Genomic DNA, 57,448 nt, shown 5'->3' on the forward strand with positions numbered 1-57,448 from the left:
TTGAGAAGGGCTGTCCTTAGTACGAGAGGACCGGGACGGACGAACCTCTGGTGTGTCAGTTGTACTGCCAAGTGCATCGCTGATTAGCTACGTTTGGAAGGGATAACCGCTGAAAGCATCTAAGCGGGAAGCCTGCTTCGAGATGAGATTTCCATGCACCTTTGTGTGTGAGAGGCCCCCAGCTAGACCACTGGGTTGATAGGCAGGATGTGGAAGCAAGGACTGAAGACTTGTGCAGCTGACCTGTACTAATAGGCCGATGGCTTTCAACACACAATAAAACAATAATTTGAACTGATATTTTTCAGTGCTGTTCGCGTTCACTATGCGGTTACGAGACAACAACCTCTAGCCAATAAATGCAAGATGAGTTACAAGACTTTGTAGCACCGGAAAACACTGACCAGGAAATATTTGGTTTGTGTGCTTCGTGATTGTTACGGCGGTCATAGCGTGGGGGAAACGCCCGGTCCCATACCGAACCCGGAAGCTAAGGCCCATTGCGCCGATGGTACTGCACTCGTGAGGGTGTGGGAGAGTAGGTCACCGCCGGACTTAACCTAAGTGGGTTTGAGGCTCTAGCCAGTGATGGTTGGAGCCTCACCTGTTTAACCCGCAGGAGTGCGGCCAGGTGCTATTGCCTGGCCTGTTCGTGTTTAAGGGGGTTTGGCCGCTGGCCGCTGGCCGCTGGCCGCTGCCGTGTCGACCTGCGACCACAAATGCTTGACTTAGGCATCGTAGTTCAAGAGGACACCGAAAATAGGCCTAGTGTGGGATATGAGCGAGGCCGCGACTGACTCATCGATGGTCTCTCGACTCATCTTCCAATTGCGAAAGAGGGAAACCAAACGTGAGAACTTATGTCGTTACTGGCGCTGCTTCCGGCATTGGTGCAGCCACAACTGAATTGATTCGCGAACGTGGGCACAAGGTCATCGGCGTTGATCTACGTGATACTGACGTCGCGGCTGACCTGTCGACTCAGGAAGGCCGGCAAAGCGCCATCAAGCAGACTCTAGAGCTTTCCGAAGGCAAGATTGACGCTGTCATCGCTGCCGCGGGAATTTCGGCTCCTAAGGCAATTACGGTATCGGTAAACTACTTCGGTGTTACCGAGTATCTGGAAGGCCTCCTGCCAGCTCTGGGGCAATCGGAGGCACCGCGTGTGGCCGTCGTGTCCTCGATGGCTTCGATCCAGCAGAATTCCGCTGAACTGGTTGAAGCATTGCTTACGGGCGACGAAGAGGCATCCCTGGCCATTGGCGCAGAGCTGGAAGCCGCTGGCCCTGGAGCCGGCTACTTGAACTACCCGTCCTCCAAGCGCGCGCTGAGCCGCTGGGTACGCCGTGAATGCATCACGGAGAAGTGGGCCGGCGCAGGAATCCCATTGAATGCTGTGGCTCCTGGCACCGTGATCACCAACATGACTCGCGAATTGCTGGCCACCGACGAAGGCAAAGCAATGGTCGACAAGAATGTGCCGATGCCGCTGAACTACCACTCTGAGGCTGTGGTGATCGCCAGGCTGCTCCTGTGGCTGACGAGTGAAGAAAACACTCACGTCACCGGCCAAACCATCTACTGCGACGGCGGTGCGGAGGCGACGTTGCGCGGGGATAACATCTGGAGCTAGACCTGGCAGCTGAGTATGGCGAAGGACACTGCTGCTAACCGGTTCTGAAGTGGCGCAACCCCTGCGTGCTTGATATAGTTATGGAGTTGTCGCAATCGCGAATGACACCGTAGTTTTCCCATGGTTATCCATGAGGTATAGAGTTACGGCGATCATAGCGTGGGGGAAACGCCCAGCTCCATACCGAACCTGGAAGCTAAGACCCACAGCGCCGATGGTACTGCACTCGGGAGGGTGTGGGAGAGTAGGTCATCGCCGGGCATAATTTGCCGAAGGCCCCGAACGAGAGTTCGGGGCCTTCGATGCTTAACCGAGAAGGTACGCCACCGTTTAAATTCATCGGCGGCTCGGAAATTCATTTCCGAGCCGCCGATGTTGCAGGTACTAGGCGTTGTCCAAACGCAGACCGCTTTCAGTATCAAACAGGTGCACGTGCTGCATATTTGGTGCAATGTTGATGCGCGCTCCACGTGCAGGAGGCGTACGGCCATCAACACGAACAACTACCATCTGGGTTTTGCCGCCCAGCTCCGCTGAGCCGTAGATGTAGGCATCTGCGCCGAGCTCTTCAACCACGTCTACAACAATCTCGACGCCTTCGCCGGCACTGACGATCTCGATGTCTTCTGGGCGGAAGCCCAAAGTCGTTCCACCTTGGGCTCCCGGCGCGTCGATGGTGGTTGAACCGAAAGCCACCTGTCCATTGGACGACTGCAGCTGCACCAGGTTCATGGCAGGGGAACCGATGAAACCTGCGACGAACACATTGCGTGGGCGATCATAGAGCTCGCGTGGGGTGCCTACCTGCTGCAGCTCGCCGTCCTTGAGCACTGCAACGCGGTCGCCCATGGTCAGCGCTTCCACCTGATCGTGGGTCACGTATACGGTCGTGACTCCGAGACGACGGGTCAGCGAAGCAATTTGGGTACGGGTCTGCACTCGCAGCTTTGCATCGAGGTTGGACAGCGGCTCGTCCATCAAGAACACCTGGGGCGAACGAACAATGGCGCGGCCCATGGCCACACGCTGGCGCTGGCCGCCCGAGAGGGCCTTGGGCTTGCGGTCCAGGTACTTCTCCAGGTCCAGAAGCTTGGCTGCTTCCAGCACACGCTGCTTGCGCTCTTCCTTGTCGACGCCGGCGATCTTCAAGGCAAAGCCCATATTCTCGGCGACGGTCATGTGGGGGTACAGCGCGTAGTTCTGGAAGACCATGGCGATGTCGCGGTCCTTTGGCGGAACGTTGGTCACGTCCTTGTCGCCAATGAGAATGCGGCCGGAATTTACTTCTTCCAAGCCTGCAAGCATGCGCAGAGTCGTGGATTTGCCGCAACCCGAGGGGCCAACTAGAACAAGGAATTCTCCATCTTGGATTTCCAAGTCGATTGCGTCGACGGAGGGCACAAGTGCGCCCGGGTAAATGCGGGTGGCCTTTTCAAAGGTCACAGTTGCCATGATGACAATCCTTTCACGGGCAGGTACGTGCCCGACGATCCGTAGTGAAAGTGAATTGGGACACTTCAGTTTCGCATGGAAATGAGACTTTTCAAAAGATCTGGCAGATCAGCAGGCGAAGAGATAGAATACGCTGCCGCTGTTGGCCCGGATCCCACCTTGATGCCCACATCTTCCGCGCCGAGGACCCTGAATCCGTTCTCGTCGGTGACGTCATCGCCAGCAAAAAGGACCGCCTGCACGTCGAGGGTCTCACGCAGCCACTGCAGGCTTTGGCCCTTGTCGCCGTGATGCACGGTGGCTTCCAAGACCGCCTTGCCATCGAGCAGTTTCACACCGTCCAAATCAGCAAGGGCTTGCCGCGCCTGTGCCAAGGCCTTGGCAGCCGCATCCGGCAGTGCCTGGCGGACATGCAGGACCGTGGCCGACGGCTTGTACTCCAAGCTGGCGTTCTCATGCGCTGCCGCGACGTGCTCCAATCGCTGGGTCACTGTTCCAAGCAGTGCGGTTTGCTCGGCGGTCAGCGGCTCATCCTGCCAGTTTGCACCCAACCGGGACGGAACCACACGTTCGGCGCCGTGCGAGCCAATGCAAATCCCTGGACGCAGCTGCGGGTAGACCTCGCGCAAGGACTGCAGGTTACGGCCCGACACTACAGCGGTGTATACCCCGGGGCTGGCCGCCAGCTGCTCGAAGGCGGCAGCGGTCTGAGGCAGCGGCCGGGCATCTTGCGGCCGGTCGACCAGCGGGGACATCGTTCCATCAAAGTCCAAAGCCACGAGCACCCGCTCGTGCTCGGCAAACTCAGCCAGCGCGGCATGCAGGGAAGGATCTAGTTCTGGCAATGCGTTCCTCATCAAGGATCACGATTCCCGCGGGAATCTGCTTAGCGAACGATTTCGTGCACGGAGGTGGCCGCATTGATCTCGGCCAGTTCAGCCAGGAAATCATCGGACCATTTGGAAACATCATTGAGCGCCAAATGGCGGTTCATGCGCTTCATCCGGCGTTCCTGCTCCGTCTCGTTCATCTGGACCGCTTCCACGATCTTGGCCTTCATCCCGTCGATGTCGTGGGGATTGACCAGTACCGCCTGGGTCAGCTGATCAGCAGCACCGGTGTACTCCGAGAGCACCAGCACGCCGCGGCCATCCTGGTGAGCGGCGACGTACTCCTTGGCCACCAGGTTCATGCCATCGCGCAGAGCCGTGACCAGCAGGACGTCGGCGGCCAGGTACATGGCGATCATTTCGCGCAGCGGATAGGACTGATGCAGGTAGCGCAGGGTGGTGTGGCTCAGGGTGTCATGCTGGCCGGTGATCTGGCCGACCATCAGTTCCACCTGGTCGCGCAGCTCGATGTAGCTGTCCACGTTTTCCCGGCTGGGGCTGGCAACCTGGATCAGGCAGACGTCGCCGGCGCGCAGCGTCTGGTCGGAGAGCAGCTCGCCGTAGGCCTTCAGGCGGTGGCGGATGCCCTTGGTGTAGTCCAAGCGGTCCACGCCGAGCATGATGGTTTTCGGGTTGCCCAGCTCATGGCGGATCTGTGCCGCGCGGGCGATGATTTGCGGATCGCGCGATAGCTTGGCGATGTGCTCCGTATCGATGGAGATCGGATGGGCCTTGGCACGGCAGAGATTCTGCATTTCGTTGCCGGCTGGCGGCGACGCCACATCGCCCTTGGTCGAGTAGCCGGTGAACCGGCGCAGGCAGCGCAGGAAATTGCTGGCATCGGTTTCACGCTGGAATCCGACCAGATCAGCCCCGGCCAGCCCCTCCAGAATCTGCGTGCGCCACGGCAGCTGCGAGAACAGGCTGGCTGCCGGAAACGGTATGTGCAGGAAGAAGCCTATCTTCAGATCAGGGCGTGCCAGCCGCAGCATCTGCGGAACCAGCTGCAGCTGGTAGTCGTGGACCCAAACGGTCGCGTCCGGAGCGGCAATACCCAGTACTGCATCGGCGAATCGCCGGTTGATTCTCTTGTACCGGTCCCACCAGGTGCGATGGTATTCCGGTGGCACGATCACGTCGTGGTAGAGCGGCCACAGCGTCGAGTTGGAGAAGCCCTCGTAGTACTGGGTCAAGTCATCTTCATCCAGGGGGACCGGAACCAGATGGATGTCATCCTTGTCGAAGCTCTCCAGCTCCTCGCCAATACCGCCATGCCAGCCCACCCAAGCGCCTTCGGAGGCGGCCATAACAGGTTCCAGGGCCGTCACCAAGCCACCGGGCGAACGCTGGAATCCTTGCGACCCGTCAGGATTGGTGATGCGGTCCACCGGAAGGCGGTTGGCCACAACCACGAAATCGTAGGAATTCTCGGTCTTTGTACTCGGCGCTGGGTTACCCACTGCAAACCTCCTGGTTTATTCAATCTGATTCACCGGCGTGGTGCAGATTCGTCGGTTCTGAGTGAATGACTTCTCGTCTAATTTCCTCGCTCTTGCTATTTAGCCTAATGAAAACTGGCTGGTAAGGGAACGATGGGGCGGATTGCACCGTCATACGCGTCACTTTTGCGCAGATGCCGTGTACTCAGGATGGCAATGGCAGTAGACAAACCATTTCCGCTGGTCACTTGGTTTAACGCTCAAGTTAAGCCGTGAAGGGCACTTTGGGGGCTGTATGCGGAAGATATGTGAGTCCTGTGAAGGTGGATCAATCTTGAGTTTTCACGGATACGGACCCCGGGAATTGGCTAAGCTTGACTCCAGATGATACTTGTCCGCTGACCAAGGAAACGCCAAATACATGTCTACGAATAACCCGCGCCCATCGAAGGCGGAGCGCACCGCGAGTGCCCGTGAGAAGGCGGCGCAGATGCGTGCCGCGCAAGAAGCCGCCCAGAAGCGCAAGTCGCTTTTCGTGAAGCTGGGTGTCTTGGCTGCAGTCATTGTGGTCATCGCACTGGTAGTTACTTTGATCGTGCAGAACAACAACGCCAAGATTGCCGACGCCGGCGCCGTGCCGCAGGGCGGTACCGCAGCGGGCGGCATCATGGTCACCTCGCCAGACACCGTTGCACAGAAGACCATCGAGAACGTGGACATCAAGACCCTTGAAGCGCCTGCCGAAGCGCCGAATCCTGCCACCCCGCGCGACCTGACGGTGGCTGACAAGGGCGAGCCGATCAATATCACCATGTACGTCGACGCCAACTGCGTCCACTGCGCAGACTTCGAGGCCACCTACGGCGACCAGATCGAAGAATGGCTGGCCAATGGCGATGTCACCGTTGAATACCGCAACGTCGGCTACCTGGACCGTGGTTCGCCAACCAACTTCTCCTCGCGCGGCGCCAACGCACTGGCTTGCGTTGCCGACGAGAGCCCAGCTGCCTACATGAGCTTCGTCAAGGCGCTGTGGGGCCACTACCCAGAGGGCGAGATGAAGAACGCCGAGCTTGCGGACCTGGCCATCCAGAACGGCGCTGCTGACTCCGTGACCAAGTGCATCGAGGATGGCAAGTTCCGTCCATTCGTCCAGTACGCCACGACCGCTGGCCAGTACGACGGCGTAGCCGGCACCCCTTCGATCTTCATCCAGGGCAAGGAGTTCGCACTGGGAACCCAAGACTTCCCGACCGAGGTCGAGAAAGCCATCGCTGCCAACAAGTAAGCCCATCCAGCCACCGCTGGACAATTGTTCGGGATCCGGTAGTATCCTTAGTGATCTCGCACCCGGTCGATGGGAAGGAAGCCAATGCTGGCTTCCTTCCCATTGGCATTTAATCGGGCATGCGCTGCGCGGCTGCGCCAATTCGCAGTGCCGAGGGGTTTTCCGATATTCTTATCCGGTACGCCCCCTTAGCTCAGCTGGCCAGAGCGTCTGTCTTGTAAACTGAAGGTCACCGGTTCGAATCCGGTAGGGGGCTCTGATCTGGTCTTGGACCAGCAGCTGGAACCGTGCCGATGAGTTTTCATGGCACGGTTTTCGTTTTCACCCCGGATTGTGCCCGATGCAACCTCGCGCCTGTGGCAGGCTCTAGGATCCCGCCGGTAGAATTCTGCGCAGAACCTAGATTTGAGGAGCCGACCATGGCCGGAGGCCTTGCAGCACTATTGGACGACGTGGCCGCCCTGGTGAAAGTCACCGCGGCATCGCTGGACGACATCGCGCTGGGCGCTGGCAAGGCCAGCACCAAATCCCTGGGTGTCGTGATCGACGATGCGGCAGTCACCCCGCAATACGTGGCAGGGCTCTCGCCGAAGCGCGAGCTTCCGATCATCTGGAAGATCGCCGTTGGCTCCATCCGGAACAAGATGCTGATCATCCTTCCGGTCGCTCTGATCCTTTCGCAGTTCGCCCCCTGGGCGCTGACCCCGATCCTGATGGTCGGAGGCGCCTATCTGGTCTTCGAAGGGGCCGAGAAGCTGCTCGAAGCGATGGGCGCGATCAAGCACCACACTCCGGGCGGCAAGGAGGGCGTGCGCGACGAAAAAGCGATCATCGGTTCGGCCGTGCGCACCGACCTCGTGCTCTCTGCGGAGATCATGGTCATCTCGCTGAATGAGGTGGCGCACGAATCCTTCCTGAACCGGGCGCTGATCCTGGTCGTGATCGCGATCCTGATGACCGTCGTGGTCTATGGCGCCGTGGGCTTGATCGTGAAAATGGACGACATCGGCCTGCACATGGCCGCCAAGCCGCGCCATCTCTCGCAGAAGATCGGCCGCGGCCTGGTCAAGGCGATGCCCATCGTGATGTCCATCCTGAGCAAGGTCGGCGTGATCGCGATGCTCTGGGTCGGTGGGCACCTGCTGCTGGTCGGCATGGACGAGCTCGGCTGGCATGCGCCGTACGGCTTCGTGCACCATGTGGAGCTGCTGGTCCACGACGCAACCGGCCAGGCCGGCGCCATGCTCGGCTGGCTGGTGAATACCGCCTTCTCCTGCCTGGCCGGTTTCATCATCGGCTCGGTGATTACCGCCATCGTCCTGGGCATCCAGAAGCTGCGCCGCAAGGGCGAAGCCGAAGCCGCCCACTAGGAACGGAAATCAGCGGGCGTCCCGCGCACGTAGAATAGAGAAGTTGCAGCCCGGACCCGGTCTTCTGGGCCAGCCAAACTGTCTGGCCTGCGTGGAAAGATCGATGAGTGTTGAGTAGAGAATTGACTGATCCGGCCACCGCCCGCCATGCGCGCGGCGCCTACTTCACCCCGGAACCAGTGGCCAGCTTCATGGCGCAGTGGGCGCTGGGGCAGCACGGCAGCAGGGTTCTGGAACCCTCCTGCGGCGATGCGCAATTCCTGGCCGCAGCGAACGCGGTGCTGGACGACGGCAGGGGCCCGGTGGAACTGGTGGGCCTGGAGCTGCACGAGCCATCGGTGCAGGCGGCCCGTGCGCGGATGCAGGCCGCCGGGATCGACGCGCAGATCGAACAGGCCAACTTCTTCGAGGTTCCCGGGCACGCAGACTTCGATGCGGTCATCGGCAACCCGCCCTATGTGCGCTACCAGCTGCACCGCGGTGCCGACCGGCAACTCTCGCGCGCCGCGGCCAAGGCCTCGGGCGTGGAGCTGAACGAGCTGGCCAGCATCTGGGCGGCCTTCGTCGTGCACTCCACCAGCTTCCTGGCCGACGGCGGGCGCCTGGCGCTGGTGCTTCCGGCAGAGCTGATGTTCGTGAACTACGCAGGGCCGGTGCGCCAGATGCTGCTCGAGCGCTTCGCCAGCGTGCACCTGGCAGTCTTCGAGGAACGCCTGTTTGCCGACGCGCAGGAAGAAGTGGTGCTGCTGCTGGCCGAGGGGTACCGCCAGGGCTCCAGCGATTCCTTCAGCCTGCACCAATTCCGCAATGCCCATGACCTGCACACCCTGGGCGCTGGCACCCGGCACACCCCGGCACGCGGCAACGACCGCTGGACAGGATCGCTGGTGGGCCTCGAAGCGCAGGGGATCCTGTCCGCGGCTCTGGCCGCCGGCCGGATGGCTCCTCTGCAGTCCTGGGGCGAAACCTCGCTGGGTGCTGTCACCGGCAACAACAAGTGGTTCACGCTTTCCGCCGCGCAGGTCCAGGAGCTGGGGCTGGCCGACGAGGATTTGATCCGCATCTCGCCGCCGGGCTCGCGCCACCTGCGCGGGCTGGAGCTGAGCGAGGAGGGCTGGGAAAAGCTGGCAGCGCACGGGGCGGCGGCCTGGATGTTCCGTCCCGCCGCGGAACCCAGCGGCGCCGGCGCGCGCTTCGTGGCCAGCGGCGAACTGCTGAACGTGGATGCGGCCTACAAGTGCCGGGTGCGCTCGCCGTGGTGGCGGGTGCCGGTGCTGTCGGTGCCGGATTTGTTCATGACCTACATGAACGCCGATACCCCGCGGCTGACCGCCAACGAGGCCGGGGTGCACCATATCAACTCGATCCACGGGGTGTACCTGGGTGCCGATGCCCGCGAGCTGGGCCGCGAGCTGCTTCCGGTGGCGTCGCTGAACACGCTGACCATGCTCGGCGCCGAAATGGTGGGACGTTCCTACGGCGGCGGCATCCTGAAGCTGGAGCCGCGCGAAGCCGACCAGCTGCCGGTCCCGGCCATCGGCATGGTGCAGCGCCATGCCCCGCAATTGCGCGCCATCAAGCCCGAGGTGCGCGAGCTGCTGGCCCATGGGCGCAAGCAGGAAGCGGCGAACCTGGTGGATTCCGTGGTGCTCAAGGCGCTGCTCGGCCTGGAGCCGGAAGCGATCGAGGCGCTGCGCGCGGCGCGGATGAACATGCTCGAACGCCGCAAGGCCCGAAGCAAAGCAGTGAAGGGATAAGCGTGGCCAATCCTGCGATCGAGAAGACCCTGGCCTTCGCCGAATTCGATGCCACCTTGATGTCCGCGCCAAAGGATTCGCCCTGGCTGGATAATGGCGCGGTCACCGGGGAATTCAACCCGTCCTACGCGGTGCTCGAGCGGCTGCTGAGCATCCCGGTGCGTTCCAAGGCCGTCACCCGTTCGGGCCGCTTCGCCCAGGGCGTGGATGCCTGGCTGGCGCACGAGCTGCGCCGTGCCGGCTTCGATGCCGACCTGGTCTGGCCGCGCCCCGAAGCGCCGCGGGTGCTGTCCAGCGACATCCTCCAGCTGCTGCGCAAGCTGCCCGAGCGGCTGGCCGACGAGGTGCACGAGTCGATCATGGCGGGCAAGGCGGGCAGCACCGACGCGCGCATCCTGGGCCGCGCCTACATGAAGCAGACCGACGTGGTGATGACCCACTGGTCCACCGGCCCCGAATTGCTGCTGAGCACCAAGGCGATGACCTCGTCCTTCGGCAAGAATCTGGCCAACCGCTATGAAGAGGCCTACGGCGACGCGGCGAACCTGCGCGCCCGGTACCCGCTGGCCGCCGTCGGGTTCTTCTTCGTGCAGCGCGCCACGATCCTGGAATCCGAGCCGGCCGCCTTCCGCCGCACCGTGGACATGATCCGCAAGCTGCGCGACTTCGGCGACGGCTTCGGCTACACCGCAACCGGTCTGCTGCTGGTGGACTGGGATGATGCGGCCGAGCAGCCGGAGGTCAAGTGCGTCCATGCCCCGGTGCCTGCCGACATTGCCGCCCCGCAGTTCCTCAACGCCATGGTCGATGCGGTCCTGAAGGTCACCCCGATCGACTTGCACGAGGCAGCTCGCGCTCGCCGGGCCGGCGAAGTCGCCCCGCTGCCGGGCCACGCCATGGTGGACGAGCAGCAGGACGCCCTGTTCTAGCCTGATCCAGAAAGCCGTCCCAGGCCGTCACATCACCGGCACGGCGGAGGCCGGATCCTCGGAGCCGAACTGCGCGGCGAAGCGGTGCATCGGGCTGGCGGGCAGAGCCAGGCTCGGGACCGGCTGCGCGGCGCCGGGCAGCCGGATGGCTACCTGGTCGGCGGAAGCCTGCGGCAGGTCCGCGGCCCACTGCCAGGCGGCTTCGGTGGCCCGGTAGATGAACTTGAGCCGGCCCTCGTGCTCGAAGCTGCGCTCGCGCTGCCACAGCTCGGAGCGCTCGTAGAAGGCCCAGGAGGCAGGGTTCTGCGAATCGATGACGCTGATCGGGGTCTTGCCCGAACGCAGGGCATGGGCCAGGCGCAATGAGGTCACATGCTGGCGGATGCCCAGGCGGCGGTAGTCGGCGCGCACGGCCATGCAGCCCAGTTCCACCGCGTTCATCGAGGACGTCGGCGCCACGATGGAGTCGTGCACCAGGCCGGCGGCAACCAGGGTGCCCTGGTCGCGCACGGTCACCAGGAGGCTGAGGCGATCGAACTTCTGATGCCAGCGCTGGTCGACCACGGTGTAGAGGGTCGCCAATTCATCGCGCTGGGCTGGCAGAACGCATAGGGATGACAAGGAAAAGTTCAGGTTTTCAAACACTGGGGTACGGTCCTAAAAGCTAAGAACGAACGAAAGATGAGGCTTTGCGCGGTGGATCAAAATCCACTGCGCGGTTTCGTTGGCCTTGAGGGGACCGATGCCGGCGGCTTCCGGCAACTTCCTTGTAGGGTCCAGTTTGAGCTCGATGAGCTAGAAAAATTATGGAGCCTGAAGTCCCTTTTTGACAAGTGGAAAAGGGTACTTTCAGGTGAATCCCAAATAAACCATTCGGCATTGTTTTTCTGTTCTACTCACTGGCCAAGCCGCTGGGATTCAACGCGGCGTTCGATGCGGCACATCGGCGTGTTTGGGGCAGGGATCCGGCGGCTTGAGCCGGGGCCGATTTGGAGCGGGGCTCGTTTCCCCGGTAGGATTGCTTATGCACTTGGCTAGCAAGTCAGGGCGCAGATGGATCTTTAGCTCAGTTGGTTAGAGCGTTCGCCTCACACGCGAAAGGTCGCTGGTTCGAGTCCAGTAAGATCCACCAAAATCGAAAGCCACCGCAATGCGGTGGCTTTCGTCGTCTCCGGCACAGTCCGGAAGCTAGGCTCCGAGCAGCTGGTGCACCCGAGGCTTGACCTCTTCGCCAAGCAGCTTGATGCTCTCCAGCATCGCCTCGTGCGGCAAGGAGCCCGCAGAGTACTTGATGTCGACGCGGGATAGGCCCAGCTGCTGGGCCACCTTGGCCATCTTCCGCGCCACGGTGTCCGGGCTGCCGGCCATCATGGCTCCCTCCGGTCCCATGGAGGCCTGCAAGCGCATTTTGCTGGCAGGTGGCCAGCCCCGTTCGGCCCCCAGCCGGTTCATGGTGCGCTGGTAATGGGGCCAGAGCGTTTCCAGGGCTTCCTCGTCGCTGCCAGCCACCAGGCCATGGAAGTGCGCCGAGACCGGCAGCTGCTCCTGGCCGAATTCCTCCAGCGCGCGGCGGTAGAGGGTGGCCAGGCCTTCGAACGCCGAAGGCTGGCCGCCGATGATGGCCAGGCACAGCGGCAGGCCGTGCCGGGCCGCGCGGATCACCGACTGCGGGCTGCCGCCGACCCCCACCCACGTGGTCAGCGGCTTGCCCTCCAGCAGCGGGTAGATCTGCTGGTTGCGCAGGGCAGAGCGGTGCTTTCCCTGCCATGACACCGGTGCGCCGTGGCGCAGCTTGGCCAGCAGATGCAGCTTCTCCTCGAACAGGTCCTCGTAGTCCTCGAGGTCCAGGCCGAACAGCGGGAAGGATTCGATGAAGGAGCCGCGGCCGGCGATGATCTCGGTCCGCCCGTTGGAAATGGCGTCCAAGGTCGCGAAGCGTTCGTAGACGCGCACCGGGTCATCGCTGGAGAGCACGGTTACCGCGGTGCCCAGCTTGATGCGCTGCGTGGTGCTGGCCAGCGCGGCCAGCACGATTTCGGGGGAGGAGATGGCGTAGTCGTCGCGGTGGTGCTCGCCCACGCCGAAAAAATCAAGATTCGAGGCTTCGGCCTGCTGCCCTTCGGTGATGACATTGCGGATCACCTGGGCATGGCTCAGCGGGTTGCCGTCGGCGTCCTCGGTGATGTCGCCGAAGGTCTCGGCGCCGATCTCGGGCAAGGGGAACTGCGTAGTCACTGGAACCTCCGAATATATGCAAACACATCTAACTTCCGCTTGGTGCAACCAACTGCGGACCGGCAGTATTCCAGTGGCCGAAAATACCCCTGAATGTGTCCGGGGATACCTCGCGAATGCACCACGTTCCGGCCAACTTTCCATGCACGGGTTGTATGGTGAATCCCATGGGAAAAACTTTGGTTGAGGGGGAGTGATTCGTGGCGCATCGATCTAGCGAGGAGCAGTCCGCCGAGTCGACTGCCGCAGGCGAGGATCCGGCTCCTGCCGCTGGCGCCTTGCCCCGCATTGCCACTAGTGAGATCAATATGGGCTTCCATCCGGCGGAACCCGCCGAAGAGCCTGCCATGGCCTCGGAACTGCCGCTCAACACCGCGGTCAGCGCCAATGTGGCGGCTGCCGATGCCTCCGATATCGAGTGGCGCACCGGCCAGGTCCACACCACCGATGAGGGCATCACCCTCATGCCTACCCGCGCCAACCCGGTGGCCCGCCGCCTGCTGGCGAAAATGTGGATCTCGGACACCCCTCCCACCCAGGCGCTGAACATCGTCGAGCGCCTCCAGGGCACGCCCTATGCCAACCCCAAGATCAATGTGGACCAGGACGCATCCAACCGGCGCACCATGGAATTCGCGCTGGACTTGGGCGAGACCCTGATCCGCTACGGCGCAGGCGCCCTGGAAGTGGAAACCAGCATCATCGCGGTGACCGCGGCACTGGGCCTGAGCCACTTGGACGTGGACATCACCAACCAGTCCCTGCATTTGAACTACAGCCCGCCGGATGCCGAAAGCTATTCGGTGCTGCGCGTGGTCCGCTCCTACACCGCGAACTACGCCGGCATGGTGCTGGTGCACGAGCTCGTCTCGGACATCATCGCCGGCGGCGTATCGCGCACCGCCTCGGCCAAGCGGCTAAAGGAGATCACCCGGCAACCCAAGCCGTTCCCGCGTTGGATCGTCGCCTGCGGGCGGGCAGTGTTCGCCGCCGCGTTCGTGCTGTTCATTGGCGGTTCCTGGGCTGGCGCGCTGGTGGCGATGATCTCTTCGAGCCTCGTGACGCAGATCGGGCGGTACGGTTCGCGCTGGCGGGTGCCCGAGTTCTTCACCATCGCCGCCTCGACCTTGGCGGTCACGGGCATCGCCTTGCTGGGGCACCAATTCCATGCACCCCTGGATCCGGCGCTGGTGGTTTCCGGCGGCATCCTGCTGCTGCTCCCGTCGGGCAGGTTCGTCTCGGCATTGCAAGATGCCATCAACGGCTTCCCGGTGACCGCGGTAGGCCGCCTGTTCTCTGCCAGCCTGATCTACGGGGCGATCCTCTGCGGCATTGCCACGGCGTTGGTGATCTCGGATCTGCTCGGCGGGGAAAAGGTCGATGTCCACCAGATCGCGACAACAGAGTATCCGGCTTGGCTGCTGGTGATCCTGGTGGGTGTGGCCATCGTTGCCGGTGCGGTCACCGAGCAAAGCGCGCTGCGCCTGCTGCTGCCTACTGCCGGCATTGCTGTTGGCGGCTACCTGGTGCAGCTGCTGGCCGTAAGCATTGGACTCGGTGACCGGGCCACCCCGGCGCTGGTTGCCACGGTGATCGGTTTCGCCGCCCGGCTGGCCGCGGACAAGCTCAGGTCCCCGCAGCTGGTGCTGGCGGCCCCCGCGGTCATGTTCCTGCTTCCCGGCTTGATGATCTTCCGCGCAATGTACGGAATCGTCATCAACGTGGAAGACATGGCCACCGGCCTGGTGGAAATGTTCAACGCGATGGCGATCATGCTTTCCATCGCTGGCGGGGTCGTCTTCGGCGATACGCTGTGCCGTCCGTTGACCTCTACCGCCCGGCGCGAGCGCCGGCGCATCCGCCGACGCTAAGTTCTCGGCAATGACCAGTCGATCGGCTCCTGTCCGCTATCGGACAGGAGCCGATTGATATTCGAGAAGGGCTTGGAGCCGAAGAAGCCGCGCGAGGCGGACAGCGGCGAGGGGTGGGCGCTTTGCAGCTGCACGGCGTTGGGCAGGGATCCGGAAAGCTTCTGCGCATGATTGCCCCACAGCAGCGCCACCAAAGGCAGCGGCCGCTCATCCAGCGCCTGGAGGATCGCCTGCAGGATTGGCGCCCATCCCAGCTTCTGGTGCGAGCCGGCATTGCCCGCGGTCACCGAGAGTACCTGGTTCAGCAGCAAGACTCCCTGGGACAGCCAGGGACCCAGATCCGGATGCGGGACCGGATCCAGACCGAGATCGGCCTGCAGCTCCTTGTAGATATTGGCCAGGGAACGCGGCAGCGGGCGGACCTGCTTATTCGCCGCGAAGGCCAAGCCGTTGGGGTGGCCGGGCGTCGGATAGGGGTCCTGGCCAATAATTAGGACCTTGACCTCGGATAATGGCAAGCTCAGTGCGCGGAACATCACCTCCGGCGCTGGAAGGATCTGTTCGCCGGCGGCCGAGCGGGCCGCCAAATCGCTGGCCAAGCGACGCAGCAGCGCGTCCTGGCGGCTGAGCGCAGGAACCCAGTCTTCGGCAATAAACCCGTGGTCGGCCATGGATTTTGCGCCGTGGTAGAACGGGAAATCCGCCGCTTCATACACGGGCGCCGCGGCTGGCTCGGGAGCGTCGAAAAGTGCTGGCTGCATATCGTCCATAGAGGCAATTGTGCCGTTTTTCTGGCGTGCCTGTGCTCGGCCACACGGTGTTAGGCAAGCAGATTGGTTAGAATATCGGTGGTATATCTACCGGTGGTGGATTGCATGCATAGCCGAAACCCGAGAAAACCGATCCAAGAACCGAGGTGAGAACGTATGGCTGAGAATGGATTGCTGGCGGATTTCGTGATGAACCCGGATTCGGAATTGGACGAGCGTTCGCAACAGATCCTCAACCTGGAAAAGTTGTGGTGGAAGTATGCCGGGGCCAAGGAACAAGCCATTACCAAGCAGTTTTCGATGTCGCCGACGAATTACTACCAGCTGCTGAACCAGCTGATTGAAACCGACGCGGCACTGGCCTACGACCCGATGTTGGTCAAGCGCCTGCGCAGAGCACGTTCTACAAAACGTCGCGTGGGCGGTAAGGTCGGCACGGGACGATAACCCTGCCTGCCGTGACCAACCAGACCTCGAGCAAGGACGAGAATGACCAACTACCCGCGTGACGAATTTGATCGCGTTCCGGAATTCAGCACCCGTGTGGGTTCGCACCACGCCCACGGATGGGCGCAGTCCGCCGCGTCAAAGTCAACCGGTGGGAAATTGCGCTGGGTAGTGCTGACCGCAGTGCTCGTGCTGGTGATCGGTGCCTTGTCCTTCATCTTCGGTCCGCAGCTCAAGGAGACCCTTGCGACTTCGGCTGAAAGCGAAACCTCGCAATCCCAGGAAAAGACGGCCGAGTCCTCCGAGGAAGCAGCACCGAGCGAATCCGAATCGCCATCAAGCACCATCGATGACGAGGACGTCCTCTATGGCCAGCTGATTGGCGTCTACAACGCGGCCAGCGTCGCCGGCCTGGCCAACGCGGGCGAGGAAGCCATGACCGAAGCAGGGTTCACCAGCGTCGTCGCCGACAACTGGACCAAGCCGGCCGAGGTGTCCGCGGTCTACTACATGTCCGAGGCTTACCGGACCACCGCTGAAAAAGCCGCAGAAGTCCTGAATATCGACGAAGTCCTGCAGACCAGCAACATTCCGAACCGGGTCACCGTCGTTTTGGGATCAGACGACACCCTGGGGCTCAACGAATAATTCGTTCATAATTCCATACGCTCAGAGCCGATCGGCTTGCACTCGCCATGCGAGAGTGCCAATATTTGTATTAGCACTCATGCGTTGCGACTGCTAACGCCGGTCGGCTTTTGCGTTCACCAGGACGTCCAAAGCGCTGGATGGCGGATGCGGCGCGTGGAGCGTGGAAAATACCTCAGATAGCGAGAGCTGAAACGGTTGCTGGCCCGATGCCGCACCGGTCCACTCGTCCGTCGCGGGCGCTGTCTGTCGGTTGCATTTTCGCAAAATCGTCCCGAAAGGACCGTACGCCACAATGGCTAAGATGATTGCATTTGACGAGGAAGCACGCCGCGGACTAGAGCGCGGCCTGAACACCCTTGCTGACGCCGTGAAGGTCACCCTGGGCCCACGCGGCCGCAACGTTGTTCTGGAGAAGAAGTGGGGCGCTCCTACTATCACCAACGACGGCGTGTCCATCGCTAAGGAAATCGACCTCGAAGAGCCTTACGAGAAGATCGGCGCAGAGCTGGTCAAGGAAGTTGCCAAGAAGACTGACGACGTCGCTGGCGACGGTACCACCACCGCAACCGTGCTCGCACAGGCACTGGTCAAGGAGGGCCTGCGCAACGTTGCCGCAGGTGCCGACCCGATCGCGCTGCGCCGCGGCATCGACAAGGCTGTAGAAGCCGTCACCGCTGAACTGTTCGCCGCTGCGAAGAAGATCGAGTCCAAGGAGCAGATCGCTGCTACCGCTTCGATCTCCGCAGGCGACACCGAGATCGGCGGCCTGATCGCCGAGGCTCTGGACAAGGTTGGCGAGCAGGGCGTCATCACCGTTGAAGAGTCCAACACCTTCGGCCTGGAGCTGGAGCTGGCAGAGGGCATGCGCTTCGACAAGGGCTACATCTCCGCTTACTTCGTCACCGACGCAGAGCGCCAGGAAACCGTTCTCGAGGACCCATACATCCTCATCGTGAACTCGAAGATCTCCTCGGTCAAGGACATGGTGACCTTGCTGGAGAAGGTCATGCAGTCGAACAAGTCGCTGCTGATCATCGCCGAAGACGTCGAGGGCGAAGCCCTGGCCACCCTGATCCTGAACAAGATCCGTGGCCTGTTCAAGTCCGTTGCCGTCAAGGCTCCGGGCTTCGGCGACCGCCGCAAGGCCATGCTGACCGACATCGCCATCCTCACCGGCGGCCAGGTTGTTTCCGAGGAAATCGGCCTGTCGCTGGACAACGTCGGCCTGGAGGTCCTGGGTACCGCTCGCAAGGTCGTCATCACCAAGGACGAGACCACCATCGTTGAAGGCGGCGGCGAAGCCGACGCCATCGAGGGCCGCAAGGCGCAGATCGCAGCCGAGATCAAGAACACCGACTCGGACTACGACCGCGAGAAGCTGCAGGAGCGCCACGCAAAGCTCTCCGGCGGTGTCGCTGTGCTGAAGGCCGGCGCTGCTACCGAGGTGGAGCTCAAGGAGCGCAAGCACCGCATCGAAGATGCCGTGCGCAACGCCAAGGCTGCTGTTGAAGAAGGCATCGTCGCCGGTGGCGGCGTGGCTCTGATCCAGGCTGGCGCCGCTGCTTTCGAGAAGCTGGCCTTGGAAGGCGACGAGGCAACCGGTGCGAATATCGTTCGCGTTGGCATCGAAGCCCCGTTGAAGCAGATCGCATTGAACGCCGGCCTGGAGCCAGGCGTTGTCGCTGACAAGGTCAAGGGCTTGGCTGCGGGCCACGGCCTGAACGCCGCAACTGGCGAGTACGTGAACCTGCTCGAGGCAGGCGTCAACGACCCAGTGAAGGTGACCCGTTCGGCACTGCAGAACGCCGCATCGATCGCTGGCCTGTTCCTGACCACCGAAGCTGTTGTCGCAGATAAGCCAGCTCCTGCTGGCGCTGCTCCAGCCGGTGGCGATGACATGGGCGGCATGGGCGGAATGGGCGGCTTCTAAGCTTCCCGCATGCACTAAGCACGCAGTCAACGCGCCGATGGCCCGGATCCTTCCAAGAAGGGATCCGGGCCATCGGCCGTTGTGCGTGCAACGGGCACCGGGCTAAAGCCAGCCGCGCAGCAGTTCCAGTTCGGTCTGCAGATTATGCCGGGCGCTGCGATCCCAGCGCTGGTATCCGGCGGGGGTGCCGTAGATCCGTTCCTTCTCCAGCAAGCTGGCCAGGATCTTGCTGCGCCCGGCGGCAAGCACATGGCGCGGAAGATGCTCGTACTCCTTGTAGACCGCCTCGGCATAGCGCTGGTAGGCCGCGGCGGGACGGGCCAGGACCTCCAGGTCGGCATCGCAGAGGATATGTCCCAGGCGATCGGTTTCTGCGGGCGCATGCGTTGCGGTGAGCATGACCAGGTCGCTGACCTTCGACACGGCACCGGGGGAGAGCACTCCCCACAGCCGCTCGCGGGCCATGATTGCCGATTTGAATTCGTCTTCGCTGGTTCCCTCGTAGACGGCATCGTGGAACCAGGCGGCGAGCTGAAGGAGCATGAGCTCTTCATGATCGGCCTGGTTCTTGGCCAGCCAGTCGATGGCTTCCAGCACGGAGAGCAGATGCACCCGGTCATGGTAGTGCCGGTGGCTCTGGGACCAGCAGCCCAGCAGCTCGGATCCGAGCTGCGGTTCGGTAGGCAAGGTGCGGGACCACCGGCGGGCGAGCACCGCCCCTAATTTCTCCGGACGGTATTTGGCCGGGATCCGAATCCCGGATTTGACCAGCGCCCTCACCAGTTCGCTGCCGGAGACCTCGAGAGCGCCGGCGGAAACGAGCTGGTTGTAGCGTTCGCGCGGGACATCGTAATGGTCCCGGTCGAAGGCCCGGCGCGAGATGTCCTGCTGCTCGGCGAACTGATGCAGTTCAGCCAATGACGTATCCGACACCAGATGGGCGAAGAGCGTGCCGTGGGCAGGCCAGCGCGGCGGGTCAATCAGAATGCTCATAAGGCTAAGCCTACTGATCATCCTGCCGCTGCGCGTGCGCTGGTCAGTATCGGAACAGCGAGGTATTGACCTGCTCGACCTCCTCGTACTGCATGGAGGCGTGGTTCAGCGCGGTGGCAATGCTGCTCAGCGCCTCTTCGATCTGGACATGCGTTGAGCGCCATTCGGCCACGATCGACTGGAAGGAAGCCGCGGCGGAGCCCTGCCACGTGCTTTGCAACTGGTCCAGGTTCATCTGCATGGTAGAGACTTCATTGCGCAGCCGGTCGATGGTATTCATGACGGCCTGGGATTTCACCTGCATCTCACCGGTGTTGGTGGAGAACGTGCTCACTGAAATCACCCTTTCTAAAATACGTGAATCGGTCACTGATGCACTTACCCTAGAAACACCGCACCCCGTGGCGGCGCAAGCCGGCACGGGGTGTGGAGAAGTCCAACGGCGCTAATCCTCGGTATCGTCGACTTCCGGGGCCTTCGGTTCAGGAAGCGGCACGTAGGGCATCGAGATGGACATCGTTGCGCCTCCGCCGGGGGTATCAGCCAACGCCACCGAACCACCGTGCTGCTGGACGATGGCCGCGACGATTGCCAAGCCCAGTCCGGAACCGCCGGTCTCGCGATGGCGCGAGCTGTCGGAGCGGTAGAAGCGTTCGAAGATCCGCTTGGAGTCTTCGGCCGGGATGCCCGGGCCATGGTCGCGGACCTCGACGACTGCGTCCATCGTTCCGGCCACCAGTGAACGCACGCCCACGGCAATTTCCAGCGGGGAACCTTCCGGGGTGTAGCGCAGCGCATTGGTGAGCAGGTTGGCAATGATCTGCCGGATCCTGGCGTCATCGCCGACGGTGCTGGCCGGGCTTGGCCGGTCGGAGGTCAGCCCGACGAGCTTGACGGTGCGGTCAGGTGCGCGGACCTTGGTGTCTTCCACCGCGTCCTGGCCGAGGACCAGCAGGTCCACCGGCTGCCGTTCCATGGGGCGTTGCTCGTCCAGGCGGGCGAGCATCAACAGGTCCTCGACGAGACGCGCCATGCGCTTGGATTCGCCTTCGATGCGGCTCATCGCCGAATCCATGGCTTCCGGATCCGCCAGCCCGCCGTAGCGATAGAACTCAGAGTAGCCCTGGATGGTCACCAACGGGGTGCGCAGCTCATGCGAGGCGTCCTGGATGAAGCGGCGCATCTTCTGCTCGGAGGCCTCGCGGTCGTTGAACGCCTTTTCGATCTGGGCCAGCATGGCGTTCAGCGAGCGGGAAAGCCTGCCCACTTCGGTCTCTGCCGGGTAGTCCTTCACGCGTTGGGACAGGTCGCCGTCGGCGATCATCGACGCGGTGCGCTCCACATTGATCAGCGGCTTGAGCGAACGCCCGGTGAGGCCATAGGCGATCATCGACATCAGCAGCGCGGCGAGCGTGCCGGTGGAGAGCACCAGCACCGCGGTCTGGTTCACGGTGCGGTTCACATTGTCCAGCGGCAGGGACAAGAACAGGTTCAGCTCGCTGCTCTTCAGCGGGATCATGACCGTGCGCCAGCCAGCGGAGGTGGGGAAAGCACCGGGAACCGTGGCTGGGGAATTCGGGTGGGCCGCCAGCTGCTGGATCTGCTCCATGTTCAGCAACGGCAAATCCGTGCCGTTGGATGGGCCCACCCGCGAACGCGGCATCACGTAGACGATCTCGCCATCCTGGTCGCGGATGTCGGCGTAGGCGCTGCTCAGCCCCAGCAGCGTGGCATCGACGTCCAGCGCGTCATGGCTGCCGTTGTCCTCGTTCAGGGAGTAGAGGTAGGCCTTGTTGAGCCCGTAGGCCATCGTCGACTTGGACACGTTCAGCTGCTTGTCGATCTGGCTGGTCATCGCGATCCTCAGCGTGTGCGCTGAGCCGATGGCGGTAGCGAAGATCGCGACGATCATCAGGCCAAGCATGACCGCGACCAGCTTCGTCCGCAGCGAGGTGCGGCGCCACTGGGCTCGAAATGACTTCATATGGTGACTTTACAAGGCCTTCAACTATTGGCGCGGACCGTTACCTGTGCCGTTAGCGGCGGTCCGGGGTGCGCATCAGGTAGCCGACGCCGCGCTTGGTCTGGATCAGTGCTGGCCATTCCGGGCGGTCCACCTTGCGGCGCAGGTAGGAGATGTATGATTCGACGATCGAGGCATCGCCGTTGAAGTCGTATTCCCACACGTGGTCCAGGATCTGCGACTTGGACAGCACGCGGTTCGGATTCATCATCAGGTAGCGCAGCAGCTTGAATTCGGTGGGGGAGAGATCGATGATCTCGCCGGCGCGGCGGACCTCGTGCGCATCGTCATCCAGTTCAAGGTCGGCAACGACAATCGTCGCGTTCTCGTCCTCGCCGCTGGCGGTGCGGCGCAGCACGGCACGGATGCGGGCTACGACCTCGTCCAAGCTGAATGGCTTGGTGACATAGTCGTCGCCGCCGACGGTCAGGCCGGTGACCTTGTCGTTGGTGTCATCGCGGGCGGTCAGGAACAGCACCGGGAAGTGGCGTCCGGCGGCGCGCAGCTTGCGGGTGATGGTGAAGCCGTCCATGTCCGGAAGCATGACGTCCAGGACAGCCAGGTCGGGTTCCTCGGCCTCGACGGCCGCGAGGGCTTCGCGCCCGTTGGCGGCAGCGACAACTTCGAAGCCTGCAAAGCGCAGGGAAGTGGAGAGCAGTTCGCGGATGTTCGGCTCGTCGTCAACAACGAGAAGTTTTGCCTCAGCAGTTTTTGGACTCATGAATCCAAGTGTGCCGAATTAGTCTGGGAGTCTCCTGAGCGAATCCTGGGGTAGCTGCTTAGCTTTTTCGGCGCTTGGCGATGTTTCCGAAGACCACGATGGCGGCCAGGATGAATGCAATGGGCAAGCCTACGCGCGCGAAGAGCATGAGCACGGGCGGGATGGCGATCTCCTGGAAATAGAAGACGAGAGTTCCAATTAGCGCCAGGGTGGAAAGGATGGCGATGATGATCGCCAAGCGGGACAGTGCAGTCATGGTTTTGGATGAATCGCTCACGGTACCAAGTTTAGCCGTGGAGCCCGGGCTGGCGGTGCCGAATGCCGAGAACGGCGGGCAAAGATGAATTCCGCGTGCCAGTGATGACATAATCTTAGATAAAGGACTTCAACCGATCCAGCAGATTGAGCACCCGGCAAAGAAGCACAGAAGAATTCCGGCAGTGGCTCCGTTGGATCGAACATATGAATATGCATGGCGCTGAGCCGGCCTCGGCCATGCAGCTTAGTTAAAGAACGAACGAGGTAAATGATCATGCCTAGCGGCAAGGTTAAGTGGTACGAAAAGGCCAAGGGCTTCGGTTTCATCACCGCAGAAGACGGCAAGGAAATCTACGTCAATGCCGCGGCATTGCCCGAAGGCGTGCATGACCTGCGACCCGGAACCCGATTGGAATTCGGCGTTGCCGAAGGCCGTCGCGGACCGCAGGCGCTGAGCCTGCGCCTGCTGGAAGCGGCCCCATCGGTAGCTCGCGCCAAGCGCAAGAAGCCCGAAGACGAAGCCGTGCTGATCGAGGATCTAATTAAGCTGCTCGACAACGTTTCCAATAGCTTGCGCAATGGGCGTTATCCTGAACAGGCATATGGCAAGAAGGTTGCTACCGTGCTTCGCGCGGTAGCCGACGATCTGGACGCATAAATAATGGCCCGTAAACCCAAGTTGGACACCATCCTCGCCGAAGCAGTGGATGCTGCTCGCGGCGCGCTCGCAGAAATTGCCGGTGCGTCGGAAGTCGGCGAACACCTAGGCGTCACGGCGGAAGGTGAGCGACTTGTCACCCATCGTTTTGTCTCCCAGAAAACGGGATATCAAGGATGGACCTGGTTTGCCACGCTTGCGCGGGTGCCACGGGCCAAGTCCAAGGATCTGACGGTGTGCGAAGTGGGCATCATCGCAGGGGAGCAGTCACTGCTGGCCCCGGCCTGGGTGCCATGGGCAGACCGTCTGGCCAAGGAAGAGATTGAAGCAGCCAAGGCGGCGGAAGCCGCAGAAGCCGCAGGAGACGGGGCTGGATCCGGCAACGAAGCTGAAGCAGCCGAATCCGCGAAGCCGGCGGAGAATCCGGAAGCATCGGAGCCAGCAGCTGAGGCGAAGGACCAGGACGCCGAAACCGAAGCGGTGAATGCCGAAAACGATGATGAGGCTTCGCAGCCGCACAAGTCGCCAGCTCGTCGCCAGGTGCGTCGCCGCCGCACCGCGCAGCGCACGGCAGCCCGCCGCAGGGCAGCGCAGCGCAACCGCACGCGCAAGGAAAGCTAAGCAGCAGCGAAAAAGACCTTCGCGCAACGATGATAAATCGTTGCGCGAAGGTCTTTGGCCTTAATCGGCTGCTTAGAGCTGTTCGATCACGTAGTCGATGCACTTGAGCAGTGCCTCGACATCGCTTGGCTCAATTGCAACGAACGTGGCGATACGCAGCTGGTTGCGACCGAGCTTGCGGTATGGCTCCACGTCGACAACGCCATTGGCGCGCAGCGCCTTGGCAATTGCCGAGGCATCGACCGAGTCGTCGAAGTCGATGGTGGAGATGACATTCGAGCGGTGCGCCGGGTTGGCAACATAGGACGAAGCGACGTCGGAAGCCTCGGCCCAATCACGGATCTTGCCCGCCGATTCCGCGGTGCGCTGCGCTGCCCACTTCAGGCCGCCGTTGGCATTGATCCACTTGATCTGTGCATCCAGTCCAACCAGGGTGGTCAGCGAGGGGGTGTTGTAGGTCTGGTTCTTCAAGGAGTTATCCAGCGCGGTCGCCAGGTTCAAGAAGTCCGGGATCCAGCGGTCGGTTGCCGCGATTTCCTCGATGCGGGCAATGGCAGCAGGGGAGACGAAGGCGAGCCACAGGCCGCCGTCCGAGGCGAAGTTCTTCTGCGGAGCGAAGTAGTACACGTCGGTTTCGGCCAGATCGACATCCAGGCCGCCGGCGGCGCTGGTTGCGTCAATGACTACCAGCGCATCATCATTGGCGCCAGGAACGCGCTTGATTGGGGCCGCAGCGCCGGTGGAGGTCTCGTTGTGCGGCCATGCGTAGAGGTCTACGTCGGCTTCGGCGACTGGCTCGGGAACGGTGCCCGGCTCGCCGACAATGATCGAGGAAGGCTCCAGGAATGGCGCCTTGTCGGTGGCCTTGGCGAACTTCGAGCCGAATTCGCCGAAGGACAGGTGCTGCGCCTTGGAGCGGACCAGGCCGAATGCTGCGGCGTCCCAGAATGCGGTGGAGCCACCTACTCCGAGGAGAACTTCGTACCCTTCGGGAGCGTTGAACATTTCCTTCAAGCCGTCCTGAACCGAAGCGACGAGGTTCTTGACCGGAGCTTGGCGGTGGGACGTGCCGAGCAATTCGGGGCCGGCATCGACGATGGCCTGGATCTGTTCTGCGCGGACCTTGGACGGTCCTGCGCCGAATCGACCATCGGCGGGCAGAAGATTTTCTGGAATGTTGATGTCCGTGCTCATCGCGCTCCTCTTGTAGCGATAGATTGAAGTGCCATGTCGGCCACTATTACCCGTGGTTCGGAATATTGATAGATAGCCTTGGCGTTTCAATAGATATCTTCGCAAATAGCGGGGGGTCGTGAGAAAAGCGCGTCGGTCGGTTACGCCGAAGGCTTGGCGGGTTACAGAGCTTTCTGTCGCTCCAACCAAGTAGAGTGGGGTATTGACGCCACGTATTTTTCGAGCGAACTTATTTGTTGTGACTTCCAGGAGCGGCTGCTGTGTCTGATCTTATCGATACAACCGAGATGTATCTGCGTACCATTCTTGAGCTTCAAGAAGAGGAGATCGTGGCACTGCGTGCCCGAATCGCAGAGCGTCTTGGCCACTCGGGCCCGACTGTGTCGCAGACGGTTGCGCGCATGGAGCGCGACGGCCTGGTTATCGTATCGACCGATCGCCACCTTGCGTTGACCGAGAAAGGTCACGAATTGGCCACGGGCGTGATGCGCAAGCATCGTTTAGCGGAGCGCCTGCTCTCGGACATCATCGGCTTGGACTGGGAATACGTGCACGATGAAGCGTGCCGCTGGGAGCACGTCATGAGTGAGCGTGTTGAGCGCCGGCTCTTCGACCTACTTGGCAAGCCAACCGTGTCGCCATATGGCAACCCGATTCCGGGTCTGGAAGTCCTCGGTGGCCCTAATGTGGGCGAAATCTCACACGAGGTCGAGAATTTGGATGACGCGCTGTTGTCCGGAAACGTCGGCCCGGTGGCGATCGAGCGTCTGGCCGAACCGATCCAAACCGACCCAATCCTGCTCGGACAACTGAACGAAGGTGGAATCCGCCCGGGTGCGATTGTCACCTTGGAGCGCGCCGACGACTACGTTGTAGTGCGTGTGGATGGCATCGAAGGCGCGCTGGAGCTGCCGGTTGAGGTCAGTGCCCACGTATTTGTAAAGTCCCTGAAAAGATAACGAAATTGTAACTTTCGGCGTTGACAGGTAGCGTTAATCATCGGAGCTAGCGAACTAGCTAGCTCTATCCATTTCTGGTGCGACCGCCTAGTGTTGCCCTGCGCCAGAAACGGTCACCAAATCTTGAGGGCAATAACGGGGGACCCACTTTCCGGCGTGCAAGCGTCTTGGGGTGAAGTTCTGCGTGAAGCAGGCCGGCTGATTCTCTGTAGCCGAACCCGACAGCTAACTTCGTAGGCGCAACAGTGAGAGGAATGTTTTGGTAGAAACCAAGACTGCGGGACGTCGCCGCGCTGCCGACGTTGAAGTAGATGTGATTGCAGAAGTCACCGCTTCGACGATCGAGCGCACCGGCGGGCGCCGGGCAGCACGAGCTGCTGCCACCGTCCCGATGATTGCACCGGTCAAGCCGGTCCATGCAGATTTTGTTGGTCGACGCTTCGACTCCATGCAGCGCTACGGCGTTGCGCCTAACCAGGCCCTGCTTGCAGGCGAGGACACCGCGAGCAATGTCGTTGCCTTGCCAGGAGCTGTTCAAGCGACTGCGAGCACCCCTGCAGCGGTTGAGGCTGCAGGCAATGTCGCATTCATTTCGAGCCTGAAGTCGAAGGCACAGAAGTCCACCCACCGCGGCTTCGCCCACAAGGTGGCAGCTGTCGCCGCAGTTTCGGGCTTGGCGCTGGCTGCCGTAACCCCGCAGCTTTCGGGTGGTGCGGGCGAGAACACGGCTGGCGAGATTGCCGCTCAGCGCACCGCCACTTCCGCAGTTGTGGATGTCAAGGCGCCAACTGCAAATGCGGAACTGTCCGTCGAGCGCGCAGCCTTGACCTCGGAGCTGAACCCCGAGGTTGCCAAGGAAGAGAAATTCGCCGAGGTCATGACCGCCTCGGGCGGTAGCATCACGGCTATCAAGGACACTTCGGGTCTGCTTGCTGCGCCAGTTACTACGCAGCGCATCACCTCTTCGTTCGGGCACCGCAAGAACCCAACCGGTCCTGGATTCATGATCCACAGCGGTACCGATTACGGTGTGCCGAGCGGTACCAAGGTGTACGCGGCAGCTGACGGCGTAGTGACCGTATCCGGCTGGGCCGGGCACTCCGGCAACCGGATCACGCTTGACCACGGCAACGGCCTGGAGACCGGTTACAGCCACAACAGCAAGCTGGTTGTGAAGGTCGGTCAGAAGGTTAAGCGCGGTGACGTCGTTGCATTGGCTGGCAGCACCGGCAACTCGACCGGACCTCACGTGCACTTTGAAGTGATCGTTAACGGCCAGTTCAAAGACCCAGCAGGTTGGTTATAACGACGTTCGTCACCATTCCGTGATCAAAACGTGACATTTCAAAAAACTTCCTATAGTCTTGTATGCGTGCCATGGGGATCCCTGGGCATCATTGCGTGAGAACCGAGCACTGCCAACACGCAATGAGTAGTTATACACAACTCGTACGGCAGTGGCGGGGGAACCAATATCGGGTGGTTAGTTTTGGCTGACAACCCTAGGGGTGAAGTGGATAGAGAAGGCAACTTCGAATCCACCGAGGTAACTCCACTTCGAACCCGACAGCTTACCTCGTAGGTATCAAGGAGAGGCAATACTTTGACCAAGAGTCATGCACGCGGACGTCGCCGCGCCGACGTACCACGCACTAATTCGCTACAGGCGATTTCACAGGCCGTAGCATCCAACGCTGGCTCGGTGGGACGCCAGGCAGCCGTTGTCGCAGCAGCATCCGGCTTGATCGTTACTCTCGGTGTGCCAGGTCAGGCAACCGCACCACGTGACGTTTCCGCAGCGCCTGTCGACACCATCAACCCAGAGCGTGTCGCAGTCAAGGCAGTGAAGGTTGCTGCCGACAAGAAGGCTGACGTCGAGATCGAGCGCGCTAGCTTCACTGCTGAAGAGAAGCCAGAGCCAGTTGTCATCGCAGTTTCGAATGACATCACCCCGACTACCCGCAACAGCAACTCGGGCAGCTCGGATTCGATGGCACCAATGACTCGTCAGAGCCGTTCGGGTGGACAGGAATCGGCTCCGCAGCAGCAGCAGCAGGCCCAGCCAAAGACTGAAACCAAGGTTCAGACTTCCAACCTTTCGGGCATCGCAGCAACCGCTGCCAAGTACGTTGGAGTTCCATACGTATGGGGCGGCAACGGCCCAAGCGGCTGGGATTGCTCCGGCTTCGTCAAGTACGTCTACGCACAGCACGGCATCAACATTGCTCGCGGCACCTCGGCCATCCTCGGATCCGGCCAGTTCGTTCGCACCAGCAACCCTAAGCCAGGCGACCTGGTATTCCAGAACGGTGGCGGCCACGTTGGCATCTACCTCGGTGGCGGCCAGATGATCGGTGCGCAGAACCCAACCGTGGACACCATGATCCACTCGGTTTCGCGCAACCCGCTGTACGGCTACTACACCTTGGCTGGCTAAGCACGAAAACTTTTCATAGGCCATCGGATGAGAAAGACATCCGATGGCCTATGTTCGTTTAATCAGATGAACTATGGGCGTCAAGGTGATGAAAAGAAGACAATTTCTTGGCGAGATACCCACCAATAACCGAAAGCATCGCATAGGCTAGCGCTTAGAGACACTCCGAGCAGAACGCGAGCTCCATCAATGCCAGATGGTAGCCATCGGTTCATGAAGGTAGTACGAGCAATGCGAACATTGGTATTAAACGCAGGATACGAGCCACTGGCAGTAGTGACGTTCCGTCGAGCGCTAGTGCTGGTCATGACCGAGAAAGCGAGCATCGTCCTCCAAGACGATCTCGCACCCGTTCGCAGTTCTCAAGGAGATTTACCGCGGCCAACTGTCATCGTGCTGAAACGCTATGTACGACGCCCCTACCGGGACATGCAACATGTCACCCGTAGGGGCGTTTTACGTAGGGACTCCTTCACCTGCGCCTATTGCGGCAAAGCAGCCAATACGATTGACCACGTGATCCCGCGCAGCAGGGGCGGGCAGAACACTTGGGAGAACCTCGTGGCCGCCTGCCTGCATTGCAACAGCCGCAAAGCGGACAAGATGCTCTCGCAGTTGGGATGGCAATTGCGCATTACACCGCATCGTCCACGGGTTGCCGGGCATCTGGTTTCGGGACTGCAGCATGTTGACGCGGCGTGGGACGAATACCTGCATGCTAGCTAGCTGCTAGCCGCTGGCCCAGCGGCCTTCAGCTAGGCCGTGTGGGACCTACTTCTTGCTTCGCTCGATTGCTAGCGGCAGGACGTGGTCGCGCAGCAGGGGAGCTATATCCTCGCGTTCCAACGCGGCCTGCGGGTCGATCCAGAGCAGCTCTTCCAGTTCTGCCAGCGGGGCGAGCTCGCCATGGAAAGCCGCACTGTACAAAGATGCGTGGATCGAGGTGTCTTCTTCGTTGGCTGCTGGCCCGATCCATTCACCGTCGAAGCGCAGTTCGTCAGCGGTGAAGCTCAGCCCCAGTTCTTCGCGAATTTCTCGAATGATAGTTTGTAACGCGGATTCCCCAGGCTCCGGCTTGCCGCCAGGTTGCATGAACATGGTTGTCCCGCGCTTGCGTACGAGCAGGATTTCTCCATGGTTGTTGATTAAACAGGCCGCTGAGATCGTCAAATTTTTCTTCACCAAAACACAATATCGCGTGTTTATATGAGTTAGAGATGGTAACGTGCTTAATTGGATCTCCAACGGTTTTAGTTCTAGTTGATCAAGGTTAATTTACTCGCAGTATCTAACCGCGGTATTGATGACTACCGAAAACATTGGAAATGAAAGATCGATCCATCAAATTTACAGATCTATGGAGCAATAAATGCGACGGGGTACAAATCTAGGGCGCTTGGGAGACTTCAACCAAGCCGTAATTCTCGAGTCGATTCGACGGGCACCGGAAGGAATCAGCCGCGTTGAACTGGCCGGTTCGACTGGCCTGTCGCCGCAGACCATTTCCAACGTTGTCCGCCGCTTGCTGGATGACGGAATCGTTCGAGAAGACCGCACTATCGTTTCCGGCCCAGGCAAGCCTCGCACCGTACTGGAGCTCGAAGGCAACCGTCTCGTTTCCATTGGCATCCACCTAGATCCTAGCGTGTTGACCTTTGTTGCGATGAACCTGCGCGGTGAAGTCCTGCGCGAACGCAGCATCGAAGTTCCCAACCTCGAAGTTGCTACCGAAACTGTCCAGCTCATGGCAACCACCGTCAAGGAGCTCATTGCTGAGATCCGCGTGCCAAAGAAGCACATTGTCGGCGTCGGCATTGCAGTTCCGGGTCCAGTAAACGTCGAAGAAGGTGTGGTGCTGAACCCGCCGCTGCTCGATGGCTGGGCAGATGTTGAACTGGTGAACCCGCTGCGCAAGCTGTTGCGCCTGCAGGTCATCATCGAAAAGGACACCATTGCCTCGGCAGTTGGCGAACTGTGGCAGTCCAAGGAAGAGAAGAACAACGACTTCGTCTTCATCTACTGCGGACACGGCTTCGGCGCTGGTCTCGTGTTCAACGGCGACGTCCACCATGGTGCGAGCAACAACGCAGGCGAAATCGGCCACTACTCGACCGGTCACAAATCTGTGGCCTGCGAGGAATGCGGTGCAGATGATTGCCTCGCCGCAGGCACCTCCTACGAATTCATCGCCGCCCAGGCCAAGGAGCGCGGTCTGGAACTGCCGAGCTTCGAAATCGTTGGTCCGGAACAGCGCGCTGCCGGCATGAACCGCCTCTACGAGCTGGCCCATGAAGGAAACAAGGTCGCCAAGGAACTGGTCACCGAGATCATGATCAAGGTTGGCGAAGTTGCCGGCCAGCTGGCCAACTCGCTGGACGTGCGCGAAGTTGTCTTCGGCGGACCGCAGTGGGAAAAGGTGCGCGAACTGGTCGATGATCAAGTCCAGGATGCCATTGGCCGCCGCTTCGCCTTGCGCGGAGTGCATGAAATCGAGACTCGCACGTCCGAGCTCGGCTCCAACGTCGGTGCCATCGGTGGCGCTTGCGTAGTCATGGATGCCTCGCTGTCTCCGAAGGCGACCGCACTGCTGCTGCGCTAAGCAACAGCCAACTTCAAGCACTGAGGGTACGTTCCGCATGGAACGTACCCTCAGTGCTTGCTGCCGTAGCAACGGCAGAAGCCTTGTTCCCAATCGCAAGACTGGAAACAAGGCTTCAGTGGTGCCCCTGGCCGGAATCGAACCGACGGCCTACCCTTTAGGAGCAGGCTGTAGATCCCTTATATTGAATGGTCAGACTGCTAGGTAGGTTACGAAAAACTTACGAACTATCTCTGGATCTCCAAGGACTTACGAGTCAGTGCCCCAAAAGCTTTGTTTACTCTCGCGGCGCTGTCGTGCCTATCGGATTCAAACAAGCCCGCGTAAGTATTCAGTGTGACTGTAGCATCCTGATGCCCTGCTATCTCCTGAACTACTTTCACGTTGGAGCCCGCGCTAATGTGCAGAGACACGGCCGTGTGTCGTAAGTCGTGGAATGTGAGGTTAGGAAACGGATCATCGGCAGGGGCTGCGGCTATCGCCGCCGCCTTGGCTTTAGCAAACCTGCTGCCCGGTTTGGTGAATGATCCATGACGGATTAGCCCGCCGTTAGGTGCATCCCATACGCGGGCTCCTGCGGGCCTATCTGCTATTCGTATGGCCAATATGTCGGCGAGCGCTTTAGGGAGCGGCACAGAGCGCTCTAAGCCCGTCTTGGTGGGGCCTAGGGTAACTGTGCCCCGTACATCTGAGTATGCTTGCCAGACGCGCAGCTGCGGTCGCTTGCCTAGCTGCACATCCTGAACCTGCAAGGCGGTCACCTCACCAAAGCGTAGGCCGCATAGGCCCGCCGTGAGGATCATGTCAGTGTATCCAGCGCAGTTGTCGGCCAAGCTACGAAGCTGGGCCATCGTTAGGTACGTGTGAGCCTTTACTGTTTTCGGGCGAGGGATGTAATCGGCTCGACCTATTGCATCTTTGGCGGGGTTCATCTGGATGTATTGCCGCCTGACGGCATGATCCATGAGGGTTCTAAATTTCTTGGCCACCTCTTGGCGTAGCGTGTCGGAGGCGGGGCCTCCGGCCACGCCTTGCAAAGTGCTTATCCAATCCTCTATATCGTTGTAACGAATATTGCCTAGTGGGGCAGAGCCCCACTTAGGTTCTATGTAGTTCTTGTAGATAGCGTCATAGCTGCTCATGGTCTTACGGCTCGACGGGGTGCCGCCCCTGGCTCCACCTGCTAGTAGGCGATCGCGAAAGTCTGGCCATAGCATCGAAACTGTGGTGCGCTGGCCCTCACGGAAATCAACAGTCGCCCCGGCGCGCTTCTCTTTGAGACGTTCGGCGTGCCACGCCTCCGCCTCCGTCTTGGTGTCGAAGCGTTGCGTTACCCGCTTGCCCGCTCTCGTCGTGTAGTCGGCGCTCCAGCGCTTGCCGCGCTTCTCCGCCTTGGGCTTGCCCTTATAAAGATCCTTGATTGCCATGCTCCGAGTATCCCATAAGTTACGAAAGGGGGTAGGCCGAGATTCCTTGTGGCTACCGTGATTTGACATTGTTTACCGCATGGCTAAAATCAATCTCTATGCGCTGCTGAACTGGCAGTGCTGCATATCGAAGCGGCGAGAGGCAACACTCTTAGACCCGCTGGCATACCGAGGCCCCACGGCCCACGGTGCCCCACTGTTGCGGATGCGCCCCACTCTCAGGAGGAAATACTTCTATGGCCAATGGCCACACTAACCCAGTAATGATGACAGCTTCCGAAGCTCGAAAGCTCACCGGCAACGTCTATCTCAGCCGCCGGGAGGCGGCTGCATATCTGGGCATCGGCGAGCAGACACTCGCGAACAACAAGGCTAATGGCCCCAAGCTCTACAAGCTATTCGGCAAGGCTATGCACAGACTCGCAGACCTAGACCTCTGGGCCGAGCAGAGGCTCGCGCACTAGCGCCACGCGCCGCGTGCTCTGGATAGTTGCCACCACGGCACGGCCCTACTGGGGAGCCTCCGGGCCACTCGTGCTGTGTGCCGCAGGCTCCCCAGTGAGACGGCGCGCTGGCAGGGCCGAGGGTGGAGTAGGCAGGCTCCAAAATTCACCGGAGGCCAATGCCCGAAATTCCCCGTGACTATACCGCTATTGCGCAGTGCGACACGCCCGTGATCAGAATAAATTACGGGACATCATACCACGCCCAATTTTCACTAACTTTCAGAAGGAATCTTGACCACGAAATCCTGTATCGACCACGCCGTAAGCCCTTGTAGTGACGGGGGGATTCATGCCAAAGAGCGATGTGATACGCACTACCGGCGAGCGCTTCGCGCGTCGCCTAAGTGTAGGTACACCGGATGTGGCAAGAGTCCATTCAAGGAGGGGTACTGTCGCCCGCATGAGCGGGAAGCTCTGACACGAAACATACCCGAGTACGTGCAGCTGGATCGGCTGGCAAAGTTCAGGGGCGACGTGCGCCCCAATTCGGTAACCGGCTGTTGGCTATGGGCTGGGCCAACCAATGAGGAGGGCTACGCAGTGACGCGCTCGCCGACCGGCTGGTATGCTCACCGCTTCGCCTACGTATGGTTCTATGGTGGGCACGGGCAACGGCAGGAGCTGGATCATGTCTGCAATACACCGCTGTGCGTGCGGCCTGATCACCTAGAGCCGGTAAGCCGCACGATCAACGAGCGGCGCAAACATGAGAGGGCGCTTTCTGGGCGTGTCGATCACTGGCGAGATTCCGCGAGGCTGCCTCGCAGTCTTGAGTTGCTGCGTTGGGCTAGTGAGGTAGGTTTGCCCCCGGCCGCGACTGCCATGCCGCAGTGGCAACGATGGGCGGCTTAGGAAGTATCAGAGTTTGCGGGGGCGGCGGGGCCGCCCCCGTGGTCGTGTCAACAATGCCCCCACAATCAACCCGCGTCGCGGCGAAAACTGCAGTGTGATCATTGGGCAGTTTAGGGGAATTATCGATTAGAAAACCTTCCAAATCAACCGTGAGAAAAACTGCTAAGACACTCCGGGTTGGACTGCAGCGCGGCTAGGGGTGCCCCCCTGCTATCCTTCCCGCTTAGACTATTCCAGTGGGGGTAGTATTTTTTTCAGATCCAGTCGTTCTGCGTTTGCGCGGGCCAGTGCACGCCCAGCGGCAGTAACGTTGGCGGCCGACGGAATTTGGTTCCACCACTCTTCAATGGTTCTGAGCGCTGGCTGTTCTCTAATTTTCTCCATCAATGGCGCCCGGCAGTTTTCATCGATTGTGTCGAAAAGAAATATTTCCTTTGCATCCTTCACCATTGCATCTCGCGCTGGTTGGCGTAATGAGGTAAGGTGCTTGCTTTCGAATACACTGATCGAAGCTGCCGCGACTCGTACATAGTCTGGCTTGAAATCGTGTGGCACCGTGGGCCATGGGATTGAATACTCTTCAAAATTCCACAGAGCAGGAGCTTCGTGTTCCAATCGCCCTTGCGAAATGTAGCCGGCGAGATGGCTAGTCGGCCAAAAGTCTTCGAACTTTCGTAAGCTTGACAACGGATTAATCCTTATCGTGTCAAGTAGATCTAGATGGTCAAGCCAGTCGCCGCCTGTTGGCAGTGGTCCGTCCAGCAGCTGTTCCAAGAGATTAACCATGATGGCAATGCCATCTTCTAGTCGCCCGCTGACCGGGCTATACTGATGCACTGCCTGAAGCACCGTTAGTCCACGAAGGGCTCCGGTGTCCATGCGGTCGACGACTTCAATTGCCCGATCTATTCCTGCGCGAATAGGCCGATCCGCACCTCTCTCAGCTCTGTCGGCAACTAACGACGAAAGCAAATCAAAGTCGCTATCTCGGTCGCTAACCGCGGCCCCTTCTTGCGCCTTTCTGTAAGTTCTTTGGAACCCTGGGTCTGCGAATACGTGGAGTCGATTTTCTCTAACTAGGGATGCAATCACACGATCATCCAATTTGAGGAGACGGTCTTGAATGAGTGCGATCCCCTCGTTGGTGTATTCGTCAAGAACAAACTTCGCGGACTCGAGGGATATTTGCCGTGCGCGGTCTTCAGTGATGCCAATGTTCACATCACGCGCTGCTTGAATCTGAACAGATTCTGCGCCCGCTCTCTGGGCCTGCCCCTGATTATTACTGCTGAACATCTCGCCCCGCCTGAATCTGAGTTGAGGCATTGCCTGCTCTCTGCTTTGCAGTTGTGCGGCGGCTTGATATGCGCCAAGTAATGGCGCTACCTCCTGCGCCACCCAGAACGAGGCCGATTAGTAGTGTTCCGATTCCATCGAAAATCCAGTCCAATTTCGTTTCCCGAATCCTTTCTATGCGCATAATCTTGCCGCGAGTTTCTAGTTGATTCCAAGCATAGTGCTCGGGGCTGGTTGATGTGTTGCAAATGAATAACATAACCGGAGAGTTGCGTTAGGTCTATCGTGTTATGGCCGCGCGGATGGAATCACGCAGACAAAGCATCTCGTAACACCATAACGAAACTATGTGCTACATTCGATGTAATCAAGTACGGTTGCGTTATATTCTGGAGGTTTATCCCATGAGTTCAAAGTTGTTTGGTTACGCCCGCGTATCTACGAATGCGCAGGATGCGGATCGGCAGCAGCAGGATCTAATAGCGGCGGGCGTGGAGCCCGCCGAACTGTTCGTAGACCACGGCGTGAGTGGCGCTAAAGCTAGTCGCCCCGAGTTCGATAAGCTGCGGGCCATGCTGCGCAGCGGTGACACATTGGCGGTCACCACACTGGATCGGCTAGGCCGCTCCACTGAAGCGATGCTGGCCCTGTCAAAAGAGTTGCAAGGCAAAGGCGTAAACCTCCGGGTGCTGAACCTAGGAGGCGGTGACGTGGACACGTCTACGCCCATGGGTAATCTGATGTTTACTGTCATGGCGGCGTTGGCTCAAATGGAGCTGGAGATCAAAGCGGAACGTAACCGCGATAGCGTGGCCAAGCGCCGAGCTAAAGGCGGCGACCTAGGCGGCCGCCGCGTGAAGCTTACAGATGATCAGGTGCACGGCGCCGTTGCTGACATAGCTAATGGCATGAGTGCAGCAGCAGCCGCAACAACACGCGGCGTTACCTATCAAACGCTATGGCGACGCGCTAAGGCGCTAGGAATAGAACTGCGTTAGTGAGAGTGCGCGGCTCGTGTGTAAAGAGCCGTTCACTAGTTAGTTTCTGTATGTAGGGCATGAGACTATCTCAATATGACTTTGACTTCGCAATCTGTATTGAGAGTTCGGATCGTTGACACCCTACTGAAGATGGACGGATTCCGGGGTCAGCGGGCTGAGGTGCTCGATGCTATGGCGCACGCATATGCCGAAGAGTGGACGGCAGAGGACAACGAAATTCGTGCCTCCCGTGGAACAGAACTGAAATGGCGCAATAATGCCAGCTTTGAACGGCAGGCCATGGTTGCCCATGGATTCCTAGAGCCGGGTCTTCAGGGAATCTGGGCCCTAACGGAACGTGGCGTAGCCTTGTCGGATTCACTGTCTGTTCGTTATGCCAAACTGATTGCTCAAGAGACGGCCCGCCGCGAAAAAATGTGGCGAGATCTCGCGGCTCGACTTGATAGCGATGGCATGGTCAGCGCGGAGGATACGCGCGAAGTCGGCATGTATTCCGGTGCCCGTGGTATCTATGCTGACAAAGAGAACACCCGCACAGAGTTTGCTAAGTCTGGTGTACTTGTCTCAATGCGCCATACCGGGCGGCACTATGACGATGAGATGACTAATGATGGGATGATTTACCACTTCCCGAACACGCAACAGGCCGGGCATGATAGGTCCGATATTGAATCACTCCTGATGGCCCAGAGGCTTAGTCTGCCGGTTTTCTTGATCAGTACTCCAGAGAAGGCCCCCAAGCGTCGAAAAGTCTATCGTGGCGTCATTGAGTCTGTGGATATGAATGCCAGTACAGCGCTAATCACTTTCTTGCATGATGACGAATTGCCGCCGCCTGCCGAATTTGTTGAGGTGGAGCGACCGTTTGTCCTTCACGACGATGACGTGAAGACTGCAACTCGGAAGATGAAGGTTCGGCCAAACCAGAAGCGCTTTGCCTTCGAGGTGGTTAAACGGTATCCCGGTGGTTGCGTTGCATGCGGGCTGACTGAGCCGACTGTTTTTGAAGCTGCGCATGTTCACCCCAAGTCGGAAAATGGTTCAGATGATGCGCGGAACGGGATTCTGCTTTGCTCCAATCATCACAGAATGTTTGATCGAAACCTCTGGACAATCGATCCTAGTGAATACGGGTTCGTGTTCAAAGCCGGCGTAGATCCAGATTTGCTTGGATTCAAATTCTTGGAACTGGGCAATAACGTTGCAAAACCTGCAGGAGAAGCTTTGCTCGCACGTAACGCTAGGTGGGACAAGGCAGCTTTCGTTCTTTCGGTCGGCTGACTCGATCCATCAGACCGCCCTATTCGCGATGGGCCCAATGGGCAAAGATGCTCGTGCAAGAAGCCTTTGGAACATAACGTTGGGTGCGGCCTGGCTAGGCCGCCATGCCGAGGTGCATATGAAGGGCGAGTGGCCATCGAGGTTACGAAAAACTTACGATAAGGCTTTCAAAATACGGTAAAAGCCGGTAATGCACATACGTAAAATCAAGTCAAGCGATGAAATTTGCACGGCATAACAAAGGCCCTACATCCCTTATGAATACTGGGATGTAGGGCCTTTTCGTTTGGTGCCCCTGGCCGGAATCGAACCGACGGCCTACCCTTTAGGAGAGGGTCGCTCTATCCTACTGAGCTACAGAGGCATGGGCGTGAAAACACCAACAACACTATCTTACTAGGGCGTGCTGGGCGTAATTCTCACGCCACGGCTCAGGCCGTGCCTTCGCGAATCGCAAGCATTTTTGCCTTGAGCGCACGATTGGCACGAAGAGCCCCCAGACCTATGACAAGACCGGCGGTGATGACCAGCAGTGCCCAGCGGATCGTCGTGAGGATCGATGCCAATACGACGGCTCCACTGCTCAAGTCTCCAGTGAACAGGGCATCAATGGCGAAGTTCTCCCAGATATCAATGGCCGCGAAGCCCAAGGGGGCAATCCAGGCCAGCCAACGCATCTGGCGGTTGGGAATCCAGCGGATGAACAACAGCATGGAGAACACTGCGGTAAACATCGGGAAGAGGAAACCCGCGGTCTTATGCAGGTAGTTGAGCTGGCCGACAGCGTCATCATCCATGGCGCCGCGCAATGCTTCTATATCGCTGGTCGTGTAGCCGAAAATCCGCTGATCGGGCATCGACAGCGAATCACTGAGGTCCTTCATCTGCACCATCGTGAGCAGATGGTAGTACGCGAACAAGGCAACGCATACGATCAAGCCCACCGAGATGAGCAGCATCGGGTTTGACTTGTTTTCGTGGGAGGTGCTCTGCACCTTGCCTGGCCCCATGCTAGGACCCTGCGACTGGTTCGGCTGCTCACTGAACTGCGCAGGCTTGCGATACTCTTTGCTTTTCCTGACCTTTTTTGCCATATCTTCTATTATGCCCGGCCAGCGATGCGGGCTTTCCCGCGCTCACTGAAAAGTGTCCGGCGCTCCACGTAGACTGGCTACATCATGGATTTCCTTTTTGATGATTTCGCCCCGGATTCCGCACAGCAGGCCATGCCCACTGCCGAGGAGCTATTGGTCGGCATGAACCCGCAGCAGGAAGAAGCAGTTCGCTATGCCGGCGGACCATTGCTGATCGTGGCTGGCGCTGGTTCCGGAAAGACCCGTGTGCTGACGCACCGCATTGCCTATCTCTTGGCGACCGGACGCGCTCGGCCGCACGAAATCCTGGCGATCACCTTCACCAACAAGGCCGCTGCCGAGATGCGCGAACGAGCCGCTGAGCTGATCGGCGACGAGCAGGCGAAGAAGATGTGGATCTCGACGTTCCACTCTTCATGCGTGCGTATTCTGCGTCGCGAAGCGGCCACCATTGGGCTGAAATCCAACTTCTCGATCTACGACTCCACTGATTCGCTGCGCCTGATCACCTTGGTCGCCAAGTCCTTGGAGATCGACCCGAAGCGCTTCACTCCAAAGGCAATTGCGCACAAGATTTCCTCGCTGAAGAACGAGTTGATTGACGAGGAGGACTACGCGGCAACGATCAACACCAATGATCCGTTCTCGCGTGCCGTGTCCGAGGTCTACCGCGGATACACCCGCCGCCTGCGCGCCGCCAACGCCATGGACTTCGACGACCTGATTGGACAGGTCGTCTACATGTTCCGTGCGTTCCCGCGAGTGGCCGACAGCTACCGCCGCCGGTTCCGCCATGTGCTCATTGACGAATACCAGGACACCAACCACGCACAGTATTCGCTGGTGCGTGAGCTCACCGGCGCCGAAGGCGACACCGTGCCTGGCGAACTGACCGTGGTCGGCGACTCGGACCAGTCGATTTATGCCTTCCGCGGTGCCGACATCCGCAACATCGTCGACTTCGAAAAGGACTATCCGAACGCGGCAACCATCAAGCTGGAACAGAACTACCGTTCCACCCAGACCATTCTGTCGGCCGCCAACGAGGTCATCAAGCGAAACCCCGACCGCAACGACAAGAAGCTGTGGACTGCCAGCGGCGACGGCGAGAAGATCACCGGATATGTCGGCGAATCCGAATCCGACGAAGCACGCTGGATTGCTGAAGAAATTCTGCGTCTGAACGATGACGAGGATGTCCGCCCGGGCGATGTGGCAATCTTCTACCGCACGAACGCCCAGTCGCGTGCCTTGGAAGAGCAGCTGATGCGCGTGGATCTGAAGTACCGCGTCGTTGGCGGCACCCGATTCTACGACCGCAAGGAAATCAAGGACGCGCTGGCCTACCTGCGCGCCCTGGTGAACCCGGACGATGACATCAACGTTCGCCGCATTCTCAATGAGCCCAAGCGCGGCATCGGCGACCGTGCTGAAGGCGCCGTGGCGGCGCTGGCTGAACGGGGCCGGATTTCCTTCATGGAAGCCTTACGCCGTTCCGACGAGGCGCCGGGGCTGGGAACCCGCGGAATCAAGATGACCGCAGCCTTTGTCTCCATGATGGATGACCTGAAGACCGTGGCGGAGGGTTCGGGCCCGGCAGAAGCCCTTGAAGCGGTGCTTGAGCAGACCGGATACCTGGAAACTCTCCGGCTCTCCTCGGATCCGCAGGATGAGTCGCGTGTGGAGAACCTCGCCGAACTGGTTGCCGTGGTCCGCGATTACGTGAACGAAGAACCTGAAGGCGGCCTCGAAGGCTTCCTGGAGCGCGTGGCTCTCGTCGCAGATGCCGACCAGATCCCGGAGGCGCCCAGCGATGACGAGGGAGCGGCCATGGCCGCGCAGGAAGGCATGGTCACCTTGATGACCCTGCACACCGCCAAGGGCCTGGAATTCCCGGTGGTCTTCCTGACCGGCATGGAGCACGGCGTCTTCCCGCACCAGCGTTCCATGACCGACGAAAAGGAACTCGCCGAAGAGCGCCGCTTGGCCTATGTCGGGCTGACCCGTGCCCGCGAACGCCTGTACCTGACGCGCGCCGAGCAGCGCAGCCTCTGGGGACAGGCCCAATACAACCCGGCGAGCCAGTTCCTGGAAGAGGTGCCGAACGAGCTCATCGACTGGAAACGCGAGGGCTCTGGCGGTGGAATGGGCTTCGGTTACGGTAACGCAGCGGTGAATTTCGCCACCAGCAGATATGACCGCGGCAGCCATTGGGGTGCAGGTTCGGCGTCGCCGCAACCGGTGCGCGGGCACAACGCCGCTCCGGTGTCCAAGAAACGCGTCGTGCAGAACAAGGACATCACCATCCCTGAAGTCGGGCAAAGCGTCAAGCATTCTTCGTTTGGCTTGGGAACTGTTATTGCTTTGGAAGGCGCAGGAGACAAGACCGTGGCCAAGGTGCAGTTCCCGGACTCTGAGAAGCGGCTTTTGCTGCGCTATGCACCGCTGGAAATCGTGGACTAGCCTGCAGGCGTTGACTGTTTTACACGTCACATCTTGATGCTTCCCGACTGGGTTTTCAGGTTTCTCTACATGCTGTAAAAGTGGGAAGTTTGCGAAAGTCGGGATAGTCTGAGAGGTGCGCACGGGCTACGGCGCCTTACGACGTCCCGGTAGTTGCGGTGCGCTCTCTATGGCATGGCATAGATTTCGGTCTGTGGCCGTGCCGCGAGTCAGCATGAACTTCGAACGAAGGACACAAACCCGTGGACCTGTATGAGTACCAGGCGCGCGATCTATTCGAGGCACACGGCGTTCCCGTGCTTGCCGGTATCGTCGCTTACACCCCGGAAGAAGCCAAAGCCGCAGCTGAGAAGATCGGCGGCGTTGTAGTAGTTAAGGCACAGGTCAAGGTTGGCGGCCGTGGCAAGGCTGGCGGCGTCAAGGTCGCTAAGACCGCCGACGAAGCTTTCGAGCACGCTTCCAACATCCTCGGTATGGACATCAAGGGCCACACCGTAAACAAGGTCATGATCGCTCAGGGCGCCGACATTGCCGAGGAATTCTACTTCTCGGTACTGCTGGACCGTGCAAACCGCAACTACCTGGCAATGTGCTCGGTAGAGGGCGGCATGGAGATCGAGCAGCTGGCTGAGGAGCGCCCAGAAGCTCTGGCCCGCGTTGCTGTTGATCCGCTGGTTGGCATCGACGCCGACAAGGCAGCAGAGATCGTCGCCGAGGCAGGCTTCCCAGAAGAACTGCGCGGCAAGGTTGCAGAAACCCTGCAGACCCTGTGGACCGTCTTCAAGGAAGAGGATGCCACCCTCGTTGAGGTCAACCCACTGGTGAAGACCGGTGCCGGCGACATCGTTGCGCTGGACGGCAAGGTCTCCCTGGATGACAACGCATCCGAGGTTCGCCACCCAGCTCACGAAGAGCTCGAGGACAAGGGCGCAGCCGATCCTCTGGAATCCAAGGCAAAGGCCCTGGGCCTGAACTACGTCAAGCTGGACGGCGAAATCGGCATCATCGGCAACGGTGCAGGCCTGGTCATGTCCACCCTGGACGTTGTCGCCTACGCAGGCGAGAACCACGGCGACGTGAAGCCAGCGAACTTCCTGGACATTGGCGGTGGCGCATCGGCCGAGGTCATGGCCAACGGCCTTGACGTCATCCTGAACGACCCACAGGTCAAGTCGGTCTTCGTCAACGTCTTCGGCGGCATCACCGCATGCGACGCTGTCGCAAACGGCATCGTCGGTGCGCTGAACACCCTGGGTGACGCAGCGAACAAGCCACTGGTTGTCCGCCTGGACGGCAACAACGTTGAAGAGGGTCGCGCCATCTTGGCCGAGGCCAACCACCCGTTGGTCACCCTGGCAGCAACCATGGATGAGGGCGCCGACAAGGCTGCCGAGCTCGCCAACTCAGCGAAGTAAGAGGGATTAGCGAACAATGAGCATTTACCTGAACAAGGACTCCAAGGTCATCGTCCAGGGCATCACCGGCGGCGAAGGCACCAAGCACACCGCCCTGATGCTCAAGGCTGGCACCAACATTGTTGGCGGCGTGAACGCCCGCAAGGCCGGCACCACCGTGACCCACGGTGACCAGGACATCAAGGTTTACGGCACCGTGGCGGAAGCCAAGGCCGAGACCGGCGCAGACGTATCGATCGTCTTCGTGCCACCTAAGTTCACCAAGGACGCAGTCGTTGAGGCTATCGAGGCCGAGGTCGGCCTTGTCGTAGTCATCACCGAAGGTGTTCCAGTGCAGGACTCCGCTGAGTTCTGGGCTCTGGCACAGTCGAAGGTTGACGCCGACGGCAACCAGATCACCCGCATCATCGGCCCTAACTGCCCAGGCATCATCACCCCGGGCGAGGCGCTGGTTGGCATCACCCCGAACAACATCACCGGCAAGGGCCCAATCGGCTTGGTTTCCAAGTCCGGTACCCTGACCTACCAGATGATGTACGAACTGCGCGATCTGGGCTTCTCGACCGCAATCGGCATCGGCGGCGACCCAGTCATCGGCACCACCCACATCGACGCCCTGGCTGCTTTCGAAGCTGATCCAGAGACCAAGGCCATCGTCATGATCGGTGAAATCGGTGGCGACGCCGAGGAACGCGCTGCCGAATTCATCAAGGCCAACGTCACCAAGCCAGTTGTTGGCTACGTGGCTGGCTTCACCGCTCCTGAGGGCAAGACCATGGGCCACGCAGGCGCCATCGTTTCCGGTTCGGCTGGCACCGCCCAGGCGAAGAAGGAAGCCCTGGAAGCTGCAGGCGTCAAGGTTGGCAAGACTCCTTCGGAGACCGCCCGCCTGCTGCGCGAAGTCTTCGCAGCTCTCTAAGCTGACGCTGGAGCAAGGCTGATTCCCGGGTTTCATCCGGGAACAAACGGCCGCCGCTTCTCCTGAATTTTTCAGGAGCCGCGGCGGCCGTTTCGCATTAACCCGAGAAGCCGTGGCTTGTTCTGGGCACGGGCGGGCCGGATAACCAGCCGGAGTGAACCCCTGAGCCCCAAGACCCCGGACTTCAAGAAGAATCCGAATGCCGATGAAACGCCGCCGGCTGCCATGCCATCGAACGGCCCCAAGCAATGGCCAGGTGCGTTGCCCGGTCTACCGGTCGCTTGGGCGTTAACCGGCGCAGAACCCATCGACCTGCGCCTGCAGCATGCAAGCCCTGCTATGCGGGCTGCTGGCGGTTCTGCCGGGTAGGACAACGGTGGGGCTGGTCCTTTGCAGAACCAGCCCCACCATCGTCAGATCGCCCTTTGAGCGGTAATTGGCCTAGGACTTGGCCTTCTCTGCTTCAATCTCCTGCTGGTAGGTTTCCTCCAGAGCAGGAACCTGCTCGAAGATTTCTTCCACGTCCAGGTCAGGGTTTTCTTCCTGGGTTGCAACCAGCTCTACTGCTTCTTCCTCGGTGGCCACCGAAGGCAGCGAACCCGGAAGCGGCCTGCGTGCGGATTCCTTCAAGAAGCACACGGCGATGATGCCGGCAACCGACGTTCCCATGACCCAGAAGGCAGGTGCCAGGGAAGAGTTGGTCATGGTGACCAGAGCCTGCATGATGAAGGGTGCGAAGCCGCCAAAGATGGCTACCGCGAAGTTGTACGAGATGCCCATGCCACCGTAACGCGAGGCGGTGGGGAACAGGGCTGGCAACGACGAAGCCAGGTTGGAAACGTAGAAGACCACGGGGATGGCCAACAGGGCAAGGCCCGTCAGCGTGGACCAGATTTGTCCATGCATCATGAACAAGAAGGCTGGAATGGCCAGGACAACTGCCGAGCCGGAGCCAATGAACAGGACCTTGCGGCGGCCTATGCTATCGGAGAGCATGCCGGCCAGCGGGATGCACAGGGACATGCCAACCAGAACCGGCAGGGTCAGCAGGTTGCCGTGCACCGGATCGTATTTCAGGGTCTCGGTCAGGTAGGTAGGCATGTAGCTGGTCAGTGCGTAACCTGCAGTGTTGGCGGCCGAGACCAGCACGAAACCGGTCAGCAATTCGCGCCAATAGGCCTTGACCAGGTCGATGACGCCCTTCGGAGCATCGGCGGAGTTCCGCGCGTCGTCGCTGGCGCGGTTAGCGGCTTCCTGGGCTTCCTTGAAAGCAGGAGTGTCTTCAATCTTGGAACGGAACCACAGTGCGATGACGCCGAGCGGAAGAGCGACCAGGAATGGAATGCGCCAGGCGAAGCCTTCCATGACATCTTCGCTCAGGGTCAGCTGGAGAATGGAGACAAATGCGGCGCCCAAGGCAAAGCCCATGTAGGAGCCGAGGTCCAGCAGCGAGGCGAAGAAGCCGCGGCGCTTATCCGGAGCGTATTCGGTAATGAATGTAGTAGCACCGGCGTACTCGCCGCCGGTGGAGAAGCCCTGGATCAGCTTCAGCACGACGAGGAGAATTGGCGCTGCTACACCCCATACCGAGTAGTCCGGAAGGATACCGATGCCGAACGTGGCCAAAGCCATCATGAGCAGGGTGAAGACCAGGACCTTCTGGCGTCCTACGCGGTCGCCTAGCTGGCCCAGAATCACGCCGCCAAGCGGGCGGGCAACGAAGGTCACGGCGAATACGCCTAGGCTGAACAGGGTTTGGATGGCAGGGTCTACCGTGTCAGGCATGAAAAGCTTGCCGATGATCACTGCGAGGTAGCCGTAGACACCTACGTCGTACCATTCCATCAAGTTGCCAACGACGGTGCCGCCGATGGCTTTCTTGAGCATCGAATCGTCGACAACGTTGACGTCTTCGACCTTCAGCCGACGTTTTCTGCGGAACCGTGGCTTCCGTGAGTTTCGTGCTTCCATAGTTTCACTCCTCATATCTTTCGTGATCTTGTCCCGGTGCCGGCGACCATCCTCGTCCACAATGTTGAGGAGCGAAATTTCTGCTCCTTGAAGCTGGTTGCGGCCGCCGTGTGACTCGTCGAAATCGATAGATTTCTACTCAAAAATCCGGTCAAAAACCGGCTTTGAGCGATGAAACGCTTAAGCGGACAATCGTCAAGTTTACCAAAAATTAGATTAATTCCCTGATCGAGAGGCTCTCTTGAGCCAATGCGGGCCCGGGCAGATAGCCAGATCGCGGACGTGCCGACCGCCGATTAGCCACGGAAGCATAGGGCAAACGGGCGATCGGCGAAGGCTCCGATCGAACTGCCCGAAAAACTCAAACTGTGGCGAAGGACTCGGTCCGCCACGGGGTGGAAAACGGAGAATCTGAGCGAAAACTCTGTTTCTGAAGCCGTGGATCCAGGGGGCAAGCAGGGGCTTCAGACGGCAAGAATCCCGTGAGCTGTTCATCCGCGCCCGGAACCGTCTCTGCCGGACGCAAAAATGCCCCAAGGCCGCCGGTAGGCAGCTTGGGGCATGAAGTCGAAGCAGGCTAGCCGCGTAGGCCGGCTGCAGCTTCGGTGTCGATCCTGAGGAATGAAGAGCCGATGGCAGCGAAAGCCCCCGGGATCAGGAGCATCCGGTGCTTCGGATTGTAGAAAATCTCTTCGAGAGGGGAAGCCAGGACCCTGCGGATCTTTTCCAGGAGCCGGTCATTCTCCAAGGACAGGCGTTCCTGCTTGGTTTCAATCACCACACGATCTTTGTCGATACTCACCGATGCGCTCATCCAGTCGTCATCGGGGGTACTGAGAGTCTCCGATTTAATCAGGGACACGGATATTACCGCCTTAGTCGTTCGTATCACCCGGACGAGGAGCCGCCCGGGTCCTAGCCCGACGAGCGCACAGTGTGTGGCGCAGCGCACAACGTCGGACATTTTGAATATACAGGGTTTTGCTGACAGCCGCCTGCTAAGACGGCGGATTTAATCAACCTGTTACTCAAGCAGTCCTCGGATGTCTTGGGCGGTCAAGGCCTTGGAGAATCCATCGGCCTCATCCATCACCGTCGAAATCAGCTTGCGCTTGCTTTCCTGCAGTGCCACAACCTTCTCCTCGATGGTGCCCTGGGAAATCATCCGGTACACCATCACCTGCCGAGTCTGGCCAATGCGGTGCGTGCGGTCGATCGCCTGGGCTTCAACGGCCGGGTTCCACCACGGATCCAGCAAGAAGCAATAGTCGGCTTCGGTGAGGTTCAGGCCGAAGCCGCCGGCCTTCAAGGAGATCAGGAAGAGCGGTGCTTCGCCTTCCTTGAACTGCTCGATGACCTTGGAACGGTTGCGGGTATTGCCATCGAGGTACACGAACCTCACGCCGCGCTCGGCCAGCTTGTCGGCCAGCACCTTCAGGTATGAGGTGAACTGGCTGAAGATCAGCGCGCGGTGGCCTTCGCCCACCACGTCATCGAGCTGGTCGAAGAGAGCTTCCAGCTTCGAGCCGGGGATATCCGACAGTTCCGGATCCACCAGGGACGGCTCAAGGGCCAGCATGCGCAGGTGCGTCAGCGACTGGAAAATGGTGAAGCGGTTGCGATCCAGGTCCTCCACCAGGTGCAGGATCTTCTGGCGTTCGCGATTCAAATGCGTGTCGTAGACATGCTGGTGCTCTTCGGACAGGCGCACCAGAATCTGCTGCTCCTGCTTGGCCGGAAGATCCAGCACCACCGATTCCTTCGTGCGGCGCAGCATGAACGGCTTGATCCGGCGCTGTAGCAAGGCGAGGGTTTCCTTGTCGCCCAAGACCTCGATGGGCCGGGCGAACTGGCGATTGAAGCGCGTGGTGTTCAGGAACAACGCCGGAGCAACCAGCGACAGCAAGGCACCGAGCTCGGACAGGTTGTTTTCCATCGGGGTACCGGTGACTGCCAACTTGAAATTGGTCTGCAGGTTCACCGCGGTCCGGTGGGCCTTGGTGGATTTGTTCTTCACAAACTGCGCCTCGTCGAGGATCAGGCCGGCAAAGCGCTGGGCTTCGTAGATCTCGTCGTTCAGGCGCAGCAGGGTGTAGGTCGTGAGAATGACATCGTAGTCCTGAGCGAGTTCCTGAAGCTGCCGCGGTGACGGCAACGTGCCCTCGACGCTGACGACCCGCAGGGAAGGGGCGAACTTGTTGATTTCCATTTCCCAGTTGGACACCACCGAGCTCGGGGCAACCACCAGGAACGGCAGGCGGGTACGCTGGGCCGCCGGCAATTGGGCGCAGGCCTCGGGATCCGCCCAGAGCTTATGGGCATGGAGCATCAGCGCAATCGTCTGCAGGGTCTTGCCCAAGCCCATGTCATCGGCGAGGATGCCGCCGAAGCCGCCCTCGTACAGGCGGGAGAGCCAGTGGAACCCCTCCACCTGGTAGGGACGCAATTGGGCATCCAGCGTGTTCGGAACCTGGGCATGGTGGGCCTCGGCGACCTTGAGCAGCGAACGCATGCGTGCGATGAACAGGTCAGCGCCGTCGATGCCTTCAGCCATCTCGTCCAGTTCTTCGAACATCGAGATCTGGAAGACCGTCAGCTTCAGGTCTCCCTCCTTCGGCTTGTCGTTCATCGCCTGGGCTTCGTCAACCAGCGCCTTCAGCTTGGCGAACATCGGGTGGTTCAGCGAGAACCAGGTGTTGTCCGGCAGGCGGAGCTTCATCTGGCCATTGCTCATGGCCTCGACAATCTGCGAGAAGGGAACCTCATGGTCGCCTACGGTGATCAGCAAGCCGAGATCAAGCCAGTCGGTCCGTTCATGATTCACGGCATTGATCTTCAGCTGGGGGAGTTCACGCAGCTGGCGGAAGGTCGGCCGGGTGCCCTGCTCGACGAGCTGGACCTCCGGAAGGCGCTCCAGCGCGGGCAGGATCTCGGTGACGAAATCAATGGTGTCATCGCGTGCGTAGAACTTCGGCGACAGGTTGGGGTTGCCGGCTTCCTCATGCTCCAGGAACACCACATGCACGGCGGCCTGGAGCAGTTCCTCGGCCTCCACGTCGTACACTTCCTGGTCGCTGGGGATCCCCGGGTAACGGATCTGGAAGTCCAGCGCGGCGGTATCGTTCGGTTCCTTGTTCTCGTTGAATTCGCGCTTGTAGACCACGGTGGCGTGCACATAGGGAGGTTTCAGATCCGGCAGGACCAGCTCGTCGCTGACGCTGCGCAGCTCGAAACGGCGAGCCAGGCGAGGGTAGGAGGATTCGAAGAAGTCGTTGATCTCCGGTGCGGGCACGGTGACCGGGCGGCGGTCGATATACCAGCGGCGGTGCGCGTCGGGAACCGGCTCGGTGCTTGGAGCCAGCCAGATTTCATCGGGCTGGGCCATTTGCGCATAGAAACCATGCTCGGCGATGACACCGCTGGGCGCCTCCGGATCAAGCACGAGATCCTGCCCGGCGATGTGCAGGACGCCGTCCAGCTGCAGCTGCTGCTCATCCAGGGAGGCCTGCATGCTGAAGCTGGCCGGATCAACGATCCGCACGCGCTGCTCGGAACGGGTGGTGATCAGCGCAATGCCCAGCTCGCCAGCCTGTTCGAGCAGCGGCCAGAGAAGCTCGGAAGCGTACTCGTCCAGGAACAGCCAGTCTTCGTCCACCTTGAACTGCAACTGGCTGTCGCTGCGGGCCATGGAGGCGAAGCGGGTGAACCAGTGGTGCTGTGCACGCAGCAGGTTCCAGCCGTAGGTCTTGAAGCCCAGGGTGGTCCAGCGCAGCTGGCCGCGCACCCAGCGGCCTTCAGCATTGCGGACCATGGGGCGCACGCCCAAGCGGAAGCGCTTGTTGCGGGTCGGGTGCGGGATGGTCCCGGTCGGCATCCACTGCTGCTGCTGGGTGGCGTCCTTCGAATCGAAGAGCAGGAACTGCAGCGCCATCGGCACCACCGGATCGTGCTGCGAACCGAGCAGCCCGTCGGCCGGGCCCGGCTCGGACTCCTCGAACCATGAATCGATTTGCTTTGACCACACGGTGTCCGGCTTCTCTTCATGGACCGGCAGCGGGCGAGGCTGGGAGGCGATCTTATTGGAGGTAATGGCCAAAGCCGCGATATGAGAGCAGATGCCTGGTGCGTCGCAGGTGCACTCGCAGGATTCGATCTTCCACTCGCCACCCTCCAAGCGGACCTGGATCATCGGAGAGTATTCTTCGCCGGAATCGGTGACTGTGCCCTCGATCTGCCCGGTGCTTTCATCGAATTCCACGTCAACCACGGAATTTGCTTCTGCGGCCAGGTTCTTTCCATAGAAGAAAGGAACGTTGCCCAGAAAAGCCAGTAAATGGCGGGCGTCAATGGTTGGTGGAACAGATTCAGTCATCCTCTCATCGTTTCACGTTCCGGGCCGTCGCGAAAGTTGAAGGGCCCTTCTGTGAATAATCACTATCCATGACGTAGCGTTGACGCATGTCCCACGTGTGGCCCTACCTTCCAGCCCGAGCAGTGAACATCACCTCGCTCGTCGAATTCGACCGTCTCGCCGCTGAAGCGCTGGTTTCCCACCATGCCCACGGAAAAGGCTGGCGCGTGCACCGCGTGGATCTGCGCGAGCGGGATACCGTGCTGAAATCGCTGGATCTTTCCGAAGCGCTGTTCATCGATTGCCAGTTTTCCGCCCAAGGCCAGCAGATCGTGCAGGCGACGGGCGGGCTGTGCATGAACTCGGGGGCGCAGCTGCCGTTCGAGACCGGCGCCCGCGGCTTGTACACGGCAGAAGAGCTGTATTCGGGGATCTGGACGCAGACCTACCAGCAGGTGCCCGATGCCAAAATATACGCGTACTCCCAGCAGCATGCGGCGGCGAATGCCGACAGCGATCACAGTGCGCTGGCCCGGACCCTGCACGATCACCACATTGGCCAGGCGCTGGTCTCTCAGGTGTATGAGGGAACGTTCAAGGACACTCCGATCATCGGGGTGATGGGCGGGCATGCGATGAACCGGGGCACCACGCAGTACGCGCAGGCCTTGGAGCTCGGGCGCATGATTACCCGTGCTGGCTACGCGGTGGCCACCGGGGGAGGACCGGGAGCCATGGAAGCGGCCAATGCCGGTGCGTGGCTGGCCGACTACGGGGCAGATGATATTGCGACGGCCTTGCAGATGCTCGCCGAAGCGCCTGATGCGATCCATCAGCGCACCGGCTGGGCGAGAACCGCCCTGATGGTGAAGGAGCGTTTCCCCAGCCAGCGGCAGTCGCTGGGCGTGCCGACCTGGTTCTACGGCCATGAGCCGCCGAATCTGTTTGCCACCCAGATCGCCAAGTTCTTCACCAATTCCATTCGCGAGGCGATCCTGCTGGAGCAGTCCAACGGCGGGCTGGTCGTGCTGCCCGGGGCTGCCGGCACGGTCCAGGAAATCTTCCAGGATGCCTGCGAGAACTACTACGCCACCGGTGCCCGCGTGGTGCCAATGGTGCTGGTCGGCCGCGACTACTGGAGAAATGACCTTCCGGCGTGGCCGCTGCTCCAGGCCCTGGCCAAGGAACGCGTGATGGAGCAGAAGATCGCCCTGGTGGACACCGCCGAGGAAGCACTGGCGTTCATCCAGTCCATGGAAACCCTGCGGCGGCGCACCCGGCCGGCAAAGGACAACTAGTCCGGGGCATCGAAAATGCCGGGACAGCCGAAGCTGTCCCGGCATTTTCGATGCCAAGCGGAGTATTAGCTGACGCTGACGTCGAAGATCAGGCCCAGGCAGTAGGTGACGGCCGCCGCGCCCCAGCCGATGGCCAGCTGGCGCAAGCCGCGCTTGAACGGGGAGGCTCCGGAGAGCAGGCCCACGATGCCGCCGGTGATCATCAGGGCGATGCCCACCAGCACCACCGACACGATGATCGCGGCCAGGCCGGAGAGGCCGAAGATGTAGGGCAAGATCGGCACCACCGCGCCGGAAGCGAAGAGCAGGAATGAGGTGGTGGCCGCCCCGGTGGCCGAGCCCAGCTCCTGGTGCTCCTTCTCGAGCTCCTCGCCGCGGCCTTCCGGGTTCAGCGAGAAATCAGGGTTGCAGTCGCAGGTGAACAGGCCCATGCGTTCGGCGGCCCGGTGCTCGGCGTCCTCGTCGCTCATGCCGCGGGCCTTGTAGATCAGCACCAGCTCGTTGGCGTCCAGATCCAGGTTCGGGGCTGCGGCCAGCGTGACCTGGGTAGGCCGCGAGGCGGTCAGCAGCTCGCGCTGGGAACGCACCGAAACGTATTCGCCGGCCGCCATGGACAGCGCTCCGGCCAGCAAGCCGGCAATGCCGGAGAACAGCACGAAGGCCGAAGAAACGCCGGTGGCGCCGATGCCCATGATCAATGCCAGGTTGGATACCAGCCCGTCGTTGGCGCCGAAGACCGCGGCGCGGAAGTTGCCCGACAGCCGTGCGCGTCCTGCCGTGGCTAGGGCCCGGACGACTTCCTCGTGGACCTGCTCGTCGGCAGCCATCTGCGCGGTGGCGTCCTTGTCATGGCGGTAGGGGGAGCTGCTTTCGGAGCGCTGGGCCATGGCCAGCACGAACACCGACCCGAAGTGCAGGGCGAGGAAGCGCAGCATGGTGCGGCGCAGCGAGGGGCGGACTTCCTTGGCATGCTCGCCGAGCATCGTGCGCCAGTGGGATTCGTGGCGCGCTTCGGCTTCGGCCAGGCCCAGCAGGATTTGCCGTTCCTGCCCGGACTTCTTTTCCGCCAGGGCGCGGTAGATGGCGCCCTCCGCGACTTCATCGGCGAGATACTTGCGCCATCGCTGGATCTGCGCTTTGGTTGGTTCGGCGACTGGGTGCTGTGGCATCTCGAAAAGGCTCTCCTGGAACGTGGGGTTTCCCATGGAAACCCGTGGATCGGCTCAGCTTTCCACTTTAGCCAGCGCCCCTGAACTTGGGAATTTGGCAAGGCTAAATGCATGGCGCCTGCCGGCCGGATTCCCGGCCGCCGGCACCACCAGCAGCAATTCTGAGGTGTCCGGGTCGAAGGCCGGACGGCGGGAGCAGCGCGCGATGAGGCGTTCGAGCTGGAGCGGGTCCGCAACGTAGCGGGTGCACCAGCGGCCCTCGGCGGTGAACTGCACCTGGCCGGTCTGGCGGTCGATGATGGGAAGAATCGGGATAGCCATGGATATCAACTCTCTGGCGAGCTCTTGCCCGTGCACCAGTTGATGCGCGGACCGCTTCTTCATCCGAACCACCCATGAACTTGGGGTTGGTGCGCGGCCAGTCGGAGCTTGGCGCCGCGTCTCGTGAAGCAACAATTCCGAGCGTACCGCCGCATGCGGCGCCAGATGAAGCCGTACTGCGTAATATGACTTCCGGTCAGTTCTCCGGGGCCAGGGAATCGGCCAGCTGTTGCAGCTTCTGGCGGTGTTCAGCCCACTGCGCCGTGGTGTAGCCGGGCAGCAAATCCAGCGTCGCGGTCCAGCCGGCACGGCCGTCGAGCTGCTCGCGGATGATATCCAGCTGCCCTGCATGCCGGGAGGTCTCGGCCAAGGCATGGATGAGCAGATGATCCAAGGTGGTATGCCCGGCCGGCCCCCACCACGGGACGTGCACTGCAGAATCCAGGGCCAAGGCGGCGATGCCTTCGTCCGCGAAGGCGATGGCCTTGCGGTACAGGCCGATCAGCTGCTGCCCGTCCATGTCCGCGGGCGGAAGGAAATCAGCGTCGGGATCATGAGGCGAGATGAACTCGCGGACATAGGCGTCGTTGGCCTCGCGCTGCAGGCAGGTGCCGAAATACTCGTATTCGTTGATCACCAGATGGTGCAGCACGCCCAGGATATGGGTGCCGGTAGGGGTGAGCGGGGTGCGGGCCAGCTGCTCGGCCAGGCCCTCGGCCTTGAAGATCGCATTCTCGCGTGCCTCGCCCAGATACCCGCAGAGCCTGTCCTTGGTGCTGTCCATGGACAGAGTCTAGTGGCCGTGGTGAGCCCGTGCTAGGGCATCGCGTGTTTACCATTGGTAAACTTGCCTGCAGACCGTGAAAACCCAGCGCTTGCGGCTGCAGCTGCCGCCCACGACGTCGATGGAGCCAAACGATGAAAACCCTGCCCGTTGAACCAACCGGTGCTGCTATCAACATCGGTGCGCGGCTGCGCGGGGTGCGGCAGACCCAGCGCATGACCATTGACCAGGTCGCCGAGCTCTCCGGGTTGACCAAGGGCTTCCTCTCGCGTGTGGAGCGCGACCTGACCAGCCCATCGGTGGCGACGCTGCTGCGCTTGTGCGAGGTGCTGGGCATCGAGGTCGGCACGCTTTTCGAGGTTCCGGAAACGAAGCTGGTGCGCCTGGACCAGGCACCGCGGGTTTCACTGGGTGGCGATGGGATCACCGAGCAGCTGGTGACGCCACGCAGCGAAAAGCGGCTGCAGATGATCCGCGCCGAGATTGCGCCGAGGGGCACTGGCGAAGCGGAACTGTATTCGATGGATTGCGAGCTGGAAGTGCTGCACGTGATCGCCGGAGAATTCATCCTGATCCTGCCCGACCAGCGGCTGGAGCTTCAAGCGGGCGACACCGTAACCTTCCCGGGGCGCGAGCCGCATAGCTGGGAGAACCCTTCCGATGAGCCCGCCGTGGTGACCTGGACGCTGATCCTCTCCTGAGTCCGGCCCCTGCGCCCGCTGCCGCGGCACGCTCGGCGCGATGCGGCTGCGCGTTCGCTGCCGCGGCACGCTCGGCGCGATGCGGCTGCGCGTTCGCTGGCGGGGTGGGCAACCGCGTATTCTAGGAACGATGCGTTGTTCCGGGCGCTCGGAACAATTGGCGATGGGAGAGGCGTGAAGACAGGCGAACCAACCGCGACGCAGGACCAGCTGCGCAGCATCAGCTGGTGGGCTTCGGTGCTTTTCGGCGTTCTTGTCGGCACCACCTTGACCTGGATCCGCACCCAGCGCAATTTCTTCTTCCTCGGCGCCGTGATTCTCGCTGTTGTCATCGTGACCATCGGCGTGCGGACAATTCGCCGGCGTGCCCGTTTCCCGCAGATGGCGCAGGCGCGCACCTCCTGGACCTATGCGCTGTGGACCGCCATCCTGCTCATCCTGGCCGGCCCGATCCAGCTGGTGTACGTGGCCGATGACCTTTCCGAGTTGACCATCAAGTCATTGGTGATGTCCGCGGGCTTCGCATTGGGCATCCATGAGGTCGATCGGGCGCTGGTGAATGCCAGCAAGAAGGGCTCTGAGGCAGCCTGAGCTCCCGGTTTGGATGAAATGGCCTGAAATGTAGTCAAAACATCCAATACGTTGTGGCGTGTTTGCGCATAGTGTGATCCTGATCATCTTTCCAGGAGGGAATGCCATGGCAGGAAACACCACAAAGAACCACTCCGCAGAACCAAGACTCAAGAAGGTCCTGGGCCGCTGGGACGCCTTGGCCATAGGTGTTGGCGCGATGATCGGCTTTGGCTGGGTCGTGCTTACCGGCGACTGGATCACCACCGCCGGTCCGATAGGAGCCGCGCTGGCCATGCTGGTCGGCGGCGCGATCATGGCGGTCGTGGGCCTGACCTACGCCGAATTGGTTGCCGCCATGCCGAAAGCTGGAGGCGAGCACAACTATCTGCTGCGCGCCATGGGCGCCCGCTGGTCCTTTGCCGGTTCGTGGGCGATCGTCGGTGGCTATATCACGATCGTGGCTTTCGAAGCAGTGGCCCTGCCCAAATCCGTGCTCTACCTCTTCCCGGATCTTTCGCACATCAAATTATGGGAAATCGCCGGTTCCGAGGTCTACCTGACCTGGGCTCTGGTCGGTGTAGCCGGGGCGGTGGCGATCACCTGGATCAACATCCGCGGCATCAAGACCGCCGGTGTGGTGCAGACCTTCGTGGTGATCTTCCTCTTTGTCATCGGCGCCATGCTGCTTGCCGGTGCATTCAGCGGCGGCCAGAGCACGAACATGGAACCGTTCTTCGAGAACGGGGTTGCCGGCTTCTTCGGCGTGATGATCGTGGTGCCGTTCATGTTCGTCGGCTTCGACGTGATCCCGCAATCCGCCGAGGAATGCGACATCGCCCCGCGGAAAATCGGCAAGTACGTGGTGGTTTCGGTGCTCATCGCCACCGCCTGGTACTTGGGGATCATCCTGGCCACCTCCTCGGGAATGGGCGCTTCCGCACTCGCCGGATCCGAGCTGGCCACGGCTGACGCGATGGGGGCGCTGTTCAATTCCGGGATCATGGCCAAGGTGCTGATCGCCGGCGGCATCGCCGGGATCCTCACGTCGTGGAATTCCCTGCTGATGGGTGCGTCGCGGCTGATGTACGCGATGGCCAGCTCGGGAATGCTGCCGCGCTGGTTCGCCTACCTGCATCCGAAGCACCGCACCCCGAGCCACGCGCTGCTCTTCATTGGCGGGCTGTCGGTGCTGGCTCCATTCTTCGGCTCCGCCATGCTCGGCTGGCTGGTGGATTCCGGCTCGCCATCGATCGTGATTGCCTACCTGCTCGTGGGCGTGGCCTTCCTGATCCTGCGCCAGCGCGAACCGCAGATGCCGCGCCCGCTGCGCGTGGGCGGCGCGGGCAACGGCGGCAAGGTAATCGGCGTGCTGTCGGTGGTGTTCTGCGCCGGGCTGATCTCGCTGTACCTTCCGGGAATGCCGGCGGCCATCGCCTGGCAGCCGTGGCTGCTCTTCGCTGCATGGTGGGTGCTGGGCACGGGCTTCCTGCTACGGGTTCCCCGCGGGGTCGCCCCGGGCGAATTCGCCGAAGACGAGCTGCTGCAGAAGCTGAGCATCCGCCAGCAGGCCAAGCTCGGTGCCACCGGGCCGGATGCAGTGGCGGGGCGCCGCGCCGTTGCGCCGAACCCAAACTCAACGCGGCTCAAGGGCTGAGGTCCGCTGCACCCGAAGCGCGCCGCGGGATCTGGTACTGCCAGATCCCGCGGCATGCTTATTTCTGCGTCCGGCGAAGTGCCAGCCATAGCGAGGCGGCGGCATCCGGGTCATCAAGGTCGATGCCAAGCACATCCTGCGCCACGCTGATGCGGTGGCGCAGGGAATTGCGGTGGATGCCCAGTTCGCGGGAGGCTTCCTCCCAATGCCCGCGATGGCGCAGATAGGAGGTGACCGCCGAAAGCAGATCGGCGCGCGGGTATTCGGCGAGAGCTGTGACCCAGGTTTCCGCGCTGGCATCGAAGCCCGGGGAGCTGGGGACCATGGTCCCCACCGGGACAGCATCCAGCGCGTGGCGCAGGGCAGGGAGATTGGCGGGGATCTCGGCCAGGTTCAGCGGGTGGGAGAGCACCGCCCGGACCTCGGGTGCCGGGGAATCGAATGGTTCGCGCGCCATCAGTTCCGTGGTGCTGCCGGCCGGCGGTGCCAGCGGCGCGTCTGTGCCGGGATGTTCCGCTGGTTCGGGGAGGACCAGATAATTTTCGGAGCCATCCTGGTAGTGGAGCTGGCATTCTTCGACCGCGGCGGAGATATCGGGCAACGCCGCTGGACGCTGGAGCGAAGGCAACGCATGCATTGCGGTCGCGGAATCGGTATTGGCTCCTGCCCGGTACACCAGGATCCGCACGCGGGAAGGCAAACTGTCCAACCCGGCGCCTTCCCCGACCAGGCGCGCCGCCTCGGGTTGGCCATGCAGCAGCAATTTGGCGGTGGCCGCGCTGAGCGCCTGATGCGTGCTGGCGGCCAATTCCCGCTGCCTGGCGCGCAGGGACAGCAGCGTGCACGCGGTCATGATGATCTGCCGGTCGGCCTTGGTCGGCTTGCGGCCTGCGGATACGCCGAGATATCCCTGGATTCTGGTCCCGGAAAGGATAGGGTAGAGCACCACTTCGTGGCCCTGGACCTCGAACGTGGACGCCGCGGGCATGCCGTTGCGCCGGAAACGCATGGATTCATGGCGGAGCTCGTCCAGGAATGCTTCGGCTGACGCCGGGTAGCAGGTCGCCGGGCGGTCATCGACCGAGAGGTAGGCGGCCCAGCCTTTCAGGGCTTCGGCCAAGCCGCGCACTACGGCATTGATGGCATCCGGACGGACCGCGGCCCGCGCCAGCGCAGTCTGGGTGCCCAACGAGCCCATCAGGTTCGACTCCTGGTCGCGTGAGGCCAGGCGCCAGTAAGCCCGTGAA

General features: G+C 60.9%; 51 protein-coding genes, 3 tRNA genes, 3 rRNA genes and 3 riboswitches (1 of these 60 cut by a window edge). Of the genes, 33 read left to right on the plus strand and 24 right to left on the minus strand.

Annotated elements, in window-relative coordinates:
• The 4 genes from BKX98_RS05530 to rrf (BKX98_RS05545) all read left to right on the plus strand — a co-directional run.
• Positions 1-273, plus strand: a 23S ribosomal RNA gene (locus tag BKX98_RS05530); the annotation flags it as partial.
• Between the two features lie 165 nt (positions 274-438).
• Positions 439-555, plus strand: a 5S ribosomal RNA gene (gene rrf, locus BKX98_RS05535).
• Between the two features lie 295 nt (positions 556-850).
• Entirely contained in the window at positions 851-1,633 is a 783-nt protein-coding gene (locus tag BKX98_RS05540; RefSeq protein ID WP_038990075.1) for an SDR family oxidoreductase, read from the plus strand.
• A gap of 144 nt (positions 1,634-1,777) precedes the next feature.
• A 5S ribosomal RNA gene (gene rrf, locus BKX98_RS05545) occupies positions 1,778-1,894 on the plus strand.
• A 123-nt stretch (positions 1,895-2,017) separates the two neighbouring features.
• Here the strand turns inward: rrf (BKX98_RS05545) and BKX98_RS05550 are convergent.
• The 3 genes from BKX98_RS05550 to BKX98_RS05560 form a co-directional block, all read right to left on the minus strand.
• Positions 2,018-3,085 (minus strand): ABC transporter ATP-binding protein, encoded by a 1,068-nt coding sequence (locus BKX98_RS05550; protein ID WP_038990074.1) that lies wholly within the window; start codon positions 3,083-3,085, stop codon positions 2,018-2,020.
• Between the two features lie 65 nt (positions 3,086-3,150).
• Entirely contained in the window at positions 3,151-3,930 is a 780-nt protein-coding gene (gene otsB, locus BKX98_RS05555) for a trehalose-phosphatase (protein WP_158024662.1), read from the minus strand.
• A gap of 41 nt (positions 3,931-3,971) precedes the next feature.
• Positions 3,972-5,435: a trehalose-6-phosphate synthase gene (locus BKX98_RS05560; protein WP_073706479.1), complete on the minus strand. Its 1,464-nt coding sequence runs from the start codon at positions 5,433-5,435 to the stop codon at positions 3,972-3,974.
• 400 nt (positions 5,436-5,835) lie between these two features.
• On the opposite strand from BKX98_RS05560, the gene BKX98_RS05565 reads away from it, so the two are divergent.
• From BKX98_RS05565 to BKX98_RS05585, 5 genes are all read left to right on the plus strand, one after another.
• On the plus strand, positions 5,836-6,702 hold the full coding sequence (locus BKX98_RS05565; protein ID WP_073706480.1) for a thioredoxin domain-containing protein: 867 nt from the start codon (positions 5,836-5,838) through the stop codon (positions 6,700-6,702).
• Between the two features lie 182 nt (positions 6,703-6,884).
• Positions 6,885-6,958 (plus strand) — tRNA-Thr (locus tag BKX98_RS05570).
• Between the two features lie 163 nt (positions 6,959-7,121).
• Complete coding sequence (locus BKX98_RS05575; RefSeq protein WP_073706481.1) at positions 7,122-8,072, plus strand: DUF808 domain-containing protein; 951 nt, start codon at positions 7,122-7,124, stop codon at positions 8,070-8,072.
• Between the two features lie 122 nt (positions 8,073-8,194).
• A complete protein-coding gene (locus BKX98_RS05580) occupies positions 8,195-9,829 on the plus strand; it encodes an N-6 DNA methylase (RefSeq protein ID WP_233125292.1) in 1,635 nt (544 codons plus the stop codon).
• A 2-nt stretch (positions 9,830-9,831) separates the two neighbouring features.
• Complete coding sequence (locus BKX98_RS05585) at positions 9,832-10,758, plus strand: hypothetical protein (RefSeq protein WP_223308879.1); 927 nt, start codon at positions 9,832-9,834, stop codon at positions 10,756-10,758.
• A 27-nt stretch (positions 10,759-10,785) separates the two neighbouring features.
• Here the strand turns inward: BKX98_RS05585 and BKX98_RS05590 are convergent, their stop codons facing one another.
• A complete protein-coding gene (locus tag BKX98_RS05590; protein ID WP_073706483.1) occupies positions 10,786-11,403 on the minus strand; it encodes a GNAT family N-acetyltransferase in 618 nt (205 codons plus the stop codon).
• 51 nt (positions 11,404-11,454) lie between these two features.
• Between BKX98_RS05590 and BKX98_RS16765 the strand changes: the two genes are divergently transcribed.
• Both BKX98_RS16765 and BKX98_RS05595 read left to right on the plus strand, forming a co-directional pair.
• Positions 11,455-11,796, plus strand: coding sequence for a hypothetical protein (locus BKX98_RS16765; protein WP_143181036.1), 342 nt, complete (start codon positions 11,455-11,457; stop codon positions 11,794-11,796).
• Positions 11,797-11,813: 17 nt separating this feature from the next.
• Positions 11,814-11,890 (plus strand) — tRNA-Val (locus BKX98_RS05595).
• 56 nt (positions 11,891-11,946) lie between these two features.
• Here BKX98_RS05595 and BKX98_RS05600 read toward each other — a convergent pair.
• A complete protein-coding gene (locus tag BKX98_RS05600; protein ID WP_083515530.1) occupies positions 11,947-12,993 on the minus strand; it encodes an LLM class flavin-dependent oxidoreductase in 1,047 nt (348 codons plus the stop codon).
• A gap of 200 nt (positions 12,994-13,193) precedes the next feature.
• On the opposite strand from BKX98_RS05600, the gene BKX98_RS05605 reads away from it, so the two are divergent.
• A complete protein-coding gene (locus BKX98_RS05605) occupies positions 13,194-14,864 on the plus strand; it encodes a threonine/serine exporter ThrE family protein (RefSeq protein WP_038990049.1) in 1,671 nt (556 codons plus the stop codon).
• On the opposite strand, the gene BKX98_RS05610 is transcribed toward BKX98_RS05605, so the two are convergent.
• Positions 14,861-15,634: a uracil-DNA glycosylase gene (locus tag BKX98_RS05610; protein ID WP_083586651.1), complete on the minus strand. Its 774-nt coding sequence runs from the start codon at positions 15,632-15,634 to the stop codon at positions 14,861-14,863. The two genes, BKX98_RS05605 and BKX98_RS05610, sit on opposite strands and share 4 nt — an antisense overlap.
• Positions 15,635-15,790: 156 nt before the next feature.
• Between BKX98_RS05610 and BKX98_RS05615 the strand changes: the two genes are divergently transcribed.
• The 3 genes from BKX98_RS05615 (at position 15,791) to groL (ending at position 18,662) form a co-directional block, all read left to right on the plus strand.
• Positions 15,791-16,081, plus strand: coding sequence for a DUF3263 domain-containing protein (locus tag BKX98_RS05615; protein ID WP_038990048.1), 291 nt, complete (start codon positions 15,791-15,793; stop codon positions 16,079-16,081).
• A gap of 42 nt (positions 16,082-16,123) precedes the next feature.
• Positions 16,124-16,729, plus strand: a complete 606-nt coding sequence (locus BKX98_RS05620; RefSeq protein ID WP_038990047.1) for a LytR C-terminal domain-containing protein — start codon at positions 16,124-16,126, stop codon at positions 16,727-16,729.
• A gap of 295 nt (positions 16,730-17,024) precedes the next feature.
• The gene (groL, locus tag BKX98_RS05625; RefSeq protein ID WP_038990046.1) at positions 17,025-18,662 is read left to right on the plus strand and encodes a chaperonin GroEL; all 1,638 of its coding nucleotides are present in this window, start codon (positions 17,025-17,027) and stop codon (positions 18,660-18,662) included.
• A gap of 102 nt (positions 18,663-18,764) precedes the next feature.
• Here groL and BKX98_RS05630 read toward each other — a convergent pair whose 3' ends face one another.
• The 5 genes from BKX98_RS05630 to BKX98_RS05650 form a co-directional block, all read right to left on the minus strand.
• Positions 18,765-19,655: a DUF4031 domain-containing protein gene (locus tag BKX98_RS05630; RefSeq protein ID WP_073706484.1), complete on the minus strand. Its 891-nt coding sequence runs from the start codon at positions 19,653-19,655 to the stop codon at positions 18,765-18,767.
• Positions 19,656-19,698: 43 nt separating this feature from the next.
• Positions 19,699-19,989: a WXG100 family type VII secretion target gene (locus BKX98_RS05635; RefSeq protein ID WP_038990044.1), complete on the minus strand. Its 291-nt coding sequence runs from the start codon at positions 19,987-19,989 to the stop codon at positions 19,699-19,701.
• A 111-nt stretch (positions 19,990-20,100) separates the two neighbouring features.
• Positions 20,101-21,639, minus strand: a complete 1,539-nt coding sequence (locus BKX98_RS05640; protein WP_038990043.1) for a HAMP domain-containing sensor histidine kinase — start codon at positions 21,637-21,639, stop codon at positions 20,101-20,103.
• Positions 21,640-21,691: 52 nt separating this feature from the next.
• Entirely contained in the window at positions 21,692-22,399 is a 708-nt protein-coding gene (locus BKX98_RS05645) for a response regulator transcription factor (RefSeq protein ID WP_038990042.1), read from the minus strand.
• A gap of 58 nt (positions 22,400-22,457) precedes the next feature.
• The gene (locus tag BKX98_RS05650) at positions 22,458-22,676 is read right to left on the minus strand and encodes a hypothetical protein (RefSeq protein WP_143181037.1); all 219 of its coding nucleotides are present in this window, start codon (positions 22,674-22,676) and stop codon (positions 22,458-22,460) included.
• 255 nt (positions 22,677-22,931) lie between these two features.
• On the opposite strand from BKX98_RS05650, the gene BKX98_RS05655 reads away from it, so the two are divergent.
• Complete coding sequence (locus BKX98_RS05655) at positions 22,932-23,315, plus strand: cold-shock protein (protein WP_038990235.1); 384 nt, start codon at positions 22,932-22,934, stop codon at positions 23,313-23,315.
• 3 nt (positions 23,316-23,318) lie between these two features.
• A complete protein-coding gene (locus tag BKX98_RS05660) occupies positions 23,319-23,936 on the plus strand; it encodes a DUF3027 domain-containing protein (RefSeq protein WP_066140224.1) in 618 nt (205 codons plus the stop codon).
• 72 nt (positions 23,937-24,008) lie between these two features.
• Here the strand turns inward: BKX98_RS05660 and serC are convergent, their stop codons facing one another.
• Positions 24,009-25,130, minus strand: a complete 1,122-nt coding sequence (serC, locus tag BKX98_RS05665) for a phosphoserine transaminase (RefSeq protein ID WP_073706486.1) — start codon at positions 25,128-25,130, stop codon at positions 24,009-24,011.
• Positions 25,131-25,390: 260 nt separating this feature from the next.
• On the opposite strand from serC, the gene BKX98_RS05670 reads away from it, so the two are divergent.
• From BKX98_RS05670 to BKX98_RS05685, 4 genes are all read left to right on the plus strand, one after another.
• Complete coding sequence (locus BKX98_RS05670; RefSeq protein ID WP_038990038.1) at positions 25,391-26,089, plus strand: metal-dependent transcriptional regulator; 699 nt, start codon at positions 25,391-25,393, stop codon at positions 26,087-26,089.
• 104 nt (positions 26,090-26,193) lie between these two features.
• Positions 26,194-26,344: riboswitch (cyclic di-AMP (ydaO/yuaA leader) on the plus strand.
• A 4-nt stretch (positions 26,345-26,348) separates the two neighbouring features.
• On the plus strand, positions 26,349-27,395 hold the full coding sequence (locus tag BKX98_RS16625) for a M23 family metallopeptidase (protein ID WP_083586652.1): 1,047 nt from the start codon (positions 26,349-26,351) through the stop codon (positions 27,393-27,395).
• Positions 27,396-27,518: 123 nt separating this feature from the next.
• Positions 27,519-27,689: riboswitch (cyclic di-AMP (ydaO/yuaA leader) on the plus strand.
• A gap of 3 nt (positions 27,690-27,692) precedes the next feature.
• Entirely contained in the window at positions 27,693-28,526 is an 834-nt protein-coding gene (locus BKX98_RS05680; protein WP_073706487.1) for a C40 family peptidase, read from the plus strand.
• Between the two features lie 231 nt (positions 28,527-28,757).
• Positions 28,758-29,252, plus strand: coding sequence for an HNH endonuclease (locus tag BKX98_RS05685; RefSeq protein ID WP_038990036.1), 495 nt, complete (start codon positions 28,758-28,760; stop codon positions 29,250-29,252).
• Positions 29,253-29,297: 45 nt separating this feature from the next.
• Here the strand turns inward: BKX98_RS05685 and BKX98_RS05690 are convergent, their stop codons facing one another.
• Positions 29,298-29,708 (minus strand): NUDIX domain-containing protein, encoded by a 411-nt coding sequence (locus BKX98_RS05690; protein ID WP_073706488.1) that lies wholly within the window; start codon positions 29,706-29,708, stop codon positions 29,298-29,300.
• A gap of 187 nt (positions 29,709-29,895) precedes the next feature.
• On the opposite strand from BKX98_RS05690, the gene BKX98_RS05695 reads away from it, so the two are divergent.
• Entirely contained in the window at positions 29,896-31,125 is a 1,230-nt protein-coding gene (locus tag BKX98_RS05695) for an ROK family transcriptional regulator (protein ID WP_073706489.1), read from the plus strand.
• Between the two features lie 227 nt (positions 31,126-31,352).
• On the opposite strand, the gene BKX98_RS05700 is transcribed toward BKX98_RS05695, so the two are convergent.
• Positions 31,353-32,552, minus strand: coding sequence for a site-specific integrase (locus BKX98_RS05700; protein ID WP_073706490.1), 1,200 nt, complete (start codon positions 32,550-32,552; stop codon positions 31,353-31,355).
• A gap of 236 nt (positions 32,553-32,788) precedes the next feature.
• Here BKX98_RS05700 and BKX98_RS05705 point away from each other — a divergent pair, with 236 nt between their 5' ends.
• Positions 32,789-33,016: a hypothetical protein gene (locus BKX98_RS05705; protein WP_073706491.1), complete on the plus strand. Its 228-nt coding sequence runs from the start codon at positions 32,789-32,791 to the stop codon at positions 33,014-33,016.
• 582 nt (positions 33,017-33,598) lie between these two features.
• Positions 33,599-33,910, plus strand: a complete 312-nt coding sequence (locus BKX98_RS17390; protein ID WP_158024663.1) for an HNH endonuclease — start codon at positions 33,599-33,601, stop codon at positions 33,908-33,910.
• A gap of 228 nt (positions 33,911-34,138) precedes the next feature.
• Here the strand turns inward: BKX98_RS17390 and BKX98_RS05710 are convergent, their stop codons facing one another.
• Positions 34,139-35,206 carry an LPO_1073/Vpar_1526 family protein gene (locus BKX98_RS05710; protein ID WP_073706492.1) on the minus strand — a complete coding sequence of 356 codons (1,068 nt, stop codon included), beginning with the start codon at positions 35,204-35,206 and terminating at the stop codon, positions 34,139-34,141.
• Between the two features lie 404 nt (positions 35,207-35,610).
• Between BKX98_RS05710 and BKX98_RS05720 the strand changes: the two genes are divergently transcribed.
• Together BKX98_RS05720 and BKX98_RS05725 are read left to right on the plus strand one after the other, a co-directional pair.
• Positions 35,611-36,204 carry a recombinase family protein gene (locus BKX98_RS05720; RefSeq protein ID WP_073706494.1) on the plus strand — a complete coding sequence of 198 codons (594 nt, stop codon included), beginning with the start codon at positions 35,611-35,613 and terminating at the stop codon, positions 36,202-36,204.
• 75 nt (positions 36,205-36,279) lie between these two features.
• A complete protein-coding gene (locus BKX98_RS05725) occupies positions 36,280-37,488 on the plus strand; it encodes an HNH endonuclease (protein WP_073706495.1) in 1,209 nt (402 codons plus the stop codon).
• A gap of 287 nt (positions 37,489-37,775) precedes the next feature.
• Here BKX98_RS05725 and BKX98_RS05730 read toward each other — a convergent pair.
• Together BKX98_RS05730 and BKX98_RS05735 are read right to left on the minus strand one after the other, a co-directional pair.
• A tRNA-Arg gene (locus tag BKX98_RS05730) sits at positions 37,776-37,852 on the minus strand.
• A gap of 67 nt (positions 37,853-37,919) precedes the next feature.
• Complete coding sequence (locus tag BKX98_RS05735; protein WP_052253563.1) at positions 37,920-38,582, minus strand: hypothetical protein; 663 nt, start codon at positions 38,580-38,582, stop codon at positions 37,920-37,922.
• A gap of 84 nt (positions 38,583-38,666) precedes the next feature.
• On the opposite strand from BKX98_RS05735, the gene pcrA reads away from it, so the two are divergent.
• The 3 genes from pcrA (at position 38,667) to sucD (ending at position 43,379) form a co-directional block, all read left to right on the plus strand.
• Positions 38,667-41,045: a DNA helicase PcrA gene (gene pcrA, locus BKX98_RS05740; RefSeq protein ID WP_073706496.1), complete on the plus strand. Its 2,379-nt coding sequence runs from the start codon at positions 38,667-38,669 to the stop codon at positions 41,043-41,045.
• 242 nt (positions 41,046-41,287) lie between these two features.
• On the plus strand, positions 41,288-42,460 hold the full coding sequence (sucC, locus tag BKX98_RS05745; protein WP_038990033.1) for an ADP-forming succinate--CoA ligase subunit beta: 1,173 nt from the start codon (positions 41,288-41,290) through the stop codon (positions 42,458-42,460).
• A 16-nt stretch (positions 42,461-42,476) separates the two neighbouring features.
• A complete protein-coding gene (sucD, locus tag BKX98_RS05750; protein ID WP_038990032.1) occupies positions 42,477-43,379 on the plus strand; it encodes a succinate--CoA ligase subunit alpha in 903 nt (300 codons plus the stop codon).
• A 441-nt stretch (positions 43,380-43,820) separates the two neighbouring features.
• On the opposite strand, the gene BKX98_RS05755 is transcribed toward sucD, so the two are convergent.
• From BKX98_RS05755 to BKX98_RS05765, 3 genes are all read right to left on the minus strand, one after another.
• On the minus strand, positions 43,821-45,350 hold the full coding sequence (locus BKX98_RS05755; protein ID WP_073706497.1) for an MFS transporter: 1,530 nt from the start codon (positions 45,348-45,350) through the stop codon (positions 43,821-43,823).
• Positions 45,351-45,927: 577 nt separating this feature from the next.
• Positions 45,928-46,212, minus strand: a complete 285-nt coding sequence (locus BKX98_RS05760; protein ID WP_141358198.1) for a hypothetical protein — start codon at positions 46,210-46,212, stop codon at positions 45,928-45,930.
• A gap of 162 nt (positions 46,213-46,374) precedes the next feature.
• Complete coding sequence (locus BKX98_RS05765) at positions 46,375-49,722, minus strand: DEAD/DEAH box helicase (protein WP_073706498.1); 3,348 nt, start codon at positions 49,720-49,722, stop codon at positions 46,375-46,377.
• Between the two features lie 86 nt (positions 49,723-49,808).
• On the opposite strand from BKX98_RS05765, the gene BKX98_RS05770 reads away from it, so the two are divergent.
• Positions 49,809-50,999, plus strand: coding sequence for an LOG family protein (locus BKX98_RS05770; RefSeq protein WP_073706499.1), 1,191 nt, complete (start codon positions 49,809-49,811; stop codon positions 50,997-50,999).
• A 65-nt stretch (positions 51,000-51,064) separates the two neighbouring features.
• Here the strand turns inward: BKX98_RS05770 and BKX98_RS05775 are convergent, their stop codons facing one another.
• The 3 genes from BKX98_RS05775 to BKX98_RS05785 form a co-directional block, all read right to left on the minus strand.
• Positions 51,065-52,168 carry a VIT1/CCC1 transporter family protein gene (locus tag BKX98_RS05775; RefSeq protein ID WP_073706500.1) on the minus strand — a complete coding sequence of 368 codons (1,104 nt, stop codon included), beginning with the start codon at positions 52,166-52,168 and terminating at the stop codon, positions 51,065-51,067.
• 54 nt (positions 52,169-52,222) lie between these two features.
• A complete protein-coding gene (locus BKX98_RS05780) occupies positions 52,223-52,489 on the minus strand; it encodes a hypothetical protein (RefSeq protein WP_073706501.1) in 267 nt (88 codons plus the stop codon).
• A gap of 15 nt (positions 52,490-52,504) precedes the next feature.
• Positions 52,505-52,618: riboswitch (SAM riboswitch) on the minus strand.
• Positions 52,619-52,685: 67 nt separating this feature from the next.
• Positions 52,686-53,273 carry a DinB family protein gene (locus BKX98_RS05785; protein WP_073706502.1) on the minus strand — a complete coding sequence of 196 codons (588 nt, stop codon included), beginning with the start codon at positions 53,271-53,273 and terminating at the stop codon, positions 52,686-52,688.
• Positions 53,274-53,407: 134 nt separating this feature from the next.
• Here BKX98_RS05785 and BKX98_RS05790 point away from each other — a divergent pair, with 134 nt between their 5' ends.
• From BKX98_RS05790 to BKX98_RS05800, 3 genes are all read left to right on the plus strand, one after another.
• Positions 53,408-53,974: a cupin domain-containing protein gene (locus tag BKX98_RS05790; RefSeq protein WP_038990023.1), complete on the plus strand. Its 567-nt coding sequence runs from the start codon at positions 53,408-53,410 to the stop codon at positions 53,972-53,974.
• Positions 53,975-54,148: 174 nt separating this feature from the next.
• Positions 54,149-54,565: a hypothetical protein gene (locus BKX98_RS05795; protein WP_073706503.1), complete on the plus strand. Its 417-nt coding sequence runs from the start codon at positions 54,149-54,151 to the stop codon at positions 54,563-54,565.
• 106 nt (positions 54,566-54,671) lie between these two features.
• Positions 54,672-56,201 (plus strand): APC family permease, encoded by a 1,530-nt coding sequence (locus BKX98_RS05800; protein WP_083586655.1) that lies wholly within the window; start codon positions 54,672-54,674, stop codon positions 56,199-56,201.
• Positions 56,202-56,259: 58 nt separating this feature from the next.
• On the opposite strand, the gene BKX98_RS05805 is transcribed toward BKX98_RS05800, so the two are convergent.
• Positions 56,260-57,448, minus strand: the 3' portion of a protein-coding gene (locus BKX98_RS05805) for a PucR family transcriptional regulator (protein ID WP_073706504.1). 347 nt of this gene lie beyond the right edge of the window; 1,189 of the gene's 1,536 nt are visible here — the last part of the coding sequence; the start codon falls outside the window, past its right edge; it ends in the stop codon at positions 56,260-56,262.

It is taken from the genome of Glutamicibacter sp. 0426 (assembly GCF_001906485.1).
GTDB lineage: Bacteria > Actinomycetota > Actinomycetes > Actinomycetales > Micrococcaceae > Glutamicibacter > Glutamicibacter nicotianae.

Bases quoted from the DNA above. Each gene is read 5' to 3' on its own strand.
- BKX98_RS05550 (WP_038990074.1), bottom strand. From the start codon at position 3,085: ATGGCAACTGTGACCTTTGAAAAGGCCACCCGCATTTACCCGGGCGCA.
- BKX98_RS05565 (WP_073706480.1), top strand. From the start codon at position 5,836: ATGTCTACGAATAACCCGCGCCCATCGAAGGCGGAGCGCACCGCGAGT.
- BKX98_RS05575 (WP_073706481.1), top strand. From the start codon at position 7,122: ATGGCCGGAGGCCTTGCAGCACTATTGGACGACGTGGCCGCCCTGGTG.
- BKX98_RS05610 (WP_083586651.1), bottom strand. From the start codon at position 15,634: ATGGACGATATGCAGCCAGCACTTTTCGACGCTCCCGAGCCAGCCGCG.
- BKX98_RS05615 (WP_038990048.1), top strand. From the start codon at position 15,791: ATGGCTGAGAATGGATTGCTGGCGGATTTCGTGATGAACCCGGATTCG.
- BKX98_RS05620 (WP_038990047.1), top strand. From the start codon at position 16,124: ATGACCAACTACCCGCGTGACGAATTTGATCGCGTTCCGGAATTCAGC.
- groL (WP_038990046.1), top strand. From the start codon at position 17,025: ATGGCTAAGATGATTGCATTTGACGAGGAAGCACGCCGCGGACTAGAG.
- BKX98_RS05630 (WP_073706484.1), bottom strand. From the start codon at position 19,655: ATGAGCATTCTGATTGACCCGCCGCGCTGGCCTGCCCACGGCACGCTC.
- BKX98_RS05640 (WP_038990043.1), bottom strand. From the start codon at position 21,639: ATGAAGTCATTTCGAGCCCAGTGGCGCCGCACCTCGCTGCGGACGAAG.
- BKX98_RS05645 (WP_038990042.1), bottom strand. From the start codon at position 22,399: ATGAGTCCAAAAACTGCTGAGGCAAAACTTCTCGTTGTTGACGACGAG.
- BKX98_RS05655 (WP_038990235.1), top strand. From the start codon at position 22,932: ATGCCTAGCGGCAAGGTTAAGTGGTACGAAAAGGCCAAGGGCTTCGGT.
- BKX98_RS05660 (WP_066140224.1), top strand. From the start codon at position 23,319: ATGGCCCGTAAACCCAAGTTGGACACCATCCTCGCCGAAGCAGTGGAT.
- serC (WP_073706486.1), bottom strand. From the start codon at position 25,130: ATGAGCACGGACATCAACATTCCAGAAAATCTTCTGCCCGCCGATGGT.
- BKX98_RS05685 (WP_038990036.1), top strand. From the start codon at position 28,758: ATGCGAACATTGGTATTAAACGCAGGATACGAGCCACTGGCAGTAGTG.
- BKX98_RS05695 (WP_073706489.1), top strand. From the start codon at position 29,896: ATGCGACGGGGTACAAATCTAGGGCGCTTGGGAGACTTCAACCAAGCC.
- BKX98_RS05700 (WP_073706490.1), bottom strand. From the start codon at position 32,552: ATGGCAATCAAGGATCTTTATAAGGGCAAGCCCAAGGCGGAGAAGCGC.
- BKX98_RS05705 (WP_073706491.1), top strand. From the start codon at position 32,789: ATGGCCAATGGCCACACTAACCCAGTAATGATGACAGCTTCCGAAGCT.
- BKX98_RS05710 (WP_073706492.1), bottom strand. From the start codon at position 35,206: ATGTTCAGCAGTAATAATCAGGGGCAGGCCCAGAGAGCGGGCGCAGAA.
- BKX98_RS05720 (WP_073706494.1), top strand. From the start codon at position 35,611: ATGAGTTCAAAGTTGTTTGGTTACGCCCGCGTATCTACGAATGCGCAG.
- BKX98_RS05725 (WP_073706495.1), top strand. From the start codon at position 36,280: ATGACTTTGACTTCGCAATCTGTATTGAGAGTTCGGATCGTTGACACC.
- BKX98_RS05735 (WP_052253563.1), bottom strand. From the start codon at position 38,582: ATGGCAAAAAAGGTCAGGAAAAGCAAAGAGTATCGCAAGCCTGCGCAG.
- pcrA (WP_073706496.1), top strand. From the start codon at position 38,667: ATGGATTTCCTTTTTGATGATTTCGCCCCGGATTCCGCACAGCAGGCC.
- sucD (WP_038990032.1), top strand. From the start codon at position 42,477: ATGAGCATTTACCTGAACAAGGACTCCAAGGTCATCGTCCAGGGCATC.
- BKX98_RS05755 (WP_073706497.1), bottom strand. From the start codon at position 45,350: ATGGAAGCACGAAACTCACGGAAGCCACGGTTCCGCAGAAAACGTCGG.
- BKX98_RS05765 (WP_073706498.1), bottom strand. From the start codon at position 49,722: ATGACTGAATCTGTTCCACCAACCATTGACGCCCGCCATTTACTGGCT.
- BKX98_RS05770 (WP_073706499.1), top strand. From the start codon at position 49,809: ATGTCCCACGTGTGGCCCTACCTTCCAGCCCGAGCAGTGAACATCACC.
- BKX98_RS05775 (WP_073706500.1), bottom strand. From the start codon at position 52,168: ATGCCACAGCACCCAGTCGCCGAACCAACCAAAGCGCAGATCCAGCGA.
- BKX98_RS05780 (WP_073706501.1), bottom strand. From the start codon at position 52,489: ATGGCTATCCCGATTCTTCCCATCATCGACCGCCAGACCGGCCAGGTG.
- BKX98_RS05785 (WP_073706502.1), bottom strand. From the start codon at position 53,273: ATGGACAGCACCAAGGACAGGCTCTGCGGGTATCTGGGCGAGGCACGC.
- BKX98_RS05790 (WP_038990023.1), top strand. From the start codon at position 53,408: ATGAAAACCCTGCCCGTTGAACCAACCGGTGCTGCTATCAACATCGGT.
- BKX98_RS05800 (WP_083586655.1), top strand. From the start codon at position 54,672: ATGGCAGGAAACACCACAAAGAACCACTCCGCAGAACCAAGACTCAAG.